Origin of the sequence: Algisphaera agarilytica, from assembly GCF_014207595.1 — a bacterium.
Lineage (GTDB): Bacteria > Planctomycetota > Phycisphaerae > Phycisphaerales > Phycisphaeraceae > Algisphaera > Algisphaera agarilytica.
Map to the genome: position 1 here is coordinate 2,853,115 of NZ_JACHGY010000001.1, position 57,671 is coordinate 2,910,785.

Genomic DNA, 57,671 nt, shown 5'->3' on the forward strand with positions numbered 1-57,671 from the left:
TTGGTGGGGCGGCGGCATGTGGTCGAACTCGCCGTCGACGAACTTCCCGACTTCCATGTCTTCGGGGTTGTACATCGACGCCCAGGGCTCGGGCACGCAGTAGGGCGGGTGCGGGTCGTGGTAGCTCGACCAGACGAAGAACGGCTTGCCCGCGGCGTGCGCGTCACGCATCGCCGCGATGGTGCGCTGCCCGGTCCACGCGGTGTAGTGGAACTCTTCGGGGAGCTTCCAGGTCATGTCTTTTCGCCAGCCGTAGCCCGGGCCGTCGACCAGGGGCGGGGCGAGGGTGCCGTCGGTCTCGGTGTCCTTGATGCCATCGTGGCGGGGCTGGAAGTAGTCGCGCCAGTTGGGCAGGCCGTTCTCTTCCATCCACACGGCGTACTGCTGGCCGACGTGGCCCTCGTCGGCGTGGTTGCGTGCGAGTTCGACGCGATCGAAGCCGTACCACGGGGTGTGCTCGTCGTTGAACGTCTTCCAGAAATCCAGATCGCGCAGCATCGGGTAGCACTCGACCGACTCGCAGTCGTCGGTGGACAAGAGCGGCTGGAAGTGGGCCTTGCCGACAAGCGTGGTGGCATAGCCCGCTTTGCGGAGGTGGTCGCCGATGGTGGGGACGTTCTCGTCGAGCTTGGTGCCGAGGGTGAACGCGCCGTGGGTCGAGGGGTACTGCCCGGTGATGATCGAGGCCCGCGTCGGCGTGCAGGTCGGGTTGGGGCAGTAGCCGCGGGTGAAGTTCGTGCCCATCGCCGCGAGGCGGTCGAGGTTGGGGGTTTTGATCTTGTCGTTGAGGACGCCGAGCGTCGTCCAGTGCTGCTGGTCGGAGGTGATGAGCAGGATATTCATGGGCGGCATGGTGATCTCGAAAAAAAGGAGACAGGATTACGGGCCCCGCAAGATACCGCGCCGCCTCGTCCCGCGTTGTTAACACCAGGCCTAATCGGCCAAGGACAGCAGCGCCTTGCGGAACGCCGTCTGCAACGCGCTGCTCACCGAGGGGTAGGTGAGCGTGGCGTTGAAGAGCGGGTGTGTCTCGCCGGGCTGGTTTAACGCCAGGCCCAGGAGGTTGATCACTTCGTCGGCGCTCTCGCCGGTGTAGTGAGCGCCCACGAGGTAGCGGTCGGCGTTGAAGATGAACTTGTAGGCAGCTTGGGGCTGGCCCAACTCGCGGTAGAACTTCTTGGTCGCCAGGTTGCCGCCCACCACGTGCACCTCGCCATAGGTCGCGCGGGCTTCTTCTTCGGTCAGTCCGGCACTCGCGACGGGCGGCGTGGTAAAAGCGACTGAAGCGTGCGGCGCGGCCGAGCGGGTACGCAGGTCGGCTTCGCTTTCGGCTTTGAAGAGGTTGTGGGCCAGCACCCGCGCGTCGTCCACCGCCGTCGGGATCAGGGCGGGCCGGCCGTTGTCCGCCACGTCGCCACCCGCCCAGAACCGCGGGTTCCCCGGACACCGCAGGTGCTCGTCCACCGCGATGCCGCGTGACGTCACTTCGATCCCCGCCGCATCGAGGTTCAGCCCGGCGACGGATGCCACGCGTCCCGAGGTGTTCACCACCAGGTCGGCGGTGACCAGTGCGGTCGCCTCGTCGTCGTTGGCGTGAACGGTCAGCCCGTCGTCGCTCTGGGTGACTGAGCCGACACGGCGGTTGGGGATGACGCGGACGCCGTGAGCGCCCAGGTCCGGCAGGGCGGCTTCCATCACTGCCACCACCTCGGGCTCGAAGCCCGCCAGCACGTGGTCGCGGGTCGCGATGATGGTGACCTCGTGCCCCGCCATCGCCGCAGCACAGGCGAACTCCATGCCGACGTAACCGCCGCCCACGAAAGCGACCCGTGGGGGCAGGTCGTCGAGGTCCAGGAGCTGGTCGGAATTGATCGTGAGTTCGCCGCCGGGGACGTCGAGCGGCCGCGGGGTCTGCCCGGTCGCCAGAACGAATCGCTCAGCGGTGATCGGCTGCCCGTGGATCTCAACCGTATCGGGCCCCAAGAAAGCGGGCGGGCCCTGGATGAGCTCCACCCCGGCCTTGAGCAGGTCGCGGGTGGTGAGTTCGCCGACGGGGTTGGTGAAGGTCTTGGTGTACGCCGCGATGTCGCGCCAGCTGATCGACGCAGCGTCTATGCCGCCGCCCGCCGCGTTCAATTTGCCGGCCCGGTACATCATGCCCGCCGCATTGACGTAGGGCTTCTTCGCGTCGCATCCGCGGTTCGGACAGGTCCCGCCCGGTGCCTGGGTTTCGAGGACGACGACCGAGAGGCCGGCTTTGCGTCCGCCGTAAGCCACGGTTTGGCCCACGGCACCCGATCCCAATACACATAAATCAAAGGAAGTCGTCATGCGGCCATGATAGGCGGCCGCTCGACCTCGCGGTGATGATGAATGGTCTTATTCCCACTCGATCGTCGCCGGCGGCTTCGACGAGATGTCGTAGCACACGCGGTTCACGCCGCGGACTTCGTTGATGATGCGGTTGCTGATCGTCGCGAGTACATCGAACGGGATGCGGGCCCAGTCGGCGGTCATGAAGTCTTGAGACTCCACCGCGCGGATCGCGACGACTTGTTCGTGCGTTCGGCCATCACCCATGACACCCACCGCCTTCACCGGCAATAGCACGGCGAAGACCTGCGCGGTCTTTCGGTAGAGGCCGTTGGAGACGATCTCTTCGAGCAGGATCTCATCCGCTTCGCGCACCAAGTCGAGCTGCGGCTTGGTGACTTCGCCGAGGACGCGGACCGCGAGCCCCGGGCCGGGGAACGGGTGGCGCCAGACCATGTTCTCGGGCAGGCCGAGCACGGTGCCGAGGGCGCGGACTTCGTCTTTGAACAGCGAACGCAGCGGCTCGATGAGGTCGAAGCCGAGTTGCTCAGGCAGGCCGCCGACGTTGTGGTGGAGTTTGATGTTCGCCGCGGTGCCGGCGTAGCCGTGGCCGGACTCGATCACGTCGGGGTACAGCGTGCCCTGGGCGAGGTACTTGATCTGGGTGTTCTGGTCTTCGAACTCCGCCTTGATCTGAGCGGCGGTGTCCTTGAACACGTCGATAAACCGGTGGCCGATGCGGGTGCGTTTTTCCTGCGGGTCTTCGATGCCCGCAAGGTCGTCGAGGAACTGCTTCTCGGCGTCGATGACGCGTAGGTCGAGGTCGAAGTGGCCGCGGAAGGTTTGTTCGACGAGGTCGCGTTCGCCTTTGCGCAGCAGGCCGTTGTCGACGAAGATGCAGGTGAGCTGCTTGCCGATGGACTTGGCGAGCATGGCCGCGACGACGGACGAATCGACACCGCCCGACAGGCCGAGGATCACGTGGTCGTCCCCGACGAGTTCTTTGATGCGTTTCGACTCGCTCTCCATGAAGTCGGCCATGGTCCAGTCGCCGCGGCAGCCGCAGGCGCTGAACAGGAAGTTGGAAAGGATGTCGCCGCCGTGGGGCGTGTGGGTGACTTCGGGGTGGAACTGCACGCCGTAGAACGGCTTGTCCTTGTGGCGGACCGCGGCGAAGGGGCAGGTCGGTGTGGTCGCGGTGGCGACGAACTCATCGGGCAGGGTATTGACCTGGTCGCCGTGGGACATCCAGACGCTGGTGTGGTCGGGCACGCCCTTGAACAGGTCGGACTTCTCGTTGACGCGGAGCTCGGCCCGGCCGTACTCACGCGACGCGGCGTTCTTCACTTCCGCGCCGAGCAGTTCGCAGCCGACCTGCATGCCGTAGCAGATGCCCAGCACGGGGACGCAGAGCTCAAAGAGGCGCGGGTCAGGTTTGGGGGCGTTTTCGTCGTAGACCGAGGACGGCCCGCCGGAGAGGATGATCCCGGTGGGGTTGAGCTTCTTGAGCTGCTCGACGGTGACCTGCGGGCCCAGCAGCATGGAGTAGACGCCGGCGTCACGCACCCGGCGGGCGATGAGCTGGACGTACTGGCTGCCGAAGTCGAGGATCGGGATGACCTGCTTCACACCCGCGGGCAGGGTGAAGACGTCGTCGGGGATCGTGTCGGTCGGGGTGCTTCCGGGGGCGGTGGGGGTGGCGGTCATGGCGTCACGGCTGGTGGTGGTGGGTAGGGGGAATCCGACAGTTTACCGGAAGATCGGGCCTTCGGTGGCGGGGCGGTATGGGCGGAAAAATAGGCGGTAGGATGAAGCGATGCTGAGTGTTTGCGTGCTGCTGACGACGATGGGCTTGGGGGCGATCCCCGAGCTGACCGAGCCCCAGCAGATCCAGTTGGACACGGCTCAGGACGGGTATCTGCCCGACGAACCGGCTTGGACCGGGTTGCTGACCAGTGTGTCGGGCTGGGACCCGGCGGAGGCGGTGCGAAACGATATCCCCGGGTCCACGATCCCCCAGTACAGCCGACTGCTGGAGACGCCCGCGGCGTACCGCGGCGGGTTGTTTCATATCAAAGGCTTTTATGCGGGCCGCCAGCGCGAACTGCGGACGATGAGATCGGGGCCTTGGGGTGAGTCGCTGGTGGAGTGGGGGGTTGCGGTTGATTCGGACACGGTCGCGATGGTCTATCTGGTGAGTCCGGATTCGGAAATCCAGCCGCCACGCGAAGGCCAGACCGTTCGGCTGACGGCACGGTTCTACAAGCTCTGGACGGACACCGACGCGGACGGGGTCGAGCGGACCTACCCCGTGTTTGTCGGGCGGTCGGCGGCGGTGGTGGATTCGGGGCGGGCGGGCGGTCGCGGACACGTGGTCGTGGTCGGCGGGGTGGTGGTGCTGACCGGGTTGCTGTTTCTGGTGATGCTCGGCCGAAAGCGGTGGGGCGGGGGTGCGTCGAAGCGGGAGAGGGTGTTGGAACGGCTGCGAGATCACGCCGGGGAAGCCGAAATGGACGAGGAGTTGAACGGGCTGCCCGACGACCCGGCCGAGGCGTTGGAGCAGCTTGATCGGGGGCGTGACGTTTAGCGGGCGAAGCGAAGCGTCCCGCGTCGGCGGGTTCAAAGTAAACAACGGGACGCTTCGCGTCGCCCGCTAAACGGGAAATGTGCCGAGTTCTGCCGTTCCGCTATCCTTGTCGCACCATGCCCACCGTTGATCTCACGCTGCCCCATCACCGTTACGACATCGTCATCGAGCCCGGCTGCCTCATGCAGATGGGCGATCTGGTCCGTGGGGCGATCCCCTCGGCGACCAAGGCGGTCCTCGTCACCGACGAGGGCGTCGAGCCGCACCACGCCCGCCCCGTGGCCAAGGCGATGGAGGCCCAGGGTGTCGAGACCATCGTCGCGGTGATCCCCGTCAGCGAGAAAAAGAAGAACCTCGGCACGGTGCGGACGCTCTACGACATCATGCTCGAGAACAAGCTCGAACGCGGCCACGCCCTGGTCACCCTCGGCGGGGGCATCTGCGGCGACGTCGCGGGCTTCGCGGCGGCGACTTATTTAAGAGGTATCCCGTTCGTTCAGTGCCCGACCAGCCTGCTGGCCATGGTCGACGCGTCGGTCGGCGGGAAGACCGGCGTCAACGTGCCCCAGGGCAAAAACCTCATCGGCGCGTTCCACCAGCCGTCGCGGGTGGTGATCGACCCCGAGGTGTTAACCACGCTCAGCGAGCGTGAGCTGCGGTGCGGACTGGCGGAATGCCTGAAGCACGGCGTGATCCGCGACGCGTCGTTATTCGACTGGATTGTGGATAACGCCGACCCGATCCTTTCGCTGGATATGCCCACGCTGGTCGAGCTGGTCAGACGCAACGTGGAGATCAAAGCGTCGGTGGTCATGGAAGACGAGAAGGAAGCCGGCGTACGGGCGCACCTGAACTTCGGTCACACCTTCGCCCACGCCATCGAAGCGACCTCGCAATACGGCACGAAGTACAAGCACGGCGAGGCGGTCTCACTGGGTATGGTCGCGGCGACCGCCTTCGCGGTGAACCGTAAGCTCTGCCCAGCCAGTCTGTTGGATCGGGTGATCGCGGGTTGCGAAGCGGTGGGGCTGCCCACGTCGTCGGATTACCTTGCCCCGGACATCATGCTGCTCAAGACCATGTCGATGGACAAGAAAGTCCGCGGGGGCAAGATCCGCCTGGTCCTGCCGGTGCAGATGGGACAGATCGAGATCATCGGCGACGCCACGGCCGACGAGGTGATCGCGGCGTGGGATGTTGTGCGCAAGTGAAAATGCCGTTGGCTTCAGGTAAACCCTGATATTTTTTGCTGGTATCCCTAGGGCGTATCGGTATGATGCTTTGAACCACAAGGATGATGGTTCGGAGTGTTTCTGAGAATCATATTTTCACGGGGCTGGGCAGCGGAGAGCTGCCCCCAAACAGTAGCGAGGAGTCAGGGATGAGATTGGAGCATGGGTTGAAGTCTTCCACTGCGGTGTTGGCGGCGGGTATTGCTTTGAGTTGTTTGGGCGGGCAAGCCCAGGCGGCGGGCCCACTCGAATATTCCGTTGATGAAAGCTACAGCATCCAAGCCCGGGCGCAGACTTCGACTTCAGCGTCGGGTGCGGTGACCTACACGGTGGATGAAAACTACACCGTCCAAGCCAGCAGCAACTTTGTGACGAGCGTGGGCGGCACGTTCTCGGGTTCTGCGGTGAACAACCTGATCGGCGCAAACCGGTTCTATAACGCTGGGTACACCGGCGGGGGCACCATCGCGTCGAACATCGAAGCGGGCCACGTCTGGGGCACGGGGGCGGGCCACACCTCGCTGACCCACGTCACCCAATACGTCGACGCCGGGCTCGGCGGACAGAACGGCGACTTCGATCGCCACGCCACCTGGGTCGGGCAAGCCATCGGCGGACGCCCCGCAGGAGACAACGTCGCCAGCGGCATCGCCACGGGCACCGACCTGCGCTCGGGCGCGATCGCGACCAGCTGGACAGGTTCGCCTTATTCGCTGGGCTTCAGCATCAACGCCACGAGCTTCTACACCCCGTTTGCTTCCGGCGTGACCGGCTTCGGCACCGCGGATGTGATCAACAGTTCCTGGGGGTTCACCGACCCCGAGGGCGACAGCTTCTTTACCGTGCAGATCGACGGACTGGCCAACGCCAACCCGAATAGCACCATGGTCTTCTCGGCGGGCAATGCCGGGCCGACCGCCAACACCGTCGGCGGCGCGGGCTCGGGCTACAACTCGATCACCGTCGGTGCCTTGGCCAACGACGGCAGCGACAACTACGACCAGATGGCGGCGTTCTCCAGCCGAGGCCCGCAGGACTACGACGACCCGTCCCAATCGGTCTCGCCCGGCGTCCGTGCTCCCGTGGATATCGCCGCCCCCGGCGACACCCTGACGCTCGCGTTCTACGGCGGCACTACCGGCGGCAACACCGGGGGCACCGCATCCGCAGGGAACAGCCTCTACAGCCCGTTTGTCGCCGGCACCAGCTTCGCTGCCCCGACCACCGCCGGTGCGATCGCACTGATGCACGACGCGGCCAACGTCGCCACCGGCAGCGCCAGCGGCTCGGCGCTGCCCAGCGCCGCCCACGACACCCGCGTGATTAAAGCCACCCTGCTCAACGCGGCCGACAAGGTCCGTCAGAACGATGGCTCGGCGTGGGACAACGGACAGGCCGACGTGGCCGGCGTCGTGACCACCACCCAGTCACTGGACTTCGAGTCCGGCGCAGGCGGCTTGAACATGGACGCCACCTTCGACCAGTACCTGACCGGTGAAACCGACATCGTCGGGATTTCCGGCGGCACCAGCGCCTTCGGTCACGGTTGGGACTTTGCCTCGGTCACTGGCGGGGCGGGCAACTCCACCGATATCGTTCTCAGCTCGACGTTCGAAGCCGGCACCGACTTCACCGCGACGCTGACCTGGTTCCGTGATCGATCGTCGATCGACGCGTTCAACGCCTCGGATAACGCGTTTGCCGACCTCGACCTGCAGATATGGGACTCCACGTTCACCACGCTCCTGGCCGAGTCCATCAGCGACTTCAACTCGGTCGAGCACCTGCACATCGAACTCGATGTCGAAGGTGCCCTCGGGCTGCGGATCGTGCACGACGAGATGCGCTTCGGCGTGCAGAACGATGTCAGCTTCGGCCTCGCCTGGGCGGGCACGCTGATCCCCGAACCCGGCACCGGCATGTTGATCGGTCTCGTGGCCACGGCCTGCTTCGTCCGCCGCCGCCGCGTTGCCTGAACTTTCCGCTTTCGCTTTTGTTGAGCCCACGCACGATCGTGCGTGGGCTTTTTTTGTGGCCTTTTTGCTCAGGCGCTGCGGAATCCTGATGGCCCGCAGCGTGCTCCGTACAATGGAGCGATGCCCACGCTCCGCCGTCACGACTACAGCCCACGACTCGAAATGATGCCGCTGCTGGATGTGGTGTTCCTGCTGCTGTGTTTCTTCATCTACAGCTTCGTCGTGATGATCCGGGCCGACGCGTTGTCGGTCGGCCTGGCCTCGGTCACCGGCGGCGGGCAGCCGTCGGGCCAGGCGATCCAGGTACTCACCATCGACGCCGACGGCGGGTTCAACTTCGCCGGGCAGCCGATGGACGATTCGGCCCTCGACACGCTCCTGCGTGACCTCGCGGCCGACCCCGCCGCCCCGACGCTGTACGTCAGCCTCGCCCAGGACAGCACCGCCGACCGCGGCCCGATCGTGTGGGACCTGCTGCAACGCGTCGAGCAGGCGGGGCTGGAGAACTTCGCCATCGTCGGCCCGCCCGACGCCGAGTAACGATCCCCACCTACCGCAAGCCGCTTGCGGCTTAGCGATTCCCGGCCACCCATGCGTCACCCCGACTCCATCCTGCCGTTGTTGATCGCCCTGGCGATCGCGGTGGTTCTGCACGCAGCACTGCTCCCGGTGGGTGCGACGATGCTCAGCCGATCGAGCACGCTACCGACGCAGACGGAATTGGAGATCGCGATCACGCAGTCTCCCGAGTCGTTGGTCGTCGGGGAGGACGGGACGGTTTCGCTGGAGATCATTAATCGTGGTGATGCCAACGCGTCCAACGCCACGTGGAAGCTCTACTGGTCTGATACGCCTCGGCTTGTTGAGAATGCTCCGTTTCATGCCGAGGCGCGCGATGATCCTTTGCCCCAGACCGGTTTCAACGAGATCGCTGCGGGGCAGTCGATGCAAGGAAGTTTCCAGGTGACCGCGTTGGAAGGTCACGATGGGCCGCGATTCATCGTGGCCACGGCTAAGGCGGACAACGCCGCGGAGGTCACCGCATCCACCTCGATCTGGGTGGAGTCGCAAACGCCCGCCCAGATCAAGATCGACTCCGTGGATGTCGCCGCGAAGGCCTATGCCGGCGGGACCACGTCCGTTGGCTATACGCTGCGTAACAGCCCATTTGCGGGGTGGGCTAAGGGCGGCTGGATAGACCGCGTGGTGCTCTCGCCCGACGAGCAGGTTTCGGGTGAAGACCTGGTGCTTCTCAATGTCCCACGGCGTCGTCCATTGGCTCCGGGCCAAAGCAGCGAAGTCGGCCCGTTCGATTTACGCATCCCCTTGGGCGTAGCGCCGGGGACTTACCACATCATCGTCGAGAGCGGAGCCCCGAACGCCGAGCCGTTCGTCACGCCCCTCCGCATCGAGCCGGCGACGCACCCCGACCTGGCCCCGCGCAATATCAAACTTTCTTCGGGCGAGAACCAAATCACCGTGGGCGAGCCAACTGTGCTGCATTTTGATGTGGTCAACCGCAGCCCGCTCGCCGCGCCCGACCTGCTCTGGGGCGACCGCGTGTACTGGTCGGCGGACGACGAGGTGTCCGACGACGACGTCATGCTCATCAGCCAACCACGCGGCGCTTACCCCGGCGAGCTGCCCGGCGGCGGGGCCTATCGCAGCGGGCCGCACGAGTTCGTCATCTCGCCGGAGATGGTCTTGTCGCCGACGATGTATCTGATCGTGGTCGCCGACGATGAGAACGACATCGCCGAGGGGGACTACGCAGGCAACAACGCACTGGCCATGCCGATCGTGATCAAGCAGGAAGTCGAAGCGGAGAAGCCCGACGAGCTCAAGCTGGGACGCGACGACGAGCCCGCCCGCGTGACCGTCGCCTGGATCGCCCACGACGATTTCCAGGAACTGCTGGCCCGCGAGTCGGTGACGCTCCAGCCCATCCTGCAGGACAAGGTCGACCCCACGCCCAACGCCCCGCTCGAACGCGACCCCGAAGACACCGGCAACCCGGCCGTGGTCGCCCCGCCGCCCGCGCCGCCGACGCCCAACCCCGCCGACGCCCAGACCCCCGCTTCGCGCCAGACCGCCGACACGTCCGTAGATCCGGTCGACACCGACAACGCCGGCGAGCTGCCCAACGCGGCCCCCGGTGCCGTCGATCAGACCGGCGATTCAACGCAGGACTCGCCCGGCATCGCACAACCCAACCCCACCTCGCCCCAATCGCCCCCGGAAAGCCCGCCGACCGTGGCGTCGCAGGAGCAGGGCGAAAAGCCCACCTCCGCCCCGCGCTCCGACCGCGAGGTCGATCCCACCACGCTGATCCAAGCCAAGTCCGTCCGCCCCGGGCAGGTGCTCGTCGGCCCCGGCATCGAGATCAAAACCTTCCGCCCCCAGTGGTCGGCCGCGGCTCGCTTCGCCCTTCCTCGTAACCCCAAAGTCGTCATCACCTTCGACCCCGACGGCACCGTCCTCGAGGCCGCGTTCATCACCTCCACCGGCTTCGACAACGTCGACGGACCGTTACTGTCCAGCCTCTACCGATGGAAGGCCACCGGCAAAAGTCTCCAAGAGATCACCAAGCCCTTCCCGATCGAACTCACGATCCTCCTTGGCGATAGCGATCCGCCGGAGGAAGAGAAGAAGGAAGAGGGCGGATCGTGACTCGTCCGCGGTAAGAACAGCGTGCGGATTTAAGTGCTATCAACCGCTCCACCCTCGGGAGAGCTGTCGCCGAAGGCGGCTGAGGGGGAACGTGAGTACCCTGCCACAGCGCAATGCTGAGTGCCCCCTCCGTCCCGCTTCGCGGGCCACCTCCCCCGGCGGGGAGGCGTTAAGGCATCACCCATGGGTGACGGCAAAAGTTTGAATTGATGGCACCTGCCCGAAGGTATCCCCTCCGATACCCTCGGGCATTGGTGCATCAAATGTCTTCTTCGAGAGGGAGGAAGACGCTTTCGGATTCGTCGGTCGATCCAACGCCGACTCGTTCGGCGAGGGTTTGCGCGGCGGCGTAGTTCGGGTTGATCTTCAACGCTTCCTGGACCCAGTTCCCGGCATCGGCGGACTCGCCACGCGACAGGTCGCACACCGCGCGGTGGTAGTGCACATCGGCGCGGTTGGGGAACTTGGCCGCAGTCTTACGCATGACCACCGACGCGTCGGCCAGCAGTCGCTGAAGCGGTGAGTGGGCCTGCGCGGCTTCGGGGACCACCTGGTCGGGGGCGCCCACCATGTGCGGGTACAGCTTGGCGAGCAGGTTGCGGCGCTGCTCACGCGTGGTCAGCGCCCGCAGTTTGCGGTCGGCCCGGTTCATCAGGCGCTTGCGTCCGGCGATGTGGGCACAGGTCACCAGACCCGCCCACGCCTCGGCGTCTTCGTCGCATCGCCGGGTGGCGTTGAGGTAAGCCCGGGCGGATTCTCCCCACCGCCCCGCGTTCAGGTGCAGCCGGCCGGTGCGGCGCCACGCCTCGGCGGCGTCCGCATCGTTGGGTTCACCCAGTTCGATCACGCCGGCCAAGCGGTCCAGCGCCTTGTGGTTCTCGCCCATCGTCTCGGCGACGTCGGCGGCCTCGCGACGCAGGTCCGCACCGGGGGTGCCTTCCGCGTTGAGGGTGTCCAGCAGTTTGTCGTAATGCATTTCGGCTTCGGCCATCCGGTCGGATTGACGGCACAGGCGGGCGGCCCGGCCGCGGTTGTTCGCATCGATCTTGCCCAACGCTTCGAGCGCGGCGACGGGATCGGTCCCGGCCAGCATGTCCGAACGCAGCCGACGGGCGGCGTGGTCCTGCGGCTCGAGTTCGGTCACCCGCATCAGCGTCTGAGCGGCGTCGTCCTTGCGGTCGTCTTTGATCTGCATCCCCGCCAGGGCACGCAGGACGCCCGCGTCATCCGGGAAGTCTTTGGCCAGCGATTCCATCAGCGTGACCGCCAAATCGATCTTGCCCTTGGCGGCCAGCGCGGTCGCCCGGAGCATGGTCACGTCCGGACGGGCGGAATCGGTCGGGTCGGGATTGGCGGTGGCGGCGTGGTCGCGGTTGTCAAGCGCCGTCAAGGCGAGGCGCGGCTCGTGACGGCGAAGCCTGATGCGGGCTTCGAGCACACGGGCCTCGGCGTGATCGGGGTCGAGTTCGAGCGCGGCACGCACGTGACGCAGGGCGTCTTCGAGCAGGTTGCCTGCCAACGCGAGCTGGGCGTGGTCCAGTGCCTGGGCGATGTCTTCGTGATGGGATCGCTGATGTTTCATGCAACCCTCCGATCCGCGTTGCGATCGAGTTCGACGCGTTTCTGGTAGGCGGCCTGGACATCCGGGTAGCCCGGGAATTTCAGGGCCACACGCTTGAGCGTTTGCTGGGCGGTCGGGCCGACGGCTTCGTCATCCGGCAGCTTGCCGAGCAACAGCGCCATCGAGGCGTTGTATGGGTCCATGCGGAGCGTCTTGTGTGCCCAGCGGCGGGCGTCGTCTTCGTCGCCGATGAGGTAGGCCAATTCGGCCAGGGCCTTGGTCAGCGTGGACATCAGTTCGTGCCCTTCGAACTCGCGGGTCATCCGGGCGATCGCGGCACGTAGCAGCGAGATCGGGCGGGTCCGCGGGGCGTGCTGCATGGCGTAGACCAGCGAGGGCACGGCCTCGGGTTGGGCGGTGAGTTCGGACGCGAGGCGTTCGACCGTCGCGTCGGGCACGGCCGGCAGGGCGGTCAGCCCGGGGACGTCCATCACGGCGATCCACTGCGAGATTTCGTCTTGGTCCCCGTGCAGGTGGTAAAGCCAGGCGGCGAGCCGACGGGCGTCGTCCTGCAGGCCGCAGCCGATCAGCACCGACACCGCGAGCTTGGCCTGCTCGGCGTTCATGGTGTGGGGTTGGCTGCGTTGGGGATCACCCAGGATTTCACGGGCGGCGGCGAAGTCGTCACGCCGGGCCAGCAGGGCGGCGAGCAACACGCGGGCTTCGACCGGGGCGTCTTTGCGGCACCAGTCGTGCAACTCGAGCTCGGCTTCGGCGAGTCGGCCGTTCAGGGCCATGTGCCGGAGGCGTTCGAGCGTGTCGTGTTGTTCGGTGGTGATGGGGTTCACGACCCGGACTCCTGGAAGGGTTCATCAGGCGTCGGCCCACGCGGGCACGATCCAGACCTGAGCTCCCCTCGGACCTATCGACCTTGCGGGTCGTGCGGTTTAGGAAGAGATCGCAAGTTGTGCGTGTTTGTTGCCGTGTAACGGCTGGGCGAGAGATAGGCGGGAAGCTATCGGACGCTGCGGCGTTCCATACCGTTTAGCGGGTGACGCGAAGCGTCCCCGTTCAGCGCATTTACAACCCACGCGGGACGCTTCGCGATCGCCCGCTAAACACAAAACGGGATCAGGCCCCAAGCAGCACCAGGTGCTCGCGTTGGACCACGGCCTTGTAGGCGGCTTTGCCGAGGATGCCGGCGATCTGGTTGGACCGCTTGCCCTGGATGAGTCGCAGTTCATCGGCGGAGTAGTTGGTCAGGCCGCGGGCGATCTCTTTGCCGTGGGGATCACGGAGCATGACGACGTCGCCCCGCTCGAATCGGCCCGTGAGGTCGCGGACGCCGGCGGCGAGCAGGCTCTTACTCTTTTGGCTGATCGCCTCGGCGGCCCCGGGGTCCAGGGTGATGGCGCCGGCGGGGCGGGCGGTGAGGCCGATCCAGCGCCGGCGACTGTCCAGCGAACGCACCGCCGGGGCGAAGACGGTGCCGAGGTTGGCTTCGCCCGACAAGACCCGGCGGATGATGTCGGGTTGCTTGCCCGAAGCGATCACCGCGAGCTCGCCCGATTCGGTGACAACGCGGGCGGCTTCGAGCTTGGTCTGCATCCCGCCGCTGCCCCAGGTGCTCTTGTCCTGGCGGACGTGCTGGAGCTGGTCGAGGACGTTGTCGACGCGGTCGATGACTTTGCCGCTGCCGTCGAGCAGGCCGTCCACGGAGGTGAGCAGCAAGAGCACTTGGGCCCGCAGGGCCGAGCACATCAGTGCCGCAAGCAGGTCGTTGTCGCCGAAGCGGATCTCTTCGACCGCGACGGTGTCGTTTTCGTTGAGCACGGGGATGCACTTCATCTCGTGCAGCTTGGTCACGCAGTTGCGGATATTCAGGAAGCGCAGGCGGTCGTCGAAGTCGGCCCGGGTGAGCAGGACCTGCCCGACGCCCAGGCCGTGCTTGGCGAGCGCGTCGTGCCAGTACGTCATCAGCGCCCGCTGGCCGATCGCGGCCACGGCTTGCTGCTCGGCGACGTCGGTCGGCCGTTTGTCCAGGCCCATCTCGACGCAACCGGCACCGATCGCGCCGCTGCTCACGAGCGTGACCTGCACGCCGGCGTCGGCCAGTTCCGCGATCTGGCGTGCGACGTCGGCGATGAAGTCGAGGTCGACCGCGGGCAGGGCCTTCTTGGCGGTGCCGCCGGTGATCAGCTGGGTGCCGATCTTGACCACGACCTGCTTGGCGTCGCGGATGACGGATTGTCGTAAATCAGTCGAGGACATAAAGATTCAACTTTAGCCCCGGGTCAATGACCCGGGGTTGTTTGTGATTCGAGTTGCAACAAACCCAACAGCATGTCGGCGTGACGCTTCGTGCTGCCTTGGCGTGACAGGATAACCGCGCGGCCCGCGTCGGCGAGTTCGGCGGCCATGGTTTTGTTTTTCAGCAACTCCGCGATCGCGTCCGACGGGCGGTCGCTGACCACGATGCCACCGGCGTCGGTCAGGGCTTTCATGGTGTCGGCGAAGTCGGAAAAGTGCGGGCCGATGATCGTGGGCTTGCCCAGCGCAATGGGCTCCATCATGTCCGAGCCGTAGAGCTCGCCGGTGAAGCTGCGTCCCACGACGCACACGTCCGCGAGGCTGTAGGCCATACGCAGCTCGCCGATGGTGTCGAGCAGGAAGACGCGTTGGCCGTCGGGGGCGGGCTGCTTGGCGGTGCGTCGCACCGCATCGGGGGCGGCCTTGATCACGTCATCGAACCACTCGGGCTTGCGGGGCGCGATGAGTAGCTGGGCGTCCGGTGGGCAGGCGTCGAGCAGCAACTGCTCTTCACCCGGCGCGGTCGACCCCGCGACGACCAACGGCTTGCTGCGGTCGATCCCGAGTTCTTCGGCGAGTTGCTCAGCCCCCGCGACCGTGTCCTCGACCACGGCGGTGTCCCACTTCATCGTGTCGAACACCTGCACCCGGTCTTCGGGTGTACCCAGTGCGATAAAACGCTCGGCATAGTCCGCGGTTTGCACCGCGGCGAAAGACACCTTGGCAAACGCGGGACCGATGAGTCGGCGGATCTTGCGATAGCCCTTGAAGCTGCGGGCGGTTAGCCGGCCGTTGACCACCGCGACCGGTAGATCGCGTTCCGCACAGGCGTCCATAAAGTTCGGCCAGAGCTCCAGCTCGACCAAAGCCACCGCGTCGGGCTTCACGGCGTCGAGAAACCGGTTGACCGCGAAGGAAAAGTCGTAGGGGAATCGAAGCACCGCGTGGCGGTCGGCATAGAGCGCGGTGGCGCGGGCGAAGCCGGTGTTCGTGGACGCGGCGATGACCAGTTCCAGGCCTTCGACCTGTTCAAGCTCGGCCACGAGGTTGCGGACGAGGTTGACCTCGCCGACGGACACGCCGTAGATCAGCAGGCGTTTGCGCGTTGACTGTTCGCCGCGGTCGGGTGCTACGCCGCAAGCGGCTTTGCCGAACCGACCGGCCCAGTCGGTGCGCCACTTACCGGTGCGCAGCAGACTGATCCCCCAGAGGGGTGAGGTGACCAGCGCACCAGCGCCGTAGAGGATGTCGCGTCCGATTCCCATGGGCGACGAGTATAAGTCAGGCCTTGGGTTTCGGCGGAAGGGCGGTCAGCCCGCTTTGCGGAGGCTGGACTTGGCCAGGAGGCCGCGCTGCACGCAGCCCAGGAGGTTTTCGACGCTGCGCAGGGCGGGCTCGAAAGCGGTGCCGTGCGACTCCTGGTGGAGCTCGCGGGCTTCGCGGAGCAGCTTTTCGACGCGGTCGGACATCTGTTGGCCATCTCGGACCACCGCGCCGCGGAGGTCTTCGAGTTCTTCGGTGAGACGGTCAACTTGTTGCTGGTTCACCATGGCGGTTCACTCCGTACGGGGCCGCATCGTTGCGGCGGTGATTCCCGGCGATACGTCCAAAGCAGCCGGGTGCAGGCGGTGACGCGTTGGGGACTATGTCGGCCACCTGCGAGCCATTCGACCATCTTTTCGGGCAGAATCCGACGGGGTAAGCACCTTATATGCCCCGAATTCTGCGTAAATCGCTTGTGGTATTTGGTTTATCAGGCCGTAATGTCGAGCAGGGAGCCCAGGGACGCCTGCTGCATGGCGATGCCCGCCGCCGCGGTGCTGGCCTGAGCCAGGGTCTGGTTTCGCAGCAGTTCCGCGGTCTGCTGGGCGTAGTCGGTGTCGCGAATCATCGACCGTGTCTGAGCGGTGCTCTGTATGGTCTGCTCGACCACCTGCAGCCGGCTGCTCACGATGTTTTTCTGAAACGCCCCGATCTCGCCGCGGAGGGTGGCCAAGGCCTGCTGGGTCGGCACCGAGCTGGCGAGGTTGGGCAGCTCGAGTCGGCCGCCGCCGACCTGGAGCGAGTAGGTGCCGTTGAAGAGCTTGACGCCGTTGAACGCCGCGGAGTTAGTGATGCGGGTGACGGCCTGCTGATTCGCGGCGAACTGGTTCCTGAGTGCTTCGGCCTCACCCGGGGCGAGGCCCGCCGTGTTGGAGAGTTGCACCTCGAGCCCGGCGTTGACTACCAACAGATCCGACGCAGCGGAGAGGTAGCCGTCGGCTGTGCTGGCAATCGTGTCCACCCGACGCAGCGTGTACGCCTCGGCTTCCAGAGCCTCAAGCACCGCGGCGAGGTTTTCCGAGGAAATCAAACCCGACGGGTCGTCCGCCGCGCGGTTGATGCGCTGCCCGGTTGCGAGCGGCGCGGTGCTGCCCTGGACCCGCTGAAACGCGTTGCCCAGACGCCCGAGCGTGGCCGAGAGGTTGCTGATCGAATTGGAGGCTCCCACCATCACGCCGATAATCAACGATTTGGCGGGCGCAAAAACCAGCCCGGCCGGATAATCCGGGCCGGGCCAGAAGAGGTGGGGCGTTACAAACGGCAAGGTTTGCCAGGGTTTTCGAGTCCGAACCCCGGAGCGATGCGGGTCGCTTAGCGGAGCGAGGCGTTGCCCCGGCCGTTCCAGTAGCCGTTGTCCGCGGTGCCGTCGCCGTTGTAGTCATCGATGATGTCTCGGCCGAGCGCTTCGCCGTGACCGTCGGCAAACGTGAAGCCTGCGGTGTCACCGGAGTTGCGGGTTGCCGGGGCGGAGCGGTAGTCGTATTCAAACTCGGGGTCATAGCTCCCCGAGCCCGCGTTTTCATCGTCGCCGCCTTCGTAGTAGGCGTAGCCCGAGCCGACCCCTTTGCCGTTGCCTTTGGAGCCGTAGTTGATCGAACCGATCGGCGGGTCCAGGGCGTAGACCGCCGCTCCGCCATCCCCGGGATCGTTTGCCGAGCTTCCGTCCCGCGAACCGGTGGTGTCGCCGAATGCCACGGTTTCCGAGGCCGCGAGTACATCGCGGCTGGCGCGGGCGTGGTAGGTCGGCGTGGGCCGGGCGTTACCGAGGTATTGGAAGTTGTAGCCGTAGCCGCCGTGGCGGGCTTCTTCACCGGAGGCGGGCGGATTGGCGGAAGCCACGGGCGTGATGCTGGGCAGTGCCGCAAGGTGAGCGGGGGTGTCGCTGTACTGGTGGAAGAAGGCTTTGGTGAATCCCGAGGCGATCTCCCGGGCGTCGAGGTTGGGGCTGAGGAAGATGTCGGTGTTGTTCATGTACGGATACAGATAGTCAGCCCAGCGCGGCTTTGTGCCTCCCACCGACGAAGTGCTCGTCGAGGACGAGTGCATGGGGTAGTAGCCTTTTTGCTCGGTGGTGTAAGCGACGGTCGCGATCCCGATCTGTCGGAGGTTGGACAGGTTGGCGATGGATTTCGCCGAGCTCCGTGCGGCGCCGAGCGCGGGCAGCAGGATGCCGATCAGCAGGGCGATGATGCTGATGACCACCAGCAACTCGATGAGGGTAAAGCCTTTAGGACTTATGGTCTGGGCGGGGGAAGCGAAACGTCGGGGGGCGGAAAGCATGGATACTCCTGTTTTGAGAATAAATCTCACTCTCTAATGAGCGGATGATACTGAGATGAAATCTCAATGCAAGTCCCCCGGCCACAATTTCCTGAGTAGCGGCCCTGTTGGTCGTGGCGGAGTAGTAAACGGCGACAGAGGATGTGATTTCCGGCAGGAATCTGATCCGAACCAGGTGCAGATCCAGAGGTTTCATGTGCTTAAGCACAAAAATTACCGACGCGATTTGGGGCCTTGCCGGTATGATGCTCGCGATGTTGCAGTGCCCATCTCTGAGTAAGCCCGGATTGTTTGTGACCGGTACCGACACGGAAGTGGGAAAAACGGTGGTGACCTGTGCGATCGCCGCCGTCCTCCGGGAACAACACCGAAGGATCAAGCTGGGGGTCCTCAAGCCCCTGGCCTCGGGCTGTCGCCGTGACCGCGAGGGCCTGGTGAACGAGGACGCCGAGGCGTTGGCCCATTTCGCCGATTGCCGGCTGCCGTTGGACGTGATCAACCCGATACGCTTCCGCACGCCGGTCGCCCCTGCCGCCGCGGCGGAGTTGGAACAGCAAGAGGTGGATTGGTCGGCCCTGTCGCGCAGCCTCACCCGCCTCGATGAAGCCAGCGAAGCGGTCATCGTCGAAGGCGTCGGCGGATTGATGGTCCCCCTGGACCCACGCAACCCGCGTTACATGGTCGGCCAACTCGCGATGGACATCGGCTACCCGGTGATCGTGGTGTGCCGCCCCAACCTCGGCACGCTCAACCACACGGTGATGACCGTTGAACTCCTGCGGCAGGCGGGCTGCCGGGTGAGCGGGCTGGTCATCAACGGGCTGGACCGCGACCCGGTCGTGGCTTCGGCCGACCCGTCGATCGAAACGAACCGAGACTGGCTCGAACGGCTCACCGGCGTGAAGGTCTTGGCGACCCTGCCCAAGGGGCGCGGCGTCAACCCGGCCCGGGGCAAGCTCGATCCCTCGGTGGTCATGGCCGCCGCTCAGGTGAACTGGATGGACCTGATGAGGGTGCCCGAGGCTTCCGCGACGAACGCGTTCAGCGGGAGCAGCGAGCGACGGGCGGGCGTGGGCTTCGGCCGGCGGTCGCGCGACGGGGCGGTGTGATTATTCATCGACGAGGTTGTCGCGGGTGTCGATCGTGGCACCCAGACCGCCAAACAAGTCTTGCCAGCCGCGTTGCAATCCGCCGAGGCTGGTGACATTGGTCTGCGGAGATTCGAGCGTGCCGGTGACGCGGATCGCCAGCAGTTCGTCTTTGAACAGGTTCACGAGGTCCGACACGGGACCCAGCCGCGGGGCCGCGGTGTTGCGGGACACCATCACCAGGTTCAGGTCGGTCTCGGGCAGTTTCATCGTCCCCGCCCCGGCGATGGTCAGGCTTGGCCCCGCCAGGGACAGTTCATCGAAGCGCACCGTATGGCCCTCGACCAGATAGCGGGCGCTGGCCGATTCGAGCGGCGCCCCCGAAGGCAGCGTGAGGTTGCTCGCCCGAAGCAGGGCGGTGCTCAGCGGCTTGTCGATGAGCCGGGCATCGGTGATGAGCAGTGCCCCGCGTCCGCGGCGGGCGGTCGCGTCCGACAGCGGAGCTTCGATGGTGAGGCTGGCGGAGAGCAGGCCCGTCGACAGGTCGCGGTCCATCGCTGAAAACGGCACGGGCGATAAGTCCCGATCCGGCGGGGTGTCGTTGGCGGCAGCGCTCTTGGCGGACAACACCGTGGGCGAGTCGGGGTGGGTGGGGTCGGCGATCGCCGGCTTGAGGAACGGTTCGACTTCGACATCGCTGAGGGTCAGGTCGAAGCGGTAGCTGCCCTCCTTGTCGAGCGGGATGCTGCCCGCCCCAACCAGAATGCCGCCGTACACGCCCCCGAGCATCGGGTCGAAGCGCAGGTGTCCGGTGTCCTGCGGCGTGTTGGCCAGGTTCACCGTCAGCGGTGCGATGCGTCGCTCCGAGGCGCGGAGTTCGTCGGCGTACAGATCGAAAGCCATCAACGGCTTGGACTGGCCGGGGAACTGTCGGATGCGGGCGTCGAGCTTGCCCTGGAGGTGGGTCAGGGGCACGCCCAGCTGGAGGTTGGTGTCGATCAGGTCGATGCGGGCGTCGAGTTCGAGCGAGGTCTGGCCGGGCTGCGGGGCGGGGCGGTGGAGGAGCCGGGCATCGGAGAGGCGGTAGTCGCCGGTGACCTCGAGGCCGTTGAGCACGTCCACCGCGGCGGCGGGCAGGAACTTGCGTGTGTAGGGGCAGTGGGTGTCGGCGGTCGCGGCGAGGGTTAAAGCCGTGGGCGTGATGCCGTCGAGCCCGATGAGCCCGTTGAACTCGGTGGTGCCGGTGCTGAACTCGGCGCTGAGTTGATCGACGTCGATGGTGCCGGGCCGGACCGTGAGCGTGCCAGCCATGTCGGAGAACTCGAGCCGATCACCCTTGAAATCCATGCCAAAACGGTCGGGCTCGACGGTCAGGACGTAGGTCTTGTCCGTCTCGGCATCCGGGGAGACGTGATCGAGTTTCTCCCAGCGGAGCTCGGCGCCCACGCTCCCCGCGGGGTTGTGGTTTTCCTGAAGCGTGACCAGTTTTTCCCGGATCGGCTCGTCGGGGGGCAACAGGTCCAGCAACGCGGGTTCGACGCGCAGGTTGCTGCCGACGATGTCGAGGCGGAAGTCGTCTTCGTCTCGGCCCCAGTCGAAGTGACCTGTGATCCCGAGGCGGGCATCGCCGCGTTGGCCGGTGAGGTTGTTGAGCGTCAGGCCGTAGTTGCCCAGCTCGAACTTACCCGCCACGGCCGAGAGCCGGTAGTCCCCGTCGAACGGGCGGAGCGTGCCGTTGACCACATCCGCAAACACGCGCCACTGTGTATCGCCCTCGGGGTCGGGGCGGGTGACGGTGGAGCGGCCGGTAAGTCGGCCCTCGGGGAACAGGTCGATCACGGTCTGCCGTTGCTCGGTCCGGATCGAGTGCAGCAGCAGCTTGTCGATCGGGAGGTCGGCGTCGCTGATCACCAGGTCCGGGATCATCGGGGCGTTCTTGGATTCCTGGCCGATCTTGCCGTTGAGCGTGCCGACGCCGCCGGTCGGGCTTTCCATGACCAGCTCGTTGAGCGTGATGCCGCCGGGGCCGACGACGATCGTGCCGGACTTGCCGGTCAGTGGGTAGGGCCAGTGGCGGAACAAGGCGCTCACGCCCCTGGCGTCGATCGAGACCGTGGTGGTGTACTTCGAGTCGGGGCCAAACGCCCGGTCCACCAGCACGTCCACATCGACCGGACCGCCCATGTCGAAGACCGGCGGCAGCTCCGGGTCCACCTCGATCGCGGCGATATCGACCGGCTCGGTGTCGCCCGCTTCGTCGTCCTTCGGCGAGGGCCGGATGACTTGCTCCTCGACCAACGCGGCGTACATCTCGGGGTCGAAGAACATCTCCACGCCCTTGCGGCGTTTCTCGCTGAACGCGTTCTTGATCGCGTCGTCGAACGGGACCCCGCGTGCCTCCACCGCGATGCGCACCGCCGCGCCGTCGGCGGGGGGGCTGATCTCGCCGTTGATCGTGACCGTGCCGCCGTTGGGCCCGTCGCCGCTGAGGTTGTCGATGCGGACGGTGTCGCGGTCGAACGTGATCACGCCACGCATGTTGTGGATGGGGAAGGGGAACTTGTGATACATCCCCCGGGCCTGGAGCAGCTTGATGACGCCGCTGACCTCGACGGACTCGCCGGGCTTGCGTTCGAATTTGGTGGACGCCTGGAACTTCCCGCTGGGGCGGAGGCGTTCGAAGATCCTCACGCCGACCATGGGCAGCGACGCGAGGAACTTGGGGTCTTCGTCCAGCGTGAACGGGTCGGTCGAGACCGCGATCATGCCTTTCGATTCGGGGTCGAAGCCCCAGGTGCCCGAGGCGTAGTAGCGGATGCCTTCGATGTTGCCGGTGAAGTCTTCCACGCGGACCGAATCGCGGCGGACGATGAATCGGCCGCTGACCTCGGTCATGCGCGGGTTGTACGGCATGCCCTGCTCGGGCGGCGACGGGGCGCGGCCGAGTTCTTCGTAGGGCGGGGTGATCGCGACGTTGTCGAGTTCGAGGATCGCTTCGTCGAGCTGGAGCCGGCCCTGCTCGTTGGCGTCCATGTGGATCGAGAGGCTGGGCAGCTTGCCGGTCGGTTGCAGCTGGTCCCAGAGCGTGCGAAAACCCGCGGGGACGAGCTGGCGGTGGGACGCGTCGATGCGGAAGCCATCGAGGTTCAGGTTCAAAGACGGGGTGTCGGTGTTGAGGCTGCCGGTGAGCTTGGCGTCGACGCGGGCTTCGTTGTCGTACTGCAATAGCTCGAAGTCGAACAGGCTGTCCTGGTTGGGGTTCTCGCGGAGCTCGCCTTTGAGGCGGATCGCTTCGATGGTTTTGAACTCGCCCGCCTGGACCTGGGCGAAGCGGACGCGGGCGGCGTTGAGGTTGATCGCGGGGGGGAGGGTGAGGTTGAAGCCGTCGGGGCCGTCGTCGTCATCATCGCCCAGCTGGAACATCTCGAGGTTGAGCTCGCCGGTGTCGAGGTCTTCGATGATGTGGAGCTGGGGGCGGTCGATCTGGATGTCCTCGACCCGCAGCTCGCCACGCCAGAGGCGGGAGAAGTTGAGCTGGACAGCCAAGCGTTCGGTCTCGAAGAGCTTGGCGAACTCGTCACGCTCCTTGGGCAGGTTCGGGACGTCCACCCAGAGGTGTTCGAGGGTGAGCAGCCCGCCCCAGGAGAGGTTGGCCTTAGCCATGCTCACGTCGCCGCCGAGCTCCTCGCTCAGGAGTTTTTCCATGAGCGGGCGGAGGTTGTTCGGCCGGGTGTAGTGGACCGCCAGAACCACGGGGATGAGCGCCAGCAGGAGCGAAGCCAGGATGATGCGGAGCGCCCACCGCCTGCGCCAGCCCGGCCGGGGGCGACGCTTGGCGGGCGCAGCGTCCTTGGGAGCCTCGGGCTCGGGTGTTTTCTCGGACTGGGGGGGTGGGGCGTCGCTCATCCGTGGGGTACGGGGTGTTCTCGCCTTTGATATCGGTTATCTTCCGCCGCCAAACCCTCAGGATAACCTCACGGAGCCCCGGAATGTCAGAATTCAAAGAAACCATCACGTTCGACGATTTCGTCAAGCTCGACCTGCGTGTCGCCACCATCCTGGAGGCCGAGGCCCACCCCAACGCCGACCGGCTGCTGAAGCTGCAGATCGACCTGGGCAGCGAACAACGCCAGATCTGCGCCGGGGTCAAGGCTTACTACGACCCGGCCGAGCTGGTGGGTCGCCAGATTATCGTGGTGGCCAACCTCGCCCCCCGCAAGATCCGCGGCGAGGAATCCAACGGCATGCTGATGGCCGCGTCCGCGATGGACGGCGAAGAAGTCACGGATGTGGTCCTGCTGGCCCCGGGCAAACCCGTGCCGGCCGGCTCGTCGGTGGGCTGATCGCCCTGGTTAGCCCCGGGCTCTGCCCGGGGTCGGTGTTTAACCCTCACCCCCGCCACGTGTGTAAACCACGGCACGTGTGTAAACCCCGCCCCGCATAACCCGCCCCCGCATAAACCCCGCCCCCGGGCATAGCCCGGGGCTAATGGGGGAATCAGTTTTCGTAGGCTTCGAGGTCGAACCCGACCCGCTTGGCCATCGCCTCGGCCGACAGCGGGTTGGGGGTGTCGGCGCTGTCCAGCGAGGCGTCCACCGCGATGGTCGCGCCGGTGTTGACCGCTTCCTCGTAGCCCGCGCGGGTCAGCGGGGCGAATTCGTCCAGCACGTACACCGCCAGCGACGGGCCGATCTCGGCGTTGGGCACCGGGGTCACCGCCACACGCTGCTCGGCCGGCAGGTCGGCGATCGGCGTCTCCGACTCGTCCGCCGCCACCGCCAAGGCAAACGCCGCATCCACAAAGTCACGGCTCACGCCCACGCCCGGCACTTCAGGCGCCGCACCTTCGGTGCCCGCGACCTTCTGGAACGGTGCCAGGTCCTGCACCGTCGTCTCGGCCGCAGCAGCCACGGCGTCGAGTCCCTCAGCAACCGCTAGGGTCTGCCACGACTCGGCCTCGGCGACCAGCCGCTCGTATGCCGCGATCAGCTTCGCATCCGCGATCACGCGTTCCTGAACCTCTTCGAGGGTTTCCGGGGCGTGGGCGAGCTCGGCGTCTTCGATGCGGAACAGGTACATGTCGCCGTTGAAGCCACGCAGCGCCTTGCTGGCGATGCCGACCTGCGTCCGCATGCTGCGGAGCACCTGCGTCGGGTCTTCGACCAGCTTGCGGGTCGCACTGACGTATTGGTCAAACCGCACGCCCTGGCCGCCTTCGCCGATGATCGTCTGGCCGATGCCCGGCAGCGTGGCCAGGTCGGTGAGGGCGATCCATTCGTTGGCGTTGCCCTGCGCTTGCAGCTTGACGCCTTGCTCCGCTTCGACGGCCGAGATGATCTCTTCCCAGGCCAAAGGCGTGAAGTCTTCGCTCAGCTCGAGATAGCCCTCGACCCGCGACTGCCCACGCTGGTTTTCCGCAAGCAGACTCTGGACCGTGGCCAGCACCTTGGTGGCGAACTGCTCGGCCCGGCGGTCGGTGAGTTCGACAGTCAACGCCGCCACCGCTTCGGGGGTCGGGTTGTCGGGGATGTTGCCCTCTTCATCCGCAAACCGGGCGGGGAAGGCTTTGTACGCGTCCAGCACGTCCAGGTACTCGATGTTCACCTGGTCCCGCACTTCACGCATCGGGATCTGCAGGTAGGTGAGCTTCACGCGGTCGGGGTACATGTAGCCAAAGGGGAACGGCTCGCCGGTGCCTTCGAGGTTGTTCTTGTAGGCCTCAAACACTTCGGTGAGTTGGTCCTGTTCGGGTTGCGGGGCGGCTTCGAGGTCGGGGAGGATCAGCACGACCCGGCCGGTGACGTTGGCGAAGTTGTTCTGCGCGAACTGGGCCAGACGTGGGGCGCTGAGGCGGCGGGTGCCGTTGGCCTCGGCGATCGCGAACTGGATGTACTGGCTGCGGAACTGGGGCGGCATGTTTCCGAACTGTTGCAGCTGCTGCATGCTCTGGAAGATGATCTCGAGTCGGTTAACCGCCAACGAAGGCGAGCCGCCGCGCGGGTCGCGGTAGGAGGTGCCCAGCACGGTCTGGCGGTACTGCTCGGCGACCAACCAGTGGCGGACGATCTCGCGGATGGTCGCCACGGTGGTCTTGCGGGTGCTGGCCAGTTCCTGCACGGTCTCGGTGTCGAGGCCGACCGATTGCATGGCCAGATCGACTTCGCGGTTGCTGGCGTACAGGCCCATCTCCTCGGCGTCGGCCTGGATCATGAGCCAGGCGATCGCGTCGTCGGTGATCATCCCGTTGCCAAAAGGTAGCTGCTGGAGCAGGTCTATCTCGCGGGCGGCGAACTCGGCCTGACCGCGGGTGACCTTCTCGCCGTGCATCGTGCCGATCTTCTCTTTGGCGGGGTTCGGGCCGAACATCTCCACCGCCTGGGGGATGAGGAAGGCGACCATGAGCACGCAGCCCCCCACGACGAGGATGATCTTGTTGTATTGGCGGAAGAATTTAAACACGGGGCAAGCTCCACAGAGGGGGCGGGGGATCAGTCAAATCGCGATTTTCGAGTCGGGCAGTATACCGCAGTGAAGACGGGGGGAGTGCAAACCCCGCTCCCCCCTCGGGGGAGCTGTCGCCGCAGGCGACTGAGGGGGAATGTGAGCCCTCTGCCACAGGGTTTCGGGGAGTGCCCCCTCCGACCCGCTTCGCGGGCCACCTCCCCCGGCGGGGGAGGGGTAAAGGCAAGCAAGCTCACAGCTTCAATCAGAATCCGAAGACGGAGGACCGCTCGTCGCGGCCGTCGGGGATCAGGGTGAAGCCGATGGTCTGCTCGTCGTCGATCTCGTCGAAGCCGACCTTGATCCGCAGGGTCCAGCGGGGCAGCTGGCGGTCGACGACCAGGTCGATCTGGCGGGAATCGTTCTCGGAGAAGTCCAGGGTCTGCTGGAAGCCCAGGCGGTACTTGGTCGTCAGGTGGTAGCCGAAGCCCCAGGTCAGCAGTTCGTTGTCCAGCACGTCGATCTCTTCGTAGGACACGAACGAGTTCAGCCGGGGGGTGTGATCGAGGCTTCCGCCGACGCGCCACTGGGCGACGCGGTCCGACTCGAAGCTGTGGGTCAGCTGGCCCGCCACGCCGAGGGTGTCGGTGACCATCCACAGCAGCTCGGTGTAGAAGTGGTCGCCGCCGACGCTGTACTCGGGGCGGTAGTCGTAGAACCGGGCGATGTCGGTCTCAACATCCGAGTCGTCGCTGCGGAAGACCAGGTCGGTCTGCAGCGTGATCCAGTCGACCGTGCGTTCCCGGCCCGGGCCGCCGCGGCGGGTCTGCCAGGTGTTGATCATGCCCAGCTTCACGCCCGCTCCCTCGGCCAGGCTCTCGACGTCGTCGTCGTACTCGGGCAGGTTGTTCGGGTCGATGGTGCTGCCGTTGAGAAACACCGTGGCGCCGGGCTCGACGACGTGGCGGATGCCGTCGACATCCAGCAGGCTCGACTGGGCGCTGCCGTCTGCTTTAGAGAACTGCGTGCCCAATCGCAGGCCGGCCTCGCCCCAGAGCCGGACCTGATCGCCGTCGGTGTTGCCGAAGTCGACGAAGTCCTCGTCGTAAGCGGTGAGCCGGCCGACGACGTACGGCGTGATGTCGAGCGGGCCGGAAGCCATCGGCAGCGACAATTCCTGCCGGCTATCAAATCGCCGGACACTCTGATCCGGGAAGCCCGCCGCGTCGAGGCGGTCGCTGAAACTCTGGTTGGCGGTGATGCCGAAGAACCGCAGGGACTGGGCGTCGGTGAACCCGCGGTCGCCGGGGGTGTCGTCTTCGCCGACGATGCGGAGCTGGGAGAACGAGGTCTGGCTGTGCCAGGTGACCTGGTTGCCCAGCAGGCTGCCGCCGATGACGCGGTGGCTGAGTTCGGGGTAGCGTTCGACGTAGTAGCCCTGGGATTGCAGCTCGTCGAGCTGTTCGACAAAACCCGAGAGGTTGGTGGTCGCCAGGAAGTCGAGTGCTTGGTCTTCTTCCTGCCACTTCAGGTGGGCCGAGGTTTCGTAGAGCTTCCCGGCCGCGGCCTCGCTGGGGTAGAACGCTTCGAGGAACGTCGGGTCGGAGACGAACGCGCCCTCGAGGGTGAGCTCGAAGTTGCCCGGCAGGTATTCGCGGTGACGCACGTTGGCGACGCCGCGGATCTCGTCTTCCTGGTTGATCTCACGTCCGCCGATCTCGTCTTCACCCGAGTCGTCCACGAGCAGGTAGCCGCGGAACTCGCCGAGGTTGTTGCGCGAGTCGTACCGACCCGACGTGCCGATGCCCGGGCCGTGCTCGCCGAGGTAGTCGAGGTTGAACTCGGCGTCGACGTTTTCGGGCCGGGTCTTGCCGAGCATGGCAAAGAGGTCCCAGGTCGTCTCGATCTCGACGCCCGAGTTGGACGAGTAGCGGGCGTTGAGGCTGCGAAGCGGCGAGTCTTCGCCGTAGGCCGACAGCTCGGGCCAGTAGAAAACGGGGGTTTCGCCGACATTGAGCGTGGTGCCGCGGGCGGTGAAGAACGAGCCGGTCTCGCCGTCGGGGCGGCGGACCTGCTGGAAGCTCAGCTCTCCCGCACCGATGGAGAAGTGGGGCGTGGCGAACTCGCTGGTGGTCAGCCGGGCGTCGCGGGCCAGGAAGTCGGTCGCCGAGGTCTGGCGGACGCTGTCGGCCCGGACATACAGCGGGACCTGCCGGCGGGCGTCGAACGCATAGAACACCGCGTCGAGCAGCGTCGCGCGGTTGCGGGCCAGGTCGTAGAACATCCGCGGCGAGCGGACGGTGTACGTGCCATCGCTGACGATGGCGTTGTCTTCGAGATACACGCCACGCAAGGCACCGGCGTCGAGTTGGCCCACCCCCGCGTCGAACGGGTCGGCCTCGTCGTCGTTGGCCACGAACAACACCACCCGCTCGGACCGGAGCGTGACGACCCGGCCGTCGCGGAAGTCTTCAAAGACCAGCTGGACATCACCGACCAGCGACACGGCGGTTTCTTCGTCGCCGATCTGGGCCGACCACGAATCCATGGCGTAGGCCACGACGCCGCGGGCGGGCAGGATGCTCTGATCCGGCTTGAGGTCCTCGGTGTCTTCGGGGACCTGCGGCAAGTCGGCGACGGCTTCGCCGGGGACCGCGTCGTAGAGGCGGCGCTGTTCTTCTTCGATCTGGGCCCGGCGGCGCTGCTTGCGGATCGCCGTCGCGGCCGACAGCCCCTCGGCCTCGGGGACCAGCAGGCCCGGCCGCTGCAGGGCTCGTCGGTGGTCGGCCAGCCGCTGCATCGCCTGATGGATGACCGCTGAATGCTCCGCGGGGGCGCGGTCGACCTGCTCGAAGCTGCCGGGTTCATCGAGGCGGACCTTGCCGAGGGTAGACGCGGTGACAAGCAGGCCGGGCTGGCGTGATTCATCGGCCAGCGGGTTGCGGCCGTCCCGCGGTTGCAGGCCCGCCCGGGTGGAGCCGATGCCGTAGACCGGCTGGGCGTCTTGGAACCAGGCGGCGATGTGGCGGACCGTCCCGGCGTCGATGGATTGGTTCTCGATGCGGACAACGATGGTCGAGCCGTTGAAGCCGTACGCCCCGACGCTGAGCGAGGCGTCGCCGCGCAGCAGCATCATGCGGGCGTTGCCGTCTTGCCAGGTGGTGACTTCGAGCGCGGTCATGCGGGCCTCGAAATCCACCAGCGGGTCGGCGAACAAAGATTCGAGCGCCGCGGGGGGCAGGTCCACCTCGGCGGCCTGGGCGTCGGCCGACGCATGCACCCCGATGAGCCCGGGCGCCGCCAACGACAGACACGCCCCGAGTCCCGACGCGATCAGTCGGCGATGGCGGGGGTGGCGTTGGGTCATCCGTGACGTCCTGTGAGTGAGGCGGGGCGGTGGGGTTAGGCGGCGGGCGAGAGCGAACGCATCCGTGGGGTGAGCACGACGATCTGCCAGAAGTCGACGGTGCTCATCTTGAAGTGGTACAGCACGCGGAGGCCGACGCCTTCGAGGCATTCCTCGAGACGTAGGTCCGACCGCCAGCCGATCTTCACGAAGATCGGGTTGGTGATGCGTTCGAACCAGCTCACGACAGGTTTGTACGAGCGGAAGTGGTTGAGCACGATGATCCGGCCGTCGGGCTTCACCAAGCGTTTGGCCTCGTGCAGCAGTTTGTTGGGCTCGCTCACCACGCTGATCGTGTGGCTGATGACCACGTGGTCGAAGCTGTGGTCGGCAAAGGGTGTTTCCAGGGCGTTGCCCAGCAGGAGCTGGACGTGGTCCAGGCCCTGCTCGTCGACCTTCTGCTGCGCCTTGGCGAGCATGCCCGGCGAGAGGTCCATGCCCACGACCTGCATGTCCCGGGGGTAGTGCCCGAGGGTCATGCCGGTGCCTACGCCCAGGTCCAGCACACGGTCGCCCGGCTGGTGGCGGAGTTGCTTGAGGGCACGGTGTTGTCGTTTGTGGACCAGGGCCCCAAACGTGTGGTCGTAGAACTTGGCCCACAGGTCGTAGAGCTTGCTCGTCTCGGGCTCGCTCATCGAGGCGTTGGTTTGGGGATGGGAATCACTCATTGAAGCGATCAGAATAACATGCCCCGGGCCCGCTCGCCGGGGCGTTGGGAGCAACTTTGTAGGTCAGGTCTTCGACCTGACGCGAGGCGATTGAAAACCCGGGGTCAGGCCGAAGACCTGACCTACCCAGCGGGGACAGCTACACTGTGGGCAGGATGAAACTAACCATCAACGGACAACCCCAGGACGTCGCGGCCGACCGCGTGGACACGCTGCTGGAGGCTTTGGGCATGGCCGGCCAGGCCGTGGCGGTCGAGCTGAACAAGGACGTCGTGCCCAAACGGGACCACGCGACGACCCCGCTCAAAGACGGCGACGTGCTGGAGCTGGTCACCCTCGTGGGTGGGGGTTGAACGCTTAAGATTTTTGATTTTAGATTTGAGAAAGACTTGGACATGAGTTCCACCACGACTGCTCCCGTCACCGAAGACCAGCCGCTGATCGTCGGCGGCAAGACGCTGGCCTCGCGTCTGATTGTGGGCACGGGCAAATACAAAGACTACGAGCAGATGCAGCACGCCCTGGACGCCTCGGGGGCGTCGGTCGTGACCGTCGCGGTCCGCCGTGAACGGCTGGTCGATGCCGAGGGGCGCTCGATGCTCGAGTTCCTCGATACCGATCGCTACACCATCCTGCCCAACACCGCGGGCTGCTTCACCGCCGAGGACGCGGTGCGTGTCGCAAAGCTCGGCCGGGAGATCCTCGACCAGCTCGACAACCCCGGCAAGGACTGGGTCAAGCTCGAAGTGCTCAACGACAAGAAGACCCTGCTGCCCGACCCCGTCGGCACACTCGAAGCGACCAAAGAATTGGTCGCCGATGGATTCAAAGTGTTGTGCTACACGAGTGACGACCCCGTGATGGCGGCCAAGCTCAAGGAAGCCGGGGCGGCGAGCGTGATGCCCGCCGGCTCGCCCATCGGCAGCGGCCAGGGCGTGCTCAACCCCAACGCGATCACGATCATCCTCGAGACCCTCAAAGACGGCGACCCCGACTACCCCGTCATCCTCGACGCCGGCGTCGGCACGGCGAGCGATGTCACGGTGGCTATGGAACTCGGCGCCGACGGCGTCCTGCTCAACACCGGCATCGCCCACGCCAGCGACCCGATCACCATGGCCAGCGCCATGCGCCACGCCCTCGAAGCCGGCCGCCTGTCCTACAAAGCCGGCCGCATCCCCAAGAAGCTCTACGCCACCGCCAGTTCGCCGTGGGACGGCGTGATCAGCTACATCCCCGGGGAGTAAACCCGGGCCCGCGTTTCTGCCGAGTTTCGTAAGTTCCGTCGTTCTGTTTTTACCTCTAGACCGAGTCCAATATGACCAATCGCCTTTCGCTGTTTGCGTGCGCTGTTTTTGTGCTTTCACTGTCGGCGTCGGCTTTGGAGCTTCCCGCGATCTTCTCGGATCACATGGTGCTGCAACGCGGCATATCGGTGCCGGTGTGGGGCACGGCCGAGCCGGTGCAGGAGGTGACGGTGAAGTTGGCGGGGATGGAGGTCCAAGCGATCGCGGATGAAAAGGGCGATTGGCGAGTCGATCTGCCGGCGATGGTGGCGAGCTTCAAGCCTGTGGTCCTGACCGTCGAAGCCGGGGGTTCGTCCGGCGAGGCGAAGAAACGTTTTGAGGACATCCTGGTCGGCGAGGTTTGGCACTGCTCGGGGCAATCCAACATGGGCTGGGTGGTCTCCAACTCCGCCAACGCGAAGGAAGAAATCGCCGCGGCGGACCACCCCGAGATCCGCTTGTTCCGGGTGCCCGAGCGGGCCTTGCCCGAGCCGGACGAGATGGGCGAGGGGCAATGGAAGCTGTGCTCGCCCGACACCATCGGGCCGTTCTCGGCGGTGGCGTATTACTTCGGGCGCAAGCTGCAGCAAGACCTGGACGTGCCGGTCGGTCTGGTGTTGACGTCGTGGGGCGGCACACCAGCCGAGGCCTTCGCGTCCCGCGCGTCGCTCGAAGCCCAACCGCAACTGCAAGACTATGTGCAGCGTTACGACAAGGACCTGGATGTCTTGGCCGAGAAACGCGCCGGTTCCCCCGGTTGGGAGGAGTTGCCCACCAACCACCAGGACCCGGGTCCCGACGACACAGAGCGATTGGCTGCTCCGGACTTGGATGACCGCGATTGGGCTCAGCAGAGCATGCCTTCCGGCTACAGCCAGAACATCTTCCGTCGCAGCGACGGCGTCTTCTGGGTTCGTCGCAAGGTCACCATCCCCGAATCGTGGATAGGACAGTCGTTGGAGCTTCGGCTCGCTCGGATCCGTCAGACCGACATCGCTTTCGTCAACGGCCACGAGGTCGGGCGCACCGCGGGCGAGAATCCGCATTACGTGCAGCGCAACTACACCGTGCCCGCCGAGCAGGTGGACACCACCGAGCTGACCATCGCCGTGCGCATCTTCGACCCCGGCGGATTGGGCGGGGTCTTCGGCTCGCCGGCCGCGATGTACATCCAGCCCAAGGGCAACGCCGAAGAACGTATTTCCCTGGCCGGACCGTGGCGTTTGCTGAATCACGTGGCGATGTCGCCCGACGCGATCCGCAGCGGCTTCGAGTTGTCCTGGGGGCCCAACCATCGGCCCGCGCATCTGTTCAACGCCATGATCCACCCCGTGGCCCCGTTCGCGCACCGCGGCGTGATCTGGTACCAGGGCGAATCCAACCTCGGGCGACACGAATCCTACGACACGCTGATGAAAAAGGTGATCGAGGATTGGCGCACGCTCTGGGACCAACCCGGCGAGGCACGCGAGACGCCGTTCCTGGCGGTGCAGTTGGCCAACTACACCTCGCCACCGGCCCAGCCCGGCGAGAGTAGCTGGGCGTCGCTGCGGGATATGCAACACACAACCGCCAAGACCCACCCTAACACGTATCTCGCCACCGCGATCGACATCGGCGACGCGGCCGACATCCACCCGCGCAACAAGCAAGAGGTGGGGCGGCGGCTGGCGTTGATCGCCGAACGTCGTGTCTATGGCGACGAGTCCGTGGTGGATCAGGGCCCGACGTTCACCGTCGCCGAGGCGGCCGGCGAAAGCTCGCCACGCACGATGCGCATCCATTTCGACCACGCCGAAGGCTTGGCCACCTCCAACGGTGAGACGCCACGCGGCTTTGCGGTCCAAGTCGAGGCGGACGGGAAATGGGTCTGGGCAGAATCTGCCGAGATCGAGGGCCACAGCGTCTTGGTTCACGCCCCCGAAGGCATCGAGGCCCCGTTCGCCGTCCGCTACGGCTGGGCCAACAACCCGACCGACGGGCCTCGCGGGATCAACCTCGTCAACGCCGCGGGCCTGCCTGCTTTCCCATTCCAGGCGCTTCAGTAAGTAGATTACGAAAGCGGATTGAATCACTGGGAAATGTCTAGCTTTGGAACTTGGACGATCATTGGTTCGTTATTCAAGAAATCGGGTCCAACATGATGAATCGCTTACCCCTGTTTGTGTGTACTTTTTTTGTGTTCTCCGTGCCTGCGTTGGCTTTGGAGCTTCCCGCGATCTTCTCGGATCACATGGTGCTGCAACGCAACATGCCGGTGCCGGTATGGGGTACGTCCGAGCCCGGGCAGAGCATTACCGTGACCTTCGGCGAAGTCGAGGCCGCCACAGTCGCTGGTGAGAATGGTGTTTGGCGAGTCGATCTACCGGCGATGGAGGCAAACGCGGATCCGGTGGTGCTTTCCGTGGTGGCTGGCGATGGCAAGGACGAAGTGTCGAAGCGCTTTAAGAATGTCCTGGTGGGCGAGGTCTGGCACTGCTCGGGGCAATCGAACATGCGTTGGAAGGTGATGAACGCCGCTGGCGCCGAGGCCGAGATCGCCGCGGCGGACTACCCGCTCATCCGCCACTTCAGTAATCCGATGGTTTCGAAAGCCGAGCCGCAGTTCAGCACCGGTGGACAATGGCAGGTGGCCTCGCCGGAAACGATCGGCGGCTTTTCTGCGGTGGGTTTCTACTTCGGCCGGGCGTTATTCGAATCGCAGGGTGTGCCGATTGGGCTCTACCAGACGGCCTGGGGCGGTGCGAGTGCCGAGGCCTATACGTCACGGCAGAGCCTGGAGTCGAGCCCGGTGACCGCGGGGGTGGTTCTGGAGTACGACGAGAAACTTGCGGCCGCCAGCCACGACAAGCCCGTCAAGAAACAACACATCCCCGCGGCACTCTGGAACGGCATGATCCACCCGGTGGCGCCGTTCGCGCATCGCGGCGTGATCTGGTACCAGGGCGAGAACAACGCCAACCGCGGGGTTCCGCTGGAGTACCGCACGCTGCTGCCGATGATGATCGAAGACTGGCGTGAGCTGTGGTCTCAGCCGGGGGAAGCACGCGACTTCCCTTTTTTGATTGTGCAGTTAGCCAGCTTTCGTAAGCATCCCGCCCAGCCCCCGGCCTACGACGATTGGGCGGAGCTGCGCGATAGCCAGGCGGCGGTGGCGGCGGCCACCAAGAACACCTGGGCAACCACCGCGATTGACCTGGGTGATGCCAACGACATTCATCCTCGAAACAAACAAGATGTCGGTCGTCGCTTTGCGCGTCTCGCCGAGCGATACGTCTACGGAAACAAGTCGGTCGTGCCGGTGGGGCCGCAAATGTATGCCATCGGTTATGACTCGACTGAACCCGGGGTTGCGACGGTTCGCTGGAATTTTGCTGAAGGGTTGACGACGACCGACGATCAGCCCCCGCGTGGCTTTGCGATCCGCAGAAATCCCGAGTCAAACTGGGTCTGGGCTAACGCCGAGATCGAGCCGCGCAAACGAGATACCGTGCGATTGACTCATCCTGAAGGATTCGATGGACCGTTCGAAATCCGTTATGCGTTCAGTGTGAATCCCGCAGACGGCCCGCAGGGCATCAACCTCGTGAACGCTGAGGGCCTTCCCGCGATGCCGTTCCGCACTGACCCGGTGCCGACGCTCGACTGAGCGTGGAACACATGTGGCTTGCCTTGTTATCCGCGTTTCCAGAAAACGGGCGACTACAATGTGAACACCGCTCTGTCCGCGTCCGATAGCGTGAAAAACGCCATTTTCTATGCTTTGGGGCCCGGGCATCGATATAGTGAGGGATGCGCGTTGTTTTTTCGTATGACGCGGGATGTCGGTTCGCACCAGCCCAGGAGCCGGGTGATTTGATGAGTGGATACGAAACAGCTTGCCGCCTGCTGAACCCGAGATTGGGGTTCGCGGTGGTGTTGGTCGCGGCGCTGGCCCTAGTCGGCTGCACCAGCAAGCTCCTGGTCACCTCGTCGCCCAGCGGCGCGACCGTCACGGTGACCGACCCCGGCGGGCGTCTGTTGGCGTCCGGCCCCTCGCCACTCTTGGCCGAGCTGGAGTTTTCCGAGAAGAACAACAAGACCTACACCGTGGAGGTCATGCCCACGACCCTGCAGGCCGAGCGTTATCTGCCGGGCCAGCAGACGATCGACACCGCGGGGTACAACGCGCTCGAAGAAGGGGCCGACAAATCCCGCACGCTGTCGTTCACGCTGGAAGAGAAGCCTTACGTGCCCGTGCCGGTGGTCGAGGTGCTGCTCACGCCCAAGGGCAAGTGGGTCGGCGTGCTGAGCAAGACGCGGTCGTTCAAGGACATCACCGAGGCCGGCGGGGCGGTGCCCACGCTGATCGTGGACTTCGGCGAGAACCGCGGCATCCAGGGCCTGGCCATCTCGCCCGAAGGTGACCGCTTGGTCTACTCCGAAGCGGTCTACGCCAGCCCGCTGAGTGCCCTCGACGCCGAGAGCCTGAGCCTCGAAGACCAGCGCGTCTACACCCTCAAGGGCGCGAACCTGCGGGCGATCAATATCGTCGGCGGCGGGGTCCAGCACATCACCACCGAAGACTTCCAGGACATGTTCCCCAGCTTCAGCGCCGACGGCGAGCGCATCCTGTTCTCGTCCAACCGACGCGGCGACCTGCTGGGCATCCTCGGCATCAAGGCCAACGGCCGGTCCGGCATCTCCGACATCTACGTCAACCACCGCAACGGCATGGTGCTCAAGCCCACCTCCGCGGCCGACGGCACCGTCGCCTTCAGCGTGGTCAACCTCGACCCGGTCCGCCAAATCGTGACCGATCAGCAAGTCTGGACGCACTACGGCCCCAACGAGTTCCCCACCCAGATCACCCGCGGCGAGTCGCCCGCGATCTCGCCCGAGGGCCAGCACATCGCCTTCATCAACCCCGACGACGGCAACCTCTGGGTGATCGACCCCGACGGCAGCAACGGGATCCAGCTCACCAGCGGCGCCAACGCGATCATGAAACGCTACCGCCAGTCGCTCTCCAACACCGAGCGGATGCTGTTCGATGCGAACCGCACCGCGGACCTGGAATTGATCAAGCCGTTCAGCAATCCTTCGTGGTCGCCCGACGGCCGGTACATCCTGTACACCTCGATGGAAGGCACCGACCCCACCGGCCGCCCGAACGAAGACATCTGGATGATGCGGGCCGACGGCACCGACAAGCAGCAGCTCACGACCAACGGCAGCTCCGACCGCTTCCCCCTGATGTCGCCCGACGGCAAGGAGATCTACTTCCTGTCGAACCGCGGCGAGAGCTGGTCCATCTGGCGGATCCCGTTCGGGATTCAGGAATAAAATTCTTACGGGCAACCGATTTAATCTCGTGTTTAGCGGGTGACGCGTAGCGTCCCGCGTTCCGTGTTTTCCTGTGACCGCACGCGGGGCACTTTGTGCCGCCCGCTAAACCATCAAAAAGATTTTTTCGAATGCTCGCGCAGCGTCGCCGCTCGTGTGGGGTATCGCTGTTGAACCCGGCCATCCGGCGGGCCACTCCCAGCAAACCCACCACGCGAGCACGACATGAACCTCCGCCTTTCCCAACGATTTTCACGCCCCCTCACCCGTACCGCGGCGCTCGCCGGCCTGGCCCTGGCCTGCGGGGTTTCATCCGCTAACGCCGCGGTGACCTCGATCTACTCTGACCCGCTGGACTACGAAATCCGAGAGCTCATCGATCCCTTCGCCCCGCCCGAGCCCATCCGAACCCAGGGCTGGGGCGACGCGGACGTCAGCGTCTGGAACGACGGCAGCACGACCTACAAAACCATCCTCCAATTCGACCTCGCATCGCTGGCGGGCAAAGGCGATACCGTGACCAACGCAGAGCTCCGCATGGTCCGCGACGTGGGGTGGTACCCCGGCGTGTCGGTCCGAGTGATGGGCAAGACCAACAACCTCTCGGCCGCGCTCGACCCGTCTGCGGTGCCCAACACCGACCCGACCACCACCGGCGAATACAACGCCGGCGACTACACGCTCATCACCGACACCTTCGCCACCACGACCATGGGTTTCGACCCCGTCGACACCAGGTTCCTGCAGGACGTCACCGCGTTCGTCGCCGCACGCCACGCCGAGTACCTGCTGGACCCGACCAAATCCGTCGTGCTGCTCCGCCTCGAACACATCGGCATGACCGGCACCGACACACGTTTCTACTCGGGTAACAACGGCCCCAGCCTTGCGCCCCGGATCAACGTGGAAACCGTCCCCGAGCCGGGCAGCCTGCTCTTGATGGCCGGCGGTGCCTTGCTCATCGCGACCCGCCGCCGCACCCAGCAGCCAGCCTGAGTCACGCATCCCCCCAACGGCGCATGGGAGAAAGAACCCAACGCCCCGGCACGAGCGAGGTCATCGCTCGTGTCGGCTTATGCGTTGGTTCTTTGGAGGTATCGGGAAAGGGGATCAAGCAGACCGTTGACGCCGCCAAGCGAGCCCGGTCAATCCGAGCAGCAACGCGGCGCTGCCGGGCTCGGGGATCAGGCGGACGGTGTCGAGTTCGTAGACGTTCTGGGGCTGGTTGTTCGAGTCGTAGGGCGTTCCCGCTTCGGTGAAGCTGTACTTGTCGTTCCACAGGTAGTTCGCGTTGTCTTTCAGGCCTCGGTCGGATTCGAACTCGAGGTACTGCAGGTTGGCGGGGTCGACCGCGGCGTTGGCGAACTGCTGGTTGAAGACCTGGTAGGCGAAGGCGATCTCGATCACGGGCATGACGCTCTCGTCGATGGTTTCGCCGTCCTCGGGGCCGATGATTCGGGAGAACAGGACTTTGGTGTCGGTGTCGCCCGAAAGCCCGCCGTCGCTCTCGATGCGGGTGGCTTCGTAGCCGGTCATGGAGCCGGGGTTTTCGTTGACGGTGGTGATGCCGCCGGGCCCGCCGATGTCGCCGTCCGCGTCGAAGTAGCCCTCGGCCGACTTGCTGTCGAAGGTGTTGCCCCAGAGTTCCTTGGAGTCGCCGGCGATCCGCAGCAGCAAGCCGTCGGCGCCGTCGGGGTCGTCGTCGCTGAGGCGGATACCGTAGAACGTGCCCGATCCGAAGCTGTCGCCGTCGACGCCGCCGTCGTCGGTTTTGCGTACGCCGGTGTTGAGCGTGATCTGGAAGTACATGTAGTTGTCGTCGTAGCCGTACTTACCCTCTTTGATGTCGAGGTAGCCGAAGTACTCGTTGGCGGCGGCGACGGTTCCCACGCCGGGCTTGGTGCGGTCTTCGTAGGTCTGGGCGGTGGGGCGTTCGTAAAAATCTTCGAAGTAGTTGTCGGCCCCCGGGTCAACATCCCAACGCTGCAGGCCATCGGCGGTGAACTCGTTGTCCCCGGTGATCGCGTCACCGACGGTCAGCGAATAAGTCGGCATGATCCCCGCTGCCCCCGCATCCAGAGCAAAGACACCCGCCGCGATCGATGCGGTGGCGGCAGCAAAAAAACGACCCTTTGATGAATTGAACATGATTCCCCTCCGGTCTCATGAGGTGGCCTGGCATCGGTGCAGCAACCTTGACTCATGCACCCGTGAACCCCAAGTTTACTACAACCTCGGGTTTCCAGAGTAGGGGAATACCCTCCATGTGGGTGGGTAAATCGCCCGGTTTTGCGGTTTTTGGGGGGATGGGGGATTCGGGGGGATTAGTTGGCCCCGAAGTAGCGCTCGAACACATCTCCGGGCGTGATCTGTTTGATCTGTTCCTGCGTGGCTTCGATGGGGTCGAAGTCGTTCACGGCCGGGGCGGGCAGCAGCTCGACTTCGGTGTCGTCCTCGACTTTGGCCAGCGCGAGTGAGCCGTCGCCCGAGACGGTGACGATCCATCGGCCGTCGGAGAGCTGGCGGTAGATCGCCTGGCCGTGCTTGATCGTGGGGTCGTTCCAGTCGAGGTCCAAGAGGGCCGAGTCGATCACGCCCGCTTCGTCGGGGACCGACTTGGAATCAAACACCCGGCGGATCAGCAGTCGGCTGTCCTTCACGACGTAGTCCACGTAGATCGGGTGCTGCGGGTCGGCCGCGACGGGATGCACCTCCGGCTCGCGGTCATCCGCGGTGCGCACCACCACACACACCTGCCCGTCCTCGACGAGCAGTTCGGTCACTGCGGTGCGGGTCACGGCCTGGTTGTACTGGTCGATCAACTCGTTGTGCTGGTCGTTGAGCTCGACGAGCCGGTCGTGATACACATCAGCGGCCACGCCGTTGCGCAGGACCTGGTAGCCCAGCACCCCCGCCCCCGCGAGCAGGGCCACGCTCAGCACCGTGGTGAGGCGGTGGAACAGGCTGGAGATCGATGGCTTGGGTGTGGGGGTAGACATCAGAATGGTTATATCGGCGGGAGCCGGGGATCGGCTGCACCCCAACGGCCCGCGGTGGGGGGCGTATGATGCGGGGATGAGTGGGCACTCCAAGCAAGGACGCTGGAAACGGGAGCTACGACGCGCAGCCGGGGATCGGCGGGTGTGGATCGCGGTGTTGTCGGGGCTGCTAGTGCTGATCTGGGCCGGGCCGGACGCGGCGCGGTGGGTGTGGCACGCGGGGGATGACGAACGGATCGAGCAGCACATGCCGTTGATCGAGAAACACGCCGCAGACGCGGGGTTGGATGTCGATCTGGTGACCGCGGTGGTGATGGCCGAGAGCAGCGGGCGGGCCGACGCCGAGTCCAACCGCGGGGCGCTGGGTCTGATGCAGATCACCCCCATCACCGAAAAGGACGTGCTCCAACGCAACCCCAGCTACAAACGTGGCAACCTGTTCGACCCCGACTACAACCTGAAAGTCGGCACGACCTATCTCGGTTATCTGCTGAATCGCTTTGATGGGAACGAGATGTTGGCGCTGACCGCGTACCACATGGGGCCGACGCGGGTGCGGCGGATCCAGAACGAGAACCCGGGGATCACGCCTGAGCAGATTGTTGAGGAACACGCCGGGCCGCAGACGCGGGCTTATGTGCGACGGGTGCTGGGCGAGCGGTGAGAGTCGGCTTGCCGCGGTGTTGTCTGCACCGGTTGTAAAGTCATAACTCCCCTCCCTTGAGGGAGGGGCCGGGGGAGGGTGCTGAGGCTAACGGATTGCCGTGGTTTGGAGGGAGGTTCATCACCCGCCCCTAACCCCTCCCTCAAGGGAGGGGGATCAAACCGGATGCCGCTTTGGTTTTGCGTCACTTAACCCGCGTCGGCGGTTTCGTCGGTGGGCGGTTCGTACCCGATCGGGTACTGCGGCTGGGCGACGGGCTTGAGCCAGAACAAGAGGATGTTCGACACGATGCCGCGGCGGGGCGGGTAGGGGGTGTAGGTGTAGGGGCCGGGCTCTTGGAAGAGGGTGGCGCTGTTGGCGTCGGCGAAGTCGCGCCAATCGCGGGGGTCGTCGCCGGCGTCGTGTTGGGCCATGAGGGTGAGCGATTCCTGGGCGGCGCGGGAGACGCCATAGTCGCGGTCGTCGAGCACGGTGGTCAACGCATCGAACACGTCGCGGCGCGGGTACTGGCCCAGCGCGGTGGCGCAGGCCATGCGGACATCGGGGTCTTCGTCTTTGGTGGCGGCGCCGATGAGCGGGGCGATCGCCTGGGGGTTGTGCAGACGTTGGAGCGAGACCGCGGCCTGCCAACGCAGGAAGGTTGCGTCTCGCGTGAGCAGGGGGGTGAGTCGGCCGGTGTCTTCGGGTTGGCCGTGGTTGCCCAGCGCGGCGGCGGCCACCGCGGCGACGGTCGCGTCGAGGGTCGGATCAGCCAGGGTCGCGCGGTAGAGGTCGAGGTACACCGGCTCGGCCGCGGCGGACGAGGTGGCGATCGCGATCAGGGCTTCGCGGCGGGCGTCTGGGTCGGCCAGAGGGTCGGTGGCGATCTGGACCGTGATCTGCGCATCGGTGAGTTGATTATTTTGCGCGGCGATCTGCTCGGATTCTTCTTTGACCTTTTTGTTGCCGCTGCAGCCGGGCAGGGCAAAAAGTGCCAGCGCCAGGGCAAGGACGAAGGTGGTCAAGGATCGGGGCCGCGTTTGCATAGCGGTGAGTGTATCGTGAGGGGGTCATGCTGCCCAACGCCGTCCGACATCTGCTGAACGCGGCCCAACTGCTGGGGATGACACGGCTGGGGCTGGTGCTCTCGACGGTGAGCGGGGCGTGGCTGATGACGTACCTGGCGTTCGCCATCGAGCCCGAGGCGCACCGCAACGCGGAGCTGATCCGATTGGGGTTGGGGTGGGCGCTTTTGGCGGCGGGCGGGACGGCGCTGGGGCTGAGCGTGTGTGCGGTGGCGCTGAACGATGTGTTGGATCGGCGTCAGGACCGGGCGCTGGCGTTGGATGCGGCGGGCGACGACAAGCCGGTGGCCGAGGGGCGGGTGAGTGTCCGGGCGGCGACGGCGGTAGCGATCGGGGCGCTCTTGGTGGCGGTGTTCTCGGCGGGGGCGTTGGGGCAGACGAGCTTCCGGCTGGCGGTGTTGTTGGGGGCGGGCGTGCTGTTTTACAACTTCGCGGGGCGTTTCGTCCCGGCGGTGGGGATCGTGACGATCGGATTGCTGCACGGGTTGATGATGGCGGTGCCGAACCCGGAGACGGGGTTTGCCTGGCCCGTCTGGTTGACCCTGAGCCACGTCATGGCGTGCGGGCTCGTGCGACATCACCTGGAGAACAAGCGTCCCCGGCTCAAGCCGCGCGACATCTGGGCGGTGTTGCTCGGGTGGGGGTTCTGGTCCCTGATGATTCTGCTGTTGATCGGAACCCGCCGGGAGACGGGGCAGGCGGCGGTGGGGGGGCTGGTTTGGATCGGCCCGGTGTTGGCGACCTTGGGTTTTCCGTTGGTGGCGATGTGGGTGACCCGGGCGGGTTCGGCAGTGGCGAAACCCGGGCTGATCCCGATACTGGGGGTCGGTTCGCCCCGACGGTTCAGGCGGCTGAGTGTGGGCTGGCTGATGGTCTACGACGCGGCCTGGCTTTGGTCTTTAGGCTTGTGGTGGCAAGGGCTTACGGTTGTGGGGTTGCTGGCTTTGGTGGTGCTGGCGGCGTGGTTGGCGCACGACAAGCATGCCCACCCTGACCGTATTATCGACGAACTCACATCTCTCTAACCGTTCGTTAACAATGCCAACTTACTTTCCGCACATCCAACGGGTCGCACGATGCGTCCCACCCTTCACTCCCCTGTAAAGACGCTTTGGAGAGACCTGCTATGAAACTGACCTCGACCCTGACCGCCCTTGGTGCCGCTGCTGGCATCGCTCTGAGCTCCCCCGCGACCGCCGAAATCACCGGCTCGGTCGAAGTGGCGGGCTCGTCCACCGTGTACCCCATCTCGACCTTCGTCGGCGAGCAATTCACTGAGACCTACCCCCAGGTCAGCGTAAACATCCAGAAGATCGGCTCGGGCGGCGGCTTCAAGCAGTTCGTCGCCGGTAACACCGACGCCTCGAACGCTTCGCGACTGATCAAGGCCAAGGAAATCAAGGCCGCTGCCGAAAACAACATCGAATTCATCGAGATGCTCGTTGCCTACGACGGCCTGTCGATCGTGATCAACAAGTCCAACACCTGGGCTTCCGAGCTCACCGTCGATCACCTCAAGACCATCTTCGACGCCAACTCGACCGCCAAGACCTGGGCCGACGTCGACCCCAGCTTCCCCAACACCGAACTGAAGCTCTACATTCCCGCTGAAACCTCGGGTACCTTCTCCTACTTCCAGGAAAAGGTCGTCGGTAAGGAAGGCGAACTCCGCGGTACCTCCGTCGGTGAAAACGACAACCTGACCGTCTCGGGTGTGGCCGACAACGTCGGTGCCATCGGCTTCCTGGGCTACGCCTACTACGCCGAGAACAAGGACAAGGTCAACGCCGTCGCCATCCAAAACAAGGCTGGCGAATTCGTCGCACCCAGCTCCGAAGCGATCGAGTCGGGCAACTACAACCCCTTCAGCCGCCCGCTGTTCATCTACTGGAACGTGGAAAGCCTGAAGAAGCCCGAAGTGGCTGCCCTGGCTGAGTTTACCATCGACGTGGCCCCCACCGCCGCGGAAGCAGTCGGCTACGTCCGCCTCCCCGAATGGGTCTACGACTCGATGTTCGATCGTCTCGAAGACAAGGTCACCGGCTCGATCTTCTACGATGCCGAACTGAACCCCAAGAAGGGTACCCTCAAGGACCTGCTGGGCGAGTAAACTGTCCGGCACGCTCGGGCTTCCAGGCCCTTGATTGAAACCAAAACGGGGCGGTGCTTAACGGTGCCGCCCCGCATTTAAAACTGGATCGTTCCGCCGCTGCCGCCGCCCGATACCGGCGTACGGCCCCGGCAACTGACCCGCCACAACACCCAACCCTCGGCCCCCCCCATGACCGCAAGTATCACCACCGGAGACGGGCTGAAGGCGATCGCCACCAGCAAGACCCCCGGCCGGCCGCGTTCGACCGTTCTCCGGGATATCAAAGAGCGCTTCATTGTCAGCCTTCTGGTCCTCTGCGGCGCGATCACGATCAGCATCACCGTGCTGATCGTCTTCATCCTCGCCCAGCAGGCCGCAGGCTTCTTCGGCGGCGGCATCCAGGACGTCCAGGGCCGTGAAGCCAACGTCACCATCTCCGAGTTCCTCACCGGCCTCGAGTGGAACCCGCTCCAGGGTAGCGACAAAGAGTTCGGCATCTGGCCGCTGATCACCGGCACCTTCCAGGTCACCATCGTGGCGATGTGCATCGCCATCCCCGTCGGGCTGATGGTCGCGATCTGGCTGAGTGAGTTCGCCTCTCCCAAAGTCCGCTCGGTGATCAAGCCCCTGATCGAAATCATCGCGGGCGTCCCGACGGTGGTGTTCGGCTACTTCGCCCTGACCTTTGTCACGCCGCTGCTGCAGCTCGACTTCGCGGGCATCGCCGGCAACCCCGACCCCAACAAAGCCAATCCGCTGAACATCCAGATCTTCAACGTGCTGGCCGCGGGCCTGACCGTGGGCATTATGTGTATCCCGATCGTGACTTCGCTCTCCGAAGACGCCCTGCGGGCCGTGCCCCGGGCCCTGCGTGAGGGCTCGTACGGCCTGGGCGCTTCACGCTTCGAAACCTCGGTCAAGGTCGTGTTCCCCGCGGCGTTGTCCGGCATCGTCGCGGCCTGCCTCCTGGCGTTCGCCCGGGCGGTGGGCGAGACCATGATCGTCGCCATCGCCGCCGGCCTGAACCCGCCGGACCTCGCAGCGGGCCTGGGCAAGATCTTCGCCGTCAACGAACCGACCCAGACCATGACCGGTTACATGGTGTCGGTGTTCTTCGGCGACCTGGCCACCGGCACGGTTGAGTACCAATCGGTCTACGCCGTGGGCATGACCCTGTTCCTGATCACACTCATCATCACGATCGTGGGTGCTTACATCCGCAAACGATTCCGTCAGCAATACGAGTAGTCCACGATGCCTGAGTACCAATCCTCCAGCCGCAAAGCGCGGCAAATCAAAAACACGCTCTTCCAAGTGGTCGCTATGACCGCGGCGGGGATCGCGTTGATCGTGCTAGCCACGCTGCTTATCTCGATCTGTGCCCGCGGCTTCCCCCGGCTGAGCCCCGAGTTCATCACCAACCCGATGTCCAGCAACTCGGCCAAGACCGGTATCGGCCCGGCGCTCATGGGCTCGATCTCGATCTTGGCGATCTGCGCCCTCAGCGCCATCCCGCTGGGCGTGGCCTCGGCGATCCTGCTCGAAGAGTACCGCCCCAAGGCCAAGCTCCCCAAGATGCTCCACGGCTTTGTTCAGAGCAACATCACCAACCTCGCCGGTGTCCCGTCGATCGTCTACGGCATCCTGGGCTTCTCGGTCTTCGTGATCATGTTCAGCAGTGAGAACCTTAACGAGCCCTGGCTCGACATCGGCCAGGAGTTCTACCTCGAATACCCCGGGGCCGGCGGACAGAGCTTCTACGTCGAGTCGTCTGAAGGCGCCGAGCTGACCCCCGCGACGTTGACTATGGATGCGGTGATTTACGGCTCGCTCCGCGAAGCCCGGGCCGGTGGCCCGCCCGCAGAGGTGAAGGTGGTCGAAGCCGGCGACCTCGAAGGCATCCGCAGCGAGGCCGACGGCCGTCTCCGCAAGATCAACCGCTCGATGAAGCGTGCCCTGCGTGCCGCGACGGTCGATGGGGCGTTCCAGGTCGATGAGACCAGCGCCGGCGAGATCGCCGCAGCGATGCTGACCCCGCTGAAGGACGACCTCAAGGCCGACTACGAAGTCATGAAAGAAACTGCGGCCACCCAGCTCCTGGCGATGAACGGCCAGGACGCGGTGCAGCAGATCCAGTCCCGCCGGGTGTTGTACGACAAGCTGCTGGAAAAAGAATTCGACGCCGCGGGCCTGCGGGGTCTGATCATCGAGGGCACCGAGCCGCTGCCCAAAGACGTCAAGAAGTGGTACTACATGCAGATCCCGTTCGGCAAGGGCATGCTCGCCGGCGGCCTGACGCTGATGCTGGTCATCCTCCCGGTGATCATCGTCTCCTCGCAGGAAGCGATCCGTGCGGTCTCCCAAGAAATGCGTTCGGGTGTGCTGGCCCTGGGCGGCACGAAGTGGCAGGCGATTGAGAAGGTGGTGCTGCCCTCGGCGATCCCGGGCATCTGTACCGGGGCGATCCTCGCCCTGTCCCGCGCCATCGGCGAAGCGGCCCCGATCCTGCTCATCGGCTACGTCGGCCTGCAGGCCGGCCCCGACCACCTGATGGCGGCCTTCGCGGCCCTGCCCCTGGAAATCTACAACTGGACGTCGGAGCCCGACAAGTCGTTCCGCGACGCGGCCGCGGCGGGCATTATCGTGCTGCTCGCGGTGCTGTTCACCTTCAACGCCGTCGCGGTGTTTATCCGCCAGAAGTTCCAACAAGCCAACTGATCGCTCGTTGCGATCGTCCCGCTCGCCCCGGTTGGTGGCGGGCTGGGCAAACGGGGAAGCCTGGAAGGCGATTTCCAGGAGTCCAATAAGGGCCCAAGTGTTAGAAATGCATCACTCCCGCTGAACCGGCGAAGGGGTACATTAAGATGACTCGTATGACTGACTCTGTTCAACCCCAGTCCGATCTGGCCGCTCCGCCACCGCCGACCGCGGCCCTGCGTGAAGCCGATGCCACCGCGCCCGCCGATTCCGCATCGGAAGCGCTGGTTCAGATCAAGAACTTCAACTGCTGGTACGGCGACTTCCACGCGGTGCACAACATCGACATGGACATCGCCAAGAACCGCGTCACCGCGTTCATCGGCCCGTCGGGCTGCGGCAAGTCCACGTTCCTGCGTTGGATCAACCGGATGAACGACCTGATCGCCGGCGCTCGGGCCGAGGGCACCATCGACCTGCACGGCGAGAACCTGCTGGCCAAGGGCACCGACGTCGTGACCCTCCGCCGCAAGATCGGCATGGTCTTCCAGAAGCCCAACCCGTTCCCCAAATCGATCTACGACAACATCGCCTTCGGCCCGCGGCTCCACCTGAAGCTCAGCAAGTCCGAGACCGACGATCTGGTCGAGAGCTCGCTCAAGGGCGCAGCGCTGTGGAACGAAGTCAAAGACCGTCTGAAGCAGTCGGCTCTGGGTTTGTCGGGTGGTCAGCAGCAGCGTCTGTGCATCGCCCGGGCGATCGCCGCCCAACCCGAGATCCTGCTGATGGACGAGCCCTGCTCGGCTCTGGACCCCAAGTCCACCGTCGCGATCGAAGACCTGATGGACGAGCTCAAGAAGCACTACACCATCGCCATCGTGACGCACAACATGCAGCAGGCCGCCCGCGCCAGCGACTTCACCGCGTTCATGTTCGAGGGCAACCTCATCGAGTTCGGCGACACCCGCAAGGTGTTCACCAACCCCGAAAACGAACGCACCGAAAACTACATCACCGGCCGCTTCGGTTGATGCCGTAGAACAATCGTTTTCATTAGAAACAAACTCGACCCGCAGGCGATACAAGTCGTCTGCGGGTTTTTCTTTTGCGATGCAACGATACGTTCAGCGGGTGACGCGGAGCGTCCCGCGAGTGACGGCTGGTGCTGTGTGTTTCGCGGCGCATCAAGCGCGGGACTGTTTCGCCAACCACAAAACGGTTAGCGTGCGTGGTCGAAAGATGCGGGGGTGGGGCTTAGGCGGGGCCGGCGGCGGCGGGGGGGTGTCGCCGAGTCGAGACCTGAACGCGGCCGTTGAGCCGTTCGGCGGCGCGGTACAGCGCGTGTCGGCCGATGGCGAGACTGGAAAGGCTCACGTCCGGATGGATCGGGAACGTTTCGTTGAGGTATTCGGTGATTTCGGGGTCGTCACATTCCCATTGGAGTTGGTCGTTAAGCGTGACGGTGTGTCGCTTGGCGGACATCCAGAAAGTCAGTTGGCCGATCATGTGGTGGTTCACTTGGTAAGCGGCGGCGAAACTACAAATGGAAGCGATTCGAATGAGCGGTTTGGCTGAGTCGCGGCTTCCATGCCGGGCTACCCTCTCGGAAGGTGTTCGTTGCGTGAACGAGCCATTAGTGTAGCGGGAGCAGATTATTAACCGTGTTAATTTTCATGGGGTATCCAACCCAATCGGTCACGGCTTGTTCGGGAATCGGCCCTCCAGGCCCTGGATGAGGTCGTGGAACACCGCCTCGGGGTTCTGAGCGGCGTTAATCACGAGGTAGCGGTCAGGATCGCCTGCCGCCTGATCCAGGTAGCCCTGGCGGACCCGGCGGTGGAAGGCGGCGCCCTTGGCCTCCATGCGGTCTTTGTCGGCGTTGAATTCCCGCTCCCGCAGCAGGGGGTTGATCCGGGCGGCGGCGGTCTCTTCGTCCACATCGAATACGACCACCAAGTCCGGCCAGTGCTGGCCGAGCGCGACTTGGCCGACCTTCAGGATGTCGGCGATGGGCATGCCGCCGGCGGTGCCCTGGTAGGCGAGGGTGGAGCTGATGAACCGGTCGGCGAGGACGAGGTGGTCGGCCGCGAGTGCGGGGCTGATCTTCTGGGAGATCAACTGGGCCCGGCTGGCCATGAACAGCAGCATCTCGCAGCGGACGTCCACATCTTCCTTGACCTCGGGGTCCAGGAGGACTTTGCGGATCTCTTCGCCGATGTGGGTCCCGCCGGGCTCGCGGACTTCGCAGACGTTGACGCCCTGGGCTTCGACCGCCTCCACCAGCCGGCGGAACTGCGTCGATTTCCCGCTGCCGTCCGGCCCGTCGAACACGATGAAGCGGCCGCGGAGGTTCTGGAGCCAGTCGGAGGGGGAGGGCATGGGCGTGAGGATATCGGATTTTGGATTTGGGATTTCGGATTGAGTTTCGGGGCGCTGGTTTGTTCAACACGACGCTGTGAAAGGCCTTCGCTAAGCCGCAAGCGGCGCGCGTTGGGCGGTGTGAACCGGATGTCCGAAATCCGAAATCTCCAATCCGAAATCCTTACGGCTAATATGCGTTCATGACCGACGCCTACCTCCAGCCCTATCTCGATGCCCAGAAAGAACACGGCACCGAGTTTGATGTCACCATGTGGGCCCGCCCCGAGACGCAGCGGCTGCGTTTCGATGTGTTCTGCCAGATGGTGTACATGAGCGGGAAGGTGGTGCTGGACGCGGGGTGCAGCCGGGGGGATTTCGCGGCGTTTATGCTCGAGCGGGGGGTGGAGTACGGCCGGTTTATCGGACTTGACGGTGTGCCGGAGGTGATTGAGTTTGCGCAGGGCCGTGGGCTGCCCGACAGCCATTTTTTGGTAGGGGATTTCGTCAAAAACGCGAAACTCATGGCGACGGATTCGCCTCAGATTGTTACTATTTCTGGATCGCTCAACACGATGGACGCGGACACCGCGCTCCGGGTGCTTGAGGGGGCGTGGGCGGGCTGCTCCGAGGCGTTGATTTTCAACTTCCTCTCGGATCGGGCCGGCCCGGACGCCCCGCCGCAGGAGTACCCCGCCAACCGGCTGCCGACGATGCAGCTGCTGGACTGGGCCTTGCAACAAACCCCCAACGTCCAGCTCCGGCAGGACTACTTCCCCCACGGCCACGACGCGACGATTTTGATGCGTCGAAACGCCAGGTAAACGAGGCGGAGAAGGCTTGGGGAGGCGAGAGGGGGCGGCGACGCCACGCAGGCGTTGCTGCGACAATTTGAAACGAAACCCGATTCAGCGCGGGAGGTGAGAGATGGTTGAGGGCTTAGCCATGCGAAAAGTGATTTTTTGGACCGTGACCTCGGTGTTGGGCGTGATGCTCCTGGCCACGTCGTTTCTGTGGTACCGCAGCTTCAACGTGTCCGAGCAGGCGGTGATCCGCCTGGGAACGGGCAGCGTGACCGTGGCGACGACGGACCGCGGCCGGCTGGGCTTCCTGACGCTGGGGCAACAGGGCGACGGCTCGCCGTTCATCTTCGACTGGCGCGTCAACGAGAAGGCACCCACGGAACTCGAACTGCTCGATGAACGCTGCACCGACCACGGGCTGGGCTTCGGCATCGACCGTCAGGTGAACATCGCCGGCCAGGAAGCCCCCGCGGTGGCGGGCGTGATCCCCGCGGACCAGATCCAGTGGGCGGTTCGCCGGGTGGTGGTTCCGTTCTGGGCGATGGTGGCGTTCGCGCTGATCACCGGAATCATCTGGGTCTCGACCTCGGGCGTCCGCCTGTATCGGATCGAGCGTGGGCTGTGTGCCAAGTGCTCCAACGATATCTCGCAGGCCTCCCACTTCTGCCCCAAATGTGGCAAGCGCATCCCGAAGCGCACGTGGAGCGGCGAGAGCCGGCCTCGGCGTCGGCTGCAGGGCGCGGCGCAGATGGCGCGGTGACCTTCAACGCAAAAGCTATCTAACCATTGAACCATCCACCGAGCGTGGATGGTTTTTTTTGTAGGTCAGGTCTTCGACCTGACGCGCCACGGTTTCGAGTGCGGCGTCAGGTCGAAGACCTGACCTACAGAAACGACTTGTGGGTTCAAGTGTTTCGTTGAATCACCGCCCCGGCGACGTGTCCGCCAAAGCCGGCGGCGAAGATGCCGTGGGCACCCTTGGGGTCGCTGAGCGTAGGCGTTGAGCTGATCGGCAGAGGCGAATGCGGCATCGGGTTTTGGAGCCAGGGCATCGGCGGGAGCTTGCCGGTGCGGGCACACAGGTAGGCGAGGACGAACGACACCAGGCCCGCGCTGCCGAGGCTGTGGCCCAGTGCGCCCTTGTTGGCGTAGACGGCGCTGGGGCCGACGCCGGAGACGTGTTCTTCGTGGAAGTGGTGTTGCCGTTGACGTAGCACATCCGCGAGCACGCGGAGTTCGGTGGGGTCGTGCTCGGCGGTGCCGGGGGCGTGGGGGTGCAGGACGGCGATGGGGCGGTGGCCGAGCAGTTGCTGGGCGACGACGCCGAGCGCTTCCATGCTCTGACTTGGACGGATGAGGTCGCCCGCCTCGGTGGCGATGGCGGTATCGACCAGCTCGATCGCCCCGGCGGGCACGGGCTCACCCGGGCTCAGGCGTTTGAGCAGCACCGCAGCACCGACTTCCGAGAGCACAAAGCCCTGCCGTGATTCGTCGAGCGGGGCCTGGCGGTAGTCGTCGAGCGTCATCGGGGCGAGGACGCCGAGCCGGCGGTAGCTGTGGACGAAGGCGGGCAGCAGGGCGGCTTCGGACGTGACGACGAGGGCGGTGTCGGATTTCGGATTTTGGATTTTGGATTTCGGGTGTTGCAGCCAGCACTTCGCCTGGTGCAGGGCGGTGAGGCTGCTGGCGCAGGCGGCGACGGTGTGCCTGTGGACCTCGACGCCGGTGCGTTGGGTCAGGTGGTGGGTGAGGTAGCCGTGGGGGCCGAGGGTGACGGCCTCGATGAGGCGGTTGGGCAGTTCCTTGTCGCCCAGGTCGTTGACGCGGCCGTGCAGGTCGGACATCGCGGCGACAGCCCCCTTGCTCGTGCCCAGCCACGTCGGCATCCCGGTGAGTGGCCGCTGCGCCTCGGTACACGCCTCCCGCGCAGCCCGCTCGGCGAGTTCGACCGTGGGGTCGGTCGCGGTGTGCCGGGCGATGCTGACGCCGCCCAGGGCCTGGGCGAGCGGGAGCGGCTCGGTGTCGAATTCCAGCCGATCGACGCGGTCGGTGATCCGCTGGCCCTTGAGCAGGGCGGCAAACGTTTCCCACGCGGACTGCCCCAGCGGCGTGATGAGCCCGACGCCGGCGACGACGATGCGGGGGGTGGCAGGGGGCGGTTCGGCGGTCATAACGGGTGGGGTTCGGGCAGCGGGCGTCGGGGGCGGGGCAAGTCTAGGGGACCGGGTGGCCCGAGGGACGCCCGGGGGCGGGGCGGGGGTGGGATAGGGTAGGGGCCCGGGGCCGGCCTGAAAAGTGGCCTAGGGGGGTGTGGCCCGGTAAAGTAGGGGTTGAAAACGACGGCTTATGGAATCGTTCCAGCCCGCCGTCTGTCTGATGAAAGTGTATGGATGTCCGCATCTGACGAACTGAGCCCCACCAAACGCATGAGTCCCGCCCCTTCGGCGGTTGAGCCATCTGGCGGGGGTGCTTCCGGAGGCGCTTCCGGGGGTGTTTCGTCCGCCTCGCGTGACGGAGGATCTTCGGTCATGGACGACCAACTGCTGGCCACCTACCGGGCGATGCGCACCGCGCGCACGACCAACGCCATCGAGGCCGAGCTCGCCTCGGGCGGCGACTCGTTCTTCCACCTGCCCACGACCGGACACGAGTCGGTCGCCGCGTGGAACGCCTTCCTCACCCCCGACGACTGGATCCACACCCACTACCGCGACCAGGCCTTGTGGATCGCCCGCGGCATCCCGCCCAAAGCCGTGTTCGATGCCGCGCTGTGCAACGCTGACAACTACAGCTCGGGCCGTCAGATGGTCGGCTTCCAGGCCAGCCGCAAACTGAACATGCCCAGCACCGTCGTGCCCGTGGCGAACAACTGCACCCAGGCCGTGGGCATCGCCGCGCACCTCGAAGAGCAGCGCAAGCTCGGCAAGAACGATTCGAATCCCGTGGTCCTCTGCGGCATGGGCGACGGCACCACCCAGCAGGGCGAGGTCTATGAAGCCATCGCCGACGCCGTCCGCCGCCACCTGCCCGTGTTGTTCTACATCATGGACAACGGCTACGCGATCTCCACGCCCACCCATCAGCAAACCTTCTTCGACCGCCCCGAAGGCCCCGCCGACGAGTTCTACGGCCTGCCCATCCACCGCTTTGATGGCCGCGATGTCATGCCCGAGATGCCCCGCATGGGCGCCCTCGTCGACCACGTCCGCAACAGCCGCGGCCCCGCCATCGCCATCGTCCGTGTAGATCGTTTGTCGAGTCACACGAATGCCGACGACCACCGTGTCTATCGCGCCGCCGAGACCATCGAAGAACTCAAGAACACCTCCGATCCATTGGCGAATTTCCGCCGGTCGATGATCGAGCGCGGATTCGACGAGGCGAAGCTCGACGCGATCGACGCCGAGCTCGAAAAAGAAATCCGCCACGTCAGCGAGCTGTCCCGCCGCGTGGGCGACCCCGAGACGACCTACACCGTCAGCCGTGAGCTGCCCGCCAAGCTCCAGCGCGACGCGGATGAATACCGCGGTGAATCTAACGCCAAGAGCAACGGCTCGGACAGCCTCATGATGATCGAGGCGATGCGCGAAACTCTCCGCCACCGCCTCGACACCGACGACAACGTCGTCCTCCTCGGCGAAGACATCGAAGACCCCAAGGGCGACGTCTTCGGCGTCACCCGCGGCTTGTCCACCGCCTTCCCCGGCCGCGTCCAAAACACCGCGCTCACCGAGTCCACCATCATCGGCGGCGCGATCGGCCGAGCCATGGCCGGCGGACGCCCCGTCGGCTTCATCCAGTTCGCCGACTTCCTGCCCAACGGCATCAGCCAGATCATCAGCGAGCTCGGCAGCATCTACTGGCGCTCCGGCGGCGAGTTCGAATGCCCCGTGATCCTCATGGTCACCTGCGGCGCCTACCGCCCCGGCCTCGGCCCGTTCCACGCCAACACCTACGAGTCGATGCTCGCCCACATCCCCGGCGTCGACGTCGTCATGCCCTCCACCGCCGGCGACGCCGCGGGCCTGCTCAACGCCGCCTTCGAATCCAAGCGTCCCACCATCTTTCTCTACCCGAAGGTGTGTCTTAACGACCGCGCCCTGGCCACCTCGCCCGACGTCGACAAGCAGCTCGTCCCCCTCGGCAAGGCCCGCCTCGAAACCCAGGGCGACGACCTCACCCTCGTCGGCTGGGGCAGCACGATGCCCATCGTCCGCGACGTCGCCGCCGAGATCACCAAGCAAACCTCCCGCACCGTCGACCTGTTCGACCTGCGCAGCATCGACCCGTGGGACCGCCCGGGCATCGCCGCCTCCGCCGCGAAGACCGGCCGCCTCCTCGTCGTCCACGAAGACAACCTCACCGTCGGCTTCGGCGCCGAGATCGTCGCCGCTGTCACCGAAGACGTCTCCAACGCCGACCCCGGCATGCGGGCTGCAGCCCGCATGGACCTCAAAGTCAAACGCATCACCCGCCCCGACACCTACGTCCCGACGAACTACAAGAACCAGCTCGAGATCCTCCCGAGTTTCCGCCGCACCCTCACCGCCGCCTGTGAATTACTCGACCTGACCGTCGATTTCGGCACCACCTCCGAAGCCGCAGCATCCGTCGGCGGCGGCGAGATCGAAACCATCGAAGCCCAAGGCTCCGCCCCCACCGATCAGGCCGTCACCGTCGTCCAATGGCTGTGCAAGCCCGGCGAAGCCGTGACCAACGGCCAGGTCATCGCCGAACTCGAAGCCGACAAAGCCATCTTCGAATACTCCGCCCCCTACGACGCCGTCGTCGCCGAGCTCCTCCTGCCCGAAGGCGAACAGGTCGATGTCGGCACCCCGATGCTCAAGCTCGAGAAGCCCACCCTCGCTGCTGATGCGGACCTTGACGACCCGCTCTCGGCCCCCGTCGTCAAACGCCCCGCCCGCGAAGACCGCGGCACCCCCACAATCACCGACCCCACCGGCGTGCCGACTTCAGTCGGCATGGAACCCACCCACAAAACCCCCGGCGTCGCCCCCGTCCGCGTCGGCGGCCGCCAGGTCCGCGTCTACCTCTCGCCCGTCCACTACGCCGAGGGCACCGACCGCCTCACCAACGCCGACCTCATCCGCCGCTTCCCCGACTACACCAGCGACGACATCATCAAACGCACCGGCATCGAGTCGCGTCCCTACTGCTCCCACAAGCAGAACGCCCTCTCGATGGCCATCGACGCCGCCCAGAAAGCGCTCGCCGCCGAGGGCCTTACCGTCCACGACCTCACCGGCATCGTCTGCCACACCACCACGCCGCCGCTCAACACCCCGAGCATGGCCTGCATGGTGCTCAACGCCCTCGACCCCACCGGCGACGCCGAGCTCATGGTCTACGACGTCAACGCCGCCTGCTCCGGCTGGCTCTACGCCCTCGACGCCGCCCACAACACCATCCAGCACAACCCCGACTCCGCCGTCCTCGTCGTCACCACCGAGTGCCTCTCCCGCGTGGTCAACCCCGACGACTTCGGCACCGCCATCCTCTTCGGCGACGCCGCCACCGCCACCGTCGCCCGCGGCGCCGTCGCCCCCGGGAGCGGCCCCGCCAAGGACGAAGACTTCGACATCCCCGCCGGGTCCATGATGCTCAGCCAACCCGTCCTCGCCGGTAAGGCCGACCCCGCCCACGCCATCACCGTCGGCTTCGAGGGCCGCGGCCACATCACCATGCAGGGCAAACGCGTCTTCACCGAAGCCGTCCGCGCCATGACCAAGATGACCAACCAGGCCTTCGAACGCTCCGGCGCCGCCCTCGAAGACCTCGACTGGCTCGTCCCCCACCAGGCCAACGCCCGCATCCTCGAAGCCGCCCGCATCCGCCTGAAGATCCCCAAAGAAAAAATCATCAACCTCATCGACGTCCACGGCAACACCAGCTCCTCGTCGATCCCCATCTCCATCGCCAAGTCCACCGAAAAATTCGAACCCGGCAACATCGTCGGCGTCTGCGCCTTCGGCGGCGGCTTCACTTTCGGCGCCGCGATCCTTGAGATCGTTTGACGTGAAACTGCTAAAAATGTCTGCCTTTAAACAAGCATATGGCAAGAAATAAATCAAAAACTCGTGAAGTTGCGAAAAAGGCAGAGATAATTGCAACTGATGACGAGATGCATTTCATACTTGCTAGAGCGGCAAGTCATCGTGAAGAACATTGGGAAGAGTATCTTGAGGCTTGTGCGATAGCCGGTGTTAAACCATTGGCGGTAGATGATGCTAAGTCTGAATTTGATTCGTTTCTTTCCAGAGTTAGGGGCAGCGTAGACACTGAATTGATTACCTCGAGATTGGAGCCGAGTGATTTATCTCAAGCAATACCTGAAAGAGGTGTCTCAAGAAAATCCGCGTTGGTTGCTGCGAATGATATAGGAATAGATGAGTTTAAATTATTATGTGAGAAGGCGAGGGGATTAGGACGCGATTTTGTTTTGTTTAACGGCAATTACTACCGTTATTTTGAAGCTAGAGGGTGGCGGCTTGCTGATCATTTTGAGTCTTTGGTAATAGAACAGGCTGCACGGGCTGGTGGAATGCCTTGGTTTGATGGACCGGTGATTAGTACGAATCTTGGTGACATGATTGTTGCTCCTTACATAAAAAAGGACGGCACACGTGTAGTTGGGCACACAAAAAACTCTAGGGGGAAGGGTAGAGCCCGCACCCGAACGAATGGTGTAAAGCTTACCCGTGAGCAGATAAACTCAATGAAGAAGGTTGAGTGATGGGGGGTTCAACTGGGCTCTACCCCTGAGCAGAAAAGGGGGCGGGTGGTCGGGGCAGCATGCCCCGGAACGAGTGCTCGTGCAATCCGAGCGTATAGAGATTCCGGGGCATCGCGTTGCTCTGCCCCGGCCACCCACCACGGTCGGTTTTGTAGGTCAGGCATGCTTGCCTGACGTGAGGTTTCTGTGGCTCGGTGTCAGGCAGGCATGCCTGACCTACAGTGCTTGGCTTCCGGCCACAACGACTCTGCCCTGCGCACAGCAGGTCGCGCCTGAGCCGCTTCAATCAAAAAAATTTTCGCGGCTTATCCAACGACTCCGCATCGGTTTGCAGAATCCGGGGGCACGTTTGTGCGCACGTTCGTGACATGGCCCCCCTTTTTGGAGGAGAGGTTTTTTCGGCACCCCGCGGCGGCGGGACGGTGATAGGCAAGGACCGTCTCGTGAGATGCGCGGGGAGGGCCGGGCTCGCGTTTTGAAGCGTGGGGGTTTCGGCGTTCGTCGGTGAGTCACCTTGCCGACAACAGACACGATGGACCGTGGCGTAATCGCGCGGCCGCCCTCAACACGCGGGTCGAGGACGTTGGCTTGAAGTGAACCGCGCGACACGGGCCGATGCGTGTGGCGGGGTTGGGCCGAGCGTTCGCTCTTTGGAAATTAGGGGCTTGGGTATTGGGGCTTAGGGGCTTGGGCTGCGAGCCGAACGTTTTTCTGAGGTAGCGACGTTGCTTCGCAACGTGGGTCGCCTTGTAGGTCAGGTCTTCGACCTGACGCGTGGATCGAGGACTTGTGGGAATGTCAGGTCGAAGACCTGACCTACGCATCACCCGTTGCGAGTTTTGTGTGTGGGTAAAAACGTCGCGCAGCGATTCGGCTAAGCTCGACGTATGCAAGTGGCTTCGGGCATCCATCAATTCCAGACCGGCGACTTCAATTGGTACGTCGTCGAAGCGCACGGCCGACTGACCGTGGTCGATTGCGGTTGGCCTCGGCACTACCGGGCGTTGCTCGACGGGCTCGAGGCGATGGGCCGATCGGTGGCGGACGTCGAGGCGATCCTGCTGACCCACGCCCACGCGGACCACACCGGCTTTGCCGAGCGGCTGCGGAAGGAAGCCCAGGCTCCCGTCTGGGTCCACGAAGACGACCACGGCATGGCGCTCCGCCGGGGGCAGCTGCCGTGGTTCGCGCTGGTCAGCCGATCGTGGCACCCGCACTTGTTCGGCATGCTGCTGCACGGGGCGCTCAACGGCGTGTTCAACCTCCCCCGCATCACCGAAGCCAAGACCTTTGCCGACGGCCAAACCCTCGACGTCCCCGGTCGCCCGGTCGTCATCCATACCCCCGGCCACACGCCCGGCCAGGTCTCGTTCCACTTCCCCGATCGAAACACGCTGATCTGCGGAGATACGCTCGTCACCCTCGAACTGCTCTCCGGCAAAGCCGTCACCCCGCAACTCGCCTACGAAGCACTGAACGCCAACGGCGAAACATCACGTCGATCCCTCGACAAGCTGCGCCACCTCGGCGAGATCACGCTGCTGCCCGGACACGGCAAGCCGTGGACCGGCCACCTCGCCGAAGCGCTCGCCGAGGTGTAGACGGTTTCGATGGATTGGAACTTTGTTCCACATGTCGAAACAACGAAGCCATCGAGAGTTCGGTGAGGTGGAACTGTTTCAGTGTTCGGGATTACACATCCTTGTGTTACACTCGGAGGCATCATGGGCATTCAAGCCGATGATGGTTCACTTCATTTCTTTTTTCAATTCTG

Annotated in this window: 44 protein-coding genes (1 of these 44 running past the window's edge); 24 read left to right on the plus strand and 20 right to left on the minus strand. The window is 64.9% G+C overall.

The window, feature by feature from the left end:
• The 3 genes from HNQ40_RS12310 to guaA form a co-directional block, all read right to left on the minus strand.
• On the minus strand, positions 1-852 hold the 5' portion of the coding sequence (locus HNQ40_RS12310) for a sulfatase family protein (RefSeq protein WP_184678123.1). The gene continues 729 nt to the left of window position 1, outside the view; only the first 852 of its 1,581 coding nucleotides appear in the window; its start codon is at positions 850-852; the stop codon falls past the left edge of the window.
• Positions 853-933: 81 nt separating this feature from the next.
• Positions 934-2,331, minus strand: a complete 1,398-nt coding sequence (locus HNQ40_RS12315) for a dihydrolipoyl dehydrogenase family protein (protein WP_184678124.1) — start codon at positions 2,329-2,331, stop codon at positions 934-936.
• A 48-nt stretch (positions 2,332-2,379) separates the two neighbouring features.
• Positions 2,380-4,020, minus strand: coding sequence for a glutamine-hydrolyzing GMP synthase (guaA, locus tag HNQ40_RS12320; RefSeq protein WP_184678125.1), 1,641 nt, complete (start codon positions 4,018-4,020; stop codon positions 2,380-2,382).
• 109 nt (positions 4,021-4,129) lie between these two features.
• On the opposite strand from guaA, the gene HNQ40_RS12325 reads away from it, so the two are divergent.
• The 5 genes from HNQ40_RS12325 to HNQ40_RS12345 all read left to right on the plus strand — a co-directional run bounded on the left by HNQ40_RS12325 (position 4,130) and on the right by HNQ40_RS12345 (position 10,778).
• Positions 4,130-4,900 carry a hypothetical protein gene (locus HNQ40_RS12325; protein WP_184678126.1) on the plus strand — a complete coding sequence of 257 codons (771 nt, stop codon included), beginning with the start codon at positions 4,130-4,132 and terminating at the stop codon, positions 4,898-4,900.
• A 116-nt stretch (positions 4,901-5,016) separates the two neighbouring features.
• Positions 5,017-6,111, plus strand: a complete 1,095-nt coding sequence (gene aroB / locus HNQ40_RS12330; protein WP_184678127.1) for a 3-dehydroquinate synthase — start codon at positions 5,017-5,019, stop codon at positions 6,109-6,111.
• A 188-nt stretch (positions 6,112-6,299) separates the two neighbouring features.
• On the plus strand, positions 6,300-8,108 hold the full coding sequence (locus HNQ40_RS12335) for a S8 family serine peptidase (RefSeq protein WP_184678128.1): 1,809 nt from the start codon (positions 6,300-6,302) through the stop codon (positions 8,106-8,108).
• Positions 8,109-8,228: 120 nt separating this feature from the next.
• Entirely contained in the window at positions 8,229-8,648 is a 420-nt protein-coding gene (locus tag HNQ40_RS12340; protein WP_184678129.1) for an ExbD/TolR family protein, read from the plus strand.
• A gap of 51 nt (positions 8,649-8,699) precedes the next feature.
• Positions 8,700-10,778: a CARDB domain-containing protein gene (locus HNQ40_RS12345; protein WP_184678130.1), complete on the plus strand. Its 2,079-nt coding sequence runs from the start codon at positions 8,700-8,702 to the stop codon at positions 10,776-10,778.
• Positions 10,779-11,037: 259 nt separating this feature from the next.
• Here HNQ40_RS12345 and HNQ40_RS12350 read toward each other — a convergent pair whose 3' ends face one another.
• The 7 genes from HNQ40_RS12350 to HNQ40_RS12380 all read right to left on the minus strand — a co-directional run bounded on the left by HNQ40_RS12350 (position 11,038) and on the right by HNQ40_RS12380 (position 18,252).
• Positions 11,038-12,360 carry a tetratricopeptide repeat protein gene (locus HNQ40_RS12350; protein ID WP_184678131.1) on the minus strand — a complete coding sequence of 441 codons (1,323 nt, stop codon included), beginning with the start codon at positions 12,358-12,360 and terminating at the stop codon, positions 11,038-11,040.
• Positions 12,357-13,187, minus strand: coding sequence for a hypothetical protein (locus HNQ40_RS12355; RefSeq protein WP_184678132.1), 831 nt, complete (start codon positions 13,185-13,187; stop codon positions 12,357-12,359). Before HNQ40_RS12355 ends, HNQ40_RS12350 begins: the two co-directional genes overlap by 4 nt.
• A 283-nt stretch (positions 13,188-13,470) precedes the next feature.
• Positions 13,471-14,610, minus strand: coding sequence for a glutamate 5-kinase (proB, locus tag HNQ40_RS12360; protein WP_184678133.1), 1,140 nt, complete (start codon positions 14,608-14,610; stop codon positions 13,471-13,473).
• A gap of 23 nt (positions 14,611-14,633) precedes the next feature.
• Positions 14,634-15,914, minus strand: a complete 1,281-nt coding sequence (locus tag HNQ40_RS12365; protein ID WP_184678134.1) for a 3-deoxy-D-manno-octulosonic acid transferase — start codon at positions 15,912-15,914, stop codon at positions 14,634-14,636.
• A gap of 45 nt (positions 15,915-15,959) precedes the next feature.
• Positions 15,960-16,199, minus strand: a complete 240-nt coding sequence (locus HNQ40_RS12370; RefSeq protein WP_184678135.1) for a hypothetical protein — start codon at positions 16,197-16,199, stop codon at positions 15,960-15,962.
• Positions 16,200-16,402: 203 nt separating this feature from the next.
• Entirely contained in the window at positions 16,403-17,236 is an 834-nt protein-coding gene (locus HNQ40_RS12375) for a flagellin (RefSeq protein WP_221435517.1), read from the minus strand.
• A 47-nt stretch (positions 17,237-17,283) separates the two neighbouring features.
• Positions 17,284-18,252 carry a type II secretion system protein gene (locus tag HNQ40_RS12380; protein ID WP_184678137.1) on the minus strand — a complete coding sequence of 323 codons (969 nt, stop codon included), beginning with the start codon at positions 18,250-18,252 and terminating at the stop codon, positions 17,284-17,286.
• A 254-nt stretch (positions 18,253-18,506) separates the two neighbouring features.
• On the opposite strand from HNQ40_RS12380, the gene bioD reads away from it, so the two are divergent.
• Positions 18,507-19,361 (plus strand): dethiobiotin synthase, encoded by an 855-nt coding sequence (bioD, locus tag HNQ40_RS12385; RefSeq protein WP_221435518.1) that lies wholly within the window; start codon positions 18,507-18,509, stop codon positions 19,359-19,361.
• Here the strand turns inward: bioD and HNQ40_RS12390 are convergent, their stop codons facing one another.
• Entirely contained in the window at positions 19,362-23,246 is a 3,885-nt protein-coding gene (locus HNQ40_RS12390) for a hypothetical protein (protein ID WP_184678139.1), read from the minus strand.
• Positions 23,247-23,329: 83 nt separating this feature from the next.
• Between HNQ40_RS12390 and metG the strand changes: the two genes are divergently transcribed.
• Positions 23,330-23,683 carry a methionine--tRNA ligase subunit beta gene (gene metG / locus HNQ40_RS12395; protein ID WP_184678140.1) on the plus strand — a complete coding sequence of 118 codons (354 nt, stop codon included), beginning with the start codon at positions 23,330-23,332 and terminating at the stop codon, positions 23,681-23,683.
• 154 nt (positions 23,684-23,837) lie between these two features.
• Here the strand turns inward: metG and HNQ40_RS12400 are convergent, their stop codons facing one another.
• The 3 genes from HNQ40_RS12400 to HNQ40_RS12410 all read right to left on the minus strand — a co-directional run bounded on the left by HNQ40_RS12400 (position 23,838) and on the right by HNQ40_RS12410 (position 29,855).
• Positions 23,838-25,799 (minus strand): hypothetical protein, encoded by a 1,962-nt coding sequence (locus HNQ40_RS12400; protein WP_184678141.1) that lies wholly within the window; start codon positions 25,797-25,799, stop codon positions 23,838-23,840.
• A 247-nt stretch (positions 25,800-26,046) separates the two neighbouring features.
• Positions 26,047-29,148, minus strand: coding sequence for a hypothetical protein (locus HNQ40_RS12405; RefSeq protein ID WP_184678142.1), 3,102 nt, complete (start codon positions 29,146-29,148; stop codon positions 26,047-26,049).
• A gap of 35 nt (positions 29,149-29,183) precedes the next feature.
• On the minus strand, positions 29,184-29,855 hold the full coding sequence (locus HNQ40_RS12410; protein WP_184678143.1) for a class I SAM-dependent methyltransferase: 672 nt from the start codon (positions 29,853-29,855) through the stop codon (positions 29,184-29,186).
• 155 nt (positions 29,856-30,010) lie between these two features.
• On the opposite strand from HNQ40_RS12410, the gene thiS reads away from it, so the two are divergent.
• The 6 genes from thiS (at position 30,011) to HNQ40_RS12440 (ending at position 37,462) form a co-directional block, all read left to right on the plus strand.
• Entirely contained in the window at positions 30,011-30,208 is a 198-nt protein-coding gene (thiS, locus tag HNQ40_RS12415; RefSeq protein WP_184678144.1) for a sulfur carrier protein ThiS, read from the plus strand.
• Between the two features lie 42 nt (positions 30,209-30,250).
• Entirely contained in the window at positions 30,251-31,102 is an 852-nt protein-coding gene (locus HNQ40_RS12420; protein WP_184678145.1) for a thiazole synthase, read from the plus strand.
• A 71-nt stretch (positions 31,103-31,173) separates the two neighbouring features.
• Complete coding sequence (locus HNQ40_RS12425; RefSeq protein ID WP_184678146.1) at positions 31,174-33,189, plus strand: sialate O-acetylesterase; 2,016 nt, start codon at positions 31,174-31,176, stop codon at positions 33,187-33,189.
• A gap of 50 nt (positions 33,190-33,239) precedes the next feature.
• On the plus strand, positions 33,240-34,790 hold the full coding sequence (locus HNQ40_RS12430; protein WP_184678147.1) for a sialate O-acetylesterase: 1,551 nt from the start codon (positions 33,240-33,242) through the stop codon (positions 34,788-34,790).
• Positions 34,791-34,999: 209 nt separating this feature from the next.
• Positions 35,000-36,466 carry a TolB family protein gene (locus tag HNQ40_RS12435; protein ID WP_184678148.1) on the plus strand — a complete coding sequence of 489 codons (1,467 nt, stop codon included), beginning with the start codon at positions 35,000-35,002 and terminating at the stop codon, positions 36,464-36,466.
• A 225-nt stretch (positions 36,467-36,691) separates the two neighbouring features.
• A complete protein-coding gene (locus tag HNQ40_RS12440; protein ID WP_184678149.1) occupies positions 36,692-37,462 on the plus strand; it encodes a PEP-CTERM sorting domain-containing protein in 771 nt (256 codons plus the stop codon).
• A gap of 114 nt (positions 37,463-37,576) precedes the next feature.
• Here the strand turns inward: HNQ40_RS12440 and HNQ40_RS12445 are convergent, their stop codons facing one another.
• Together HNQ40_RS12445 and HNQ40_RS12450 are read right to left on the minus strand one after the other, a co-directional pair.
• Positions 37,577-38,614, minus strand: coding sequence for a hypothetical protein (locus HNQ40_RS12445; RefSeq protein ID WP_184678150.1), 1,038 nt, complete (start codon positions 38,612-38,614; stop codon positions 37,577-37,579).
• A 176-nt stretch (positions 38,615-38,790) separates the two neighbouring features.
• Positions 38,791-39,465 (minus strand): hypothetical protein, encoded by a 675-nt coding sequence (locus HNQ40_RS12450; protein WP_184678151.1) that lies wholly within the window; start codon positions 39,463-39,465, stop codon positions 38,791-38,793.
• Positions 39,466-39,541: 76 nt separating this feature from the next.
• Here HNQ40_RS12450 and HNQ40_RS12455 point away from each other — a divergent pair, with 76 nt between their 5' ends.
• Positions 39,542-40,129, plus strand: a complete 588-nt coding sequence (locus HNQ40_RS12455) for a lytic transglycosylase domain-containing protein (protein WP_184678152.1) — start codon at positions 39,542-39,544, stop codon at positions 40,127-40,129.
• A 188-nt stretch (positions 40,130-40,317) separates the two neighbouring features.
• On the opposite strand, the gene HNQ40_RS12460 is transcribed toward HNQ40_RS12455, so the two are convergent.
• Complete coding sequence (locus tag HNQ40_RS12460) at positions 40,318-41,133, minus strand: HEAT repeat domain-containing protein (RefSeq protein ID WP_221435519.1); 816 nt, start codon at positions 41,131-41,133, stop codon at positions 40,318-40,320.
• Positions 41,134-41,180: 47 nt separating this feature from the next.
• Between HNQ40_RS12460 and HNQ40_RS12465 the strand changes: the two genes are divergently transcribed.
• The 5 genes from HNQ40_RS12465 (at position 41,181) to pstB (ending at position 47,013) form a co-directional block, all read left to right on the plus strand.
• The gene (locus tag HNQ40_RS12465; RefSeq protein WP_184678154.1) at positions 41,181-42,218 is read left to right on the plus strand and encodes a hypothetical protein; all 1,038 of its coding nucleotides are present in this window, start codon (positions 41,181-41,183) and stop codon (positions 42,216-42,218) included.
• Between the two features lie 101 nt (positions 42,219-42,319).
• Complete coding sequence (locus HNQ40_RS12470; RefSeq protein WP_184678155.1) at positions 42,320-43,303, plus strand: PstS family phosphate ABC transporter substrate-binding protein; 984 nt, start codon at positions 42,320-42,322, stop codon at positions 43,301-43,303.
• Between the two features lie 171 nt (positions 43,304-43,474).
• On the plus strand, positions 43,475-44,533 hold the full coding sequence (pstC, locus tag HNQ40_RS12475; RefSeq protein WP_184678156.1) for a phosphate ABC transporter permease subunit PstC: 1,059 nt from the start codon (positions 43,475-43,477) through the stop codon (positions 44,531-44,533).
• A 6-nt stretch (positions 44,534-44,539) separates the two neighbouring features.
• Positions 44,540-46,003 (plus strand): PstA family ABC transporter permease, encoded by a 1,464-nt coding sequence (locus tag HNQ40_RS18115; protein ID WP_221435520.1) that lies wholly within the window; start codon positions 44,540-44,542, stop codon positions 46,001-46,003.
• A 155-nt stretch (positions 46,004-46,158) separates the two neighbouring features.
• The gene (gene pstB, locus HNQ40_RS12485) at positions 46,159-47,013 is read left to right on the plus strand and encodes a phosphate ABC transporter ATP-binding protein PstB (RefSeq protein ID WP_221435521.1); all 855 of its coding nucleotides are present in this window, start codon (positions 46,159-46,161) and stop codon (positions 47,011-47,013) included.
• Between the two features lie 223 nt (positions 47,014-47,236).
• On the opposite strand, the gene HNQ40_RS12490 is transcribed toward pstB, so the two are convergent.
• Entirely contained in the window at positions 47,237-47,488 is a 252-nt protein-coding gene (locus tag HNQ40_RS12490; RefSeq protein WP_184678158.1) for a hypothetical protein, read from the minus strand.
• Positions 47,489-47,677: 189 nt separating this feature from the next.
• Positions 47,678-48,361, minus strand: a complete 684-nt coding sequence (gene tmk, locus HNQ40_RS12495) for a dTMP kinase (protein WP_184678159.1) — start codon at positions 48,359-48,361, stop codon at positions 47,678-47,680.
• A 182-nt stretch (positions 48,362-48,543) separates the two neighbouring features.
• On the opposite strand from tmk, the gene HNQ40_RS12500 reads away from it, so the two are divergent.
• Both HNQ40_RS12500 and HNQ40_RS12505 read left to right on the plus strand, forming a co-directional pair.
• A complete protein-coding gene (locus HNQ40_RS12500) occupies positions 48,544-49,164 on the plus strand; it encodes a class I SAM-dependent methyltransferase (RefSeq protein ID WP_184678160.1) in 621 nt (206 codons plus the stop codon).
• Positions 49,165-49,285: 121 nt separating this feature from the next.
• Positions 49,286-49,903, plus strand: a complete 618-nt coding sequence (locus HNQ40_RS12505) for a zinc ribbon domain-containing protein (RefSeq protein ID WP_184678161.1) — start codon at positions 49,286-49,288, stop codon at positions 49,901-49,903.
• 145 nt (positions 49,904-50,048) lie between these two features.
• Here the strand turns inward: HNQ40_RS12505 and HNQ40_RS12510 are convergent, their stop codons facing one another.
• Positions 50,049-51,314 carry a beta-ketoacyl synthase N-terminal-like domain-containing protein gene (locus HNQ40_RS12510; RefSeq protein ID WP_184678162.1) on the minus strand — a complete coding sequence of 422 codons (1,266 nt, stop codon included), beginning with the start codon at positions 51,312-51,314 and terminating at the stop codon, positions 50,049-50,051.
• 357 nt (positions 51,315-51,671) lie between these two features.
• Here HNQ40_RS12510 and HNQ40_RS12515 point away from each other — a divergent pair, with 357 nt between their 5' ends.
• The 3 genes from HNQ40_RS12515 to HNQ40_RS12525 all read left to right on the plus strand — a co-directional run bounded on the left by HNQ40_RS12515 (position 51,672) and on the right by HNQ40_RS12525 (position 57,498).
• On the plus strand, positions 51,672-55,178 hold the full coding sequence (locus tag HNQ40_RS12515; RefSeq protein ID WP_184678163.1) for a beta-ketoacyl-ACP synthase 3: 3,507 nt from the start codon (positions 51,672-51,674) through the stop codon (positions 55,176-55,178).
• Between the two features lie 38 nt (positions 55,179-55,216).
• Positions 55,217-55,897 carry a hypothetical protein gene (locus HNQ40_RS12520; protein ID WP_184678164.1) on the plus strand — a complete coding sequence of 227 codons (681 nt, stop codon included), beginning with the start codon at positions 55,217-55,219 and terminating at the stop codon, positions 55,895-55,897.
• Between the two features lie 887 nt (positions 55,898-56,784).
• The gene (locus HNQ40_RS12525) at positions 56,785-57,498 is read left to right on the plus strand and encodes an MBL fold metallo-hydrolase (protein ID WP_184678165.1); all 714 of its coding nucleotides are present in this window, start codon (positions 56,785-56,787) and stop codon (positions 57,496-57,498) included.
• Positions 57,499-57,671: the final 173 nt, after the last annotated feature.

What these genes read in the sequence shown, in the direction of transcription:
- HNQ40_RS12315 (WP_184678124.1), bottom strand. Translation starts at nt 2,331, where the DNA reads ATGACGACTTCCTTTGATTTATGTGTATTGGGATCGGGTGCCGTGGGC.
- guaA (WP_184678125.1), bottom strand. Translation starts at nt 4,020, where the DNA reads ATGACCGCCACCCCCACCGCCCCCGGAAGCACCCCGACCGACACGATC.
- HNQ40_RS12325 (WP_184678126.1), top strand. Translation starts at nt 4,130, where the DNA reads ATGCTGAGTGTTTGCGTGCTGCTGACGACGATGGGCTTGGGGGCGATC.
- aroB (WP_184678127.1), top strand. Translation starts at nt 5,017, where the DNA reads ATGCCCACCGTTGATCTCACGCTGCCCCATCACCGTTACGACATCGTC.
- HNQ40_RS12340 (WP_184678129.1), top strand. Translation starts at nt 8,229, where the DNA reads ATGCCCACGCTCCGCCGTCACGACTACAGCCCACGACTCGAAATGATG.
- HNQ40_RS12345 (WP_184678130.1), top strand. Translation starts at nt 8,700, where the DNA reads ATGCGTCACCCCGACTCCATCCTGCCGTTGTTGATCGCCCTGGCGATC.
- HNQ40_RS12350 (WP_184678131.1), bottom strand. Translation starts at nt 12,360, where the DNA reads ATGAAACATCAGCGATCCCATCACGAAGACATCGCCCAGGCACTGGAC.
- proB (WP_184678133.1), bottom strand. Translation starts at nt 14,610, where the DNA reads ATGTCCTCGACTGATTTACGACAATCCGTCATCCGCGACGCCAAGCAG.
- HNQ40_RS12365 (WP_184678134.1), bottom strand. Translation starts at nt 15,914, where the DNA reads ATGGGAATCGGACGCGACATCCTCTACGGCGCTGGTGCGCTGGTCACC.
- HNQ40_RS12370 (WP_184678135.1), bottom strand. Translation starts at nt 16,199, where the DNA reads ATGGTGAACCAGCAACAAGTTGACCGTCTCACCGAAGAACTCGAAGAC.
- HNQ40_RS12380 (WP_184678137.1), bottom strand. Translation starts at nt 18,252, where the DNA reads ATGCTTTCCGCCCCCCGACGTTTCGCTTCCCCCGCCCAGACCATAAGT.
- bioD (WP_221435518.1), top strand. Translation starts at nt 18,507, where the DNA reads ATGTTGCAGTGCCCATCTCTGAGTAAGCCCGGATTGTTTGTGACCGGT.
- HNQ40_RS12390 (WP_184678139.1), bottom strand. Translation starts at nt 23,246, where the DNA reads ATGAGCGACGCCCCACCCCCCCAGTCCGAGAAAACACCCGAGCCCGAG.
- metG (WP_184678140.1), top strand. Translation starts at nt 23,330, where the DNA reads ATGTCAGAATTCAAAGAAACCATCACGTTCGACGATTTCGTCAAGCTC.
- HNQ40_RS12405 (WP_184678142.1), bottom strand. Translation starts at nt 29,148, where the DNA reads ATGACCCAACGCCACCCCCGCCATCGCCGACTGATCGCGTCGGGACTC.
- HNQ40_RS12410 (WP_184678143.1), bottom strand. Translation starts at nt 29,855, where the DNA reads ATGAGTGATTCCCATCCCCAAACCAACGCCTCGATGAGCGAGCCCGAG.
- thiS (WP_184678144.1), top strand. Translation starts at nt 30,011, where the DNA reads ATGAAACTAACCATCAACGGACAACCCCAGGACGTCGCGGCCGACCGC.
- HNQ40_RS12420 (WP_184678145.1), top strand. Translation starts at nt 30,251, where the DNA reads ATGAGTTCCACCACGACTGCTCCCGTCACCGAAGACCAGCCGCTGATC.
- HNQ40_RS12425 (WP_184678146.1), top strand. Translation starts at nt 31,174, where the DNA reads ATGACCAATCGCCTTTCGCTGTTTGCGTGCGCTGTTTTTGTGCTTTCA.
- HNQ40_RS12435 (WP_184678148.1), top strand. Translation starts at nt 35,000, where the DNA reads ATGAGTGGATACGAAACAGCTTGCCGCCTGCTGAACCCGAGATTGGGG.
- HNQ40_RS12440 (WP_184678149.1), top strand. Translation starts at nt 36,692, where the DNA reads ATGAACCTCCGCCTTTCCCAACGATTTTCACGCCCCCTCACCCGTACC.
- HNQ40_RS12445 (WP_184678150.1), bottom strand. Translation starts at nt 38,614, where the DNA reads ATGTTCAATTCATCAAAGGGTCGTTTTTTTGCTGCCGCCACCGCATCG.
- HNQ40_RS12450 (WP_184678151.1), bottom strand. Translation starts at nt 39,465, where the DNA reads ATGTCTACCCCCACACCCAAGCCATCGATCTCCAGCCTGTTCCACCGC.
- HNQ40_RS12455 (WP_184678152.1), top strand. Translation starts at nt 39,542, where the DNA reads ATGAGTGGGCACTCCAAGCAAGGACGCTGGAAACGGGAGCTACGACGC.
- HNQ40_RS12465 (WP_184678154.1), top strand. Translation starts at nt 41,181, where the DNA reads ATGCTGCCCAACGCCGTCCGACATCTGCTGAACGCGGCCCAACTGCTG.
- HNQ40_RS12470 (WP_184678155.1), top strand. Translation starts at nt 42,320, where the DNA reads ATGAAACTGACCTCGACCCTGACCGCCCTTGGTGCCGCTGCTGGCATC.
- pstC (WP_184678156.1), top strand. Translation starts at nt 43,475, where the DNA reads ATGACCGCAAGTATCACCACCGGAGACGGGCTGAAGGCGATCGCCACC.
- HNQ40_RS18115 (WP_221435520.1), top strand. Translation starts at nt 44,540, where the DNA reads ATGCCTGAGTACCAATCCTCCAGCCGCAAAGCGCGGCAAATCAAAAAC.
- pstB (WP_221435521.1), top strand. Translation starts at nt 46,159, where the DNA reads ATGACTGACTCTGTTCAACCCCAGTCCGATCTGGCCGCTCCGCCACCG.
- HNQ40_RS12490 (WP_184678158.1), bottom strand. Translation starts at nt 47,488, where the DNA reads ATGATCGGCCAACTGACTTTCTGGATGTCCGCCAAGCGACACACCGTC.
- tmk (WP_184678159.1), bottom strand. Translation starts at nt 48,361, where the DNA reads ATGCCCTCCCCCTCCGACTGGCTCCAGAACCTCCGCGGCCGCTTCATC.
- HNQ40_RS12500 (WP_184678160.1), top strand. Translation starts at nt 48,544, where the DNA reads ATGACCGACGCCTACCTCCAGCCCTATCTCGATGCCCAGAAAGAACAC.
- HNQ40_RS12505 (WP_184678161.1), top strand. Translation starts at nt 49,286, where the DNA reads ATGCGAAAAGTGATTTTTTGGACCGTGACCTCGGTGTTGGGCGTGATG.
- HNQ40_RS12510 (WP_184678162.1), bottom strand. Translation starts at nt 51,314, where the DNA reads ATGACCGCCGAACCGCCCCCTGCCACCCCCCGCATCGTCGTCGCCGGC.
- HNQ40_RS12515 (WP_184678163.1), top strand. Translation starts at nt 51,672, where the DNA reads ATGGACGACCAACTGCTGGCCACCTACCGGGCGATGCGCACCGCGCGC.
- HNQ40_RS12520 (WP_184678164.1), top strand. Translation starts at nt 55,217, where the DNA reads ATGGCAAGAAATAAATCAAAAACTCGTGAAGTTGCGAAAAAGGCAGAG.
- HNQ40_RS12525 (WP_184678165.1), top strand. Translation starts at nt 56,785, where the DNA reads ATGCAAGTGGCTTCGGGCATCCATCAATTCCAGACCGGCGACTTCAAT.